This window comes from Burkholderia sp. SR8 (assembly GCF_052851275.1).
This window is the reverse complement of the sequence record NZ_JAULUC010000003.1, coordinates 56,786-112,197: the sequence shown is the minus strand read 5'-3', so window position 1 is coordinate 112,197 and position 55,412 is coordinate 56,786. Positions and strand designations below refer to the sequence as shown.

Annotated in this window: 52 protein-coding genes (2 of these 52 running past the window's edge); 29 read left to right on the top strand and 23 right to left on the bottom strand. The window is 67.8% G+C overall.

The genetic code is table 11. The features are described 5' to 3' along the window. Window positions 1-782, bottom strand: partial view of a peptidoglycan DD-metalloendopeptidase family protein gene (locus Q3A80_RS04725; protein WP_446327912.1) — the 5' portion only. The gene continues 70 nt to the left of window position 1, outside the view; 782 of the gene's 852 nt are visible here — the first part of the coding sequence; it begins with the start codon at window positions 780-782; the stop codon falls past the left edge of the window. Window positions 783-1,281: 499 nt separating this feature from the next. On the opposite strand from Q3A80_RS04725, the gene Q3A80_RS04720 reads away from it, so the two are divergent. Then, on the top strand, window positions 1,282-2,178 hold the full coding sequence (locus Q3A80_RS04720) for a LysR substrate-binding domain-containing protein (protein WP_446327911.1): 897 nt from the start codon (window positions 1,282-1,284) through the stop codon (window positions 2,176-2,178). A 52-nt stretch (window positions 2,179-2,230) separates the two neighbouring features. Continuing rightward, entirely contained in the window at window positions 2,231-2,617 is a 387-nt protein-coding gene (locus Q3A80_RS04715) for an ester cyclase (RefSeq protein WP_446327910.1), read from the top strand. 69 nt (window positions 2,618-2,686) lie between these two features. Here Q3A80_RS04715 and Q3A80_RS04710 read toward each other — a convergent pair whose 3' ends face one another. Both Q3A80_RS04710 and Q3A80_RS04705 read right to left on the bottom strand, forming a co-directional pair. Continuing rightward, window positions 2,687-3,427: a sulfite exporter TauE/SafE family protein gene (locus Q3A80_RS04710; RefSeq protein WP_446327909.1), complete on the bottom strand. Its 741-nt coding sequence runs from the start codon at window positions 3,425-3,427 to the stop codon at window positions 2,687-2,689. 370 nt (window positions 3,428-3,797) lie between these two features. After that, entirely contained in the window at window positions 3,798-4,814 is a 1,017-nt protein-coding gene (locus tag Q3A80_RS04705; RefSeq protein ID WP_446327908.1) for an aldo/keto reductase, read from the bottom strand. 141 nt (window positions 4,815-4,955) lie between these two features. Between Q3A80_RS04705 and Q3A80_RS04700 the strand changes: the two genes are divergently transcribed. Next, window positions 4,956-5,867, top strand: coding sequence for a LysR substrate-binding domain-containing protein (locus tag Q3A80_RS04700; protein ID WP_446327907.1), 912 nt, complete (start codon window positions 4,956-4,958; stop codon window positions 5,865-5,867). A 50-nt stretch (window positions 5,868-5,917) separates the two neighbouring features. On the opposite strand, the gene Q3A80_RS04695 is transcribed toward Q3A80_RS04700, so the two are convergent. After that, window positions 5,918-7,072, bottom strand: coding sequence for a porin (locus tag Q3A80_RS04695; RefSeq protein ID WP_446327906.1), 1,155 nt, complete (start codon window positions 7,070-7,072; stop codon window positions 5,918-5,920). A gap of 380 nt (window positions 7,073-7,452) precedes the next feature. Between Q3A80_RS04695 and Q3A80_RS04690 the strand changes: the two genes are divergently transcribed. Together Q3A80_RS04690 and Q3A80_RS04685 are read left to right on the top strand one after the other, a co-directional pair. After that, the gene (locus tag Q3A80_RS04690; RefSeq protein ID WP_446327905.1) at window positions 7,453-8,556 is read left to right on the top strand and encodes an OpgC domain-containing protein; all 1,104 of its coding nucleotides are present in this window, start codon (window positions 7,453-7,455) and stop codon (window positions 8,554-8,556) included. A gap of 61 nt (window positions 8,557-8,617) precedes the next feature. Next, window positions 8,618-9,562: an alpha/beta hydrolase gene (locus tag Q3A80_RS04685; protein WP_446327904.1), complete on the top strand. Its 945-nt coding sequence runs from the start codon at window positions 8,618-8,620 to the stop codon at window positions 9,560-9,562. Window positions 9,563-9,704: 142 nt separating this feature from the next. On the opposite strand, the gene Q3A80_RS04680 is transcribed toward Q3A80_RS04685, so the two are convergent. Continuing rightward, window positions 9,705-10,943 (bottom strand): SfnB family sulfur acquisition oxidoreductase, encoded by a 1,239-nt coding sequence (locus tag Q3A80_RS04680; RefSeq protein ID WP_446327903.1) that lies wholly within the window; start codon window positions 10,941-10,943, stop codon window positions 9,705-9,707. Between the two features lie 298 nt (window positions 10,944-11,241). On the opposite strand from Q3A80_RS04680, the gene Q3A80_RS04675 reads away from it, so the two are divergent. Together Q3A80_RS04675 and Q3A80_RS04670 are read left to right on the top strand one after the other, a co-directional pair. Continuing rightward, window positions 11,242-12,507, top strand: a complete 1,266-nt coding sequence (locus Q3A80_RS04675; protein WP_446327902.1) for an acyl-CoA dehydrogenase family protein — start codon at window positions 11,242-11,244, stop codon at window positions 12,505-12,507. Then, window positions 12,504-13,904: an LLM class flavin-dependent oxidoreductase gene (locus tag Q3A80_RS04670; RefSeq protein ID WP_446327901.1), complete on the top strand. Its 1,401-nt coding sequence runs from the start codon at window positions 12,504-12,506 to the stop codon at window positions 13,902-13,904. The genes Q3A80_RS04675 and Q3A80_RS04670 overlap by 4 nt, the downstream gene beginning before the upstream one ends. A gap of 244 nt (window positions 13,905-14,148) precedes the next feature. Here the strand turns inward: Q3A80_RS04670 and Q3A80_RS04665 are convergent, their stop codons facing one another. Further along, window positions 14,149-15,363, bottom strand: coding sequence for an FAD-dependent oxidoreductase (locus tag Q3A80_RS04665; RefSeq protein ID WP_446327900.1), 1,215 nt, complete (start codon window positions 15,361-15,363; stop codon window positions 14,149-14,151). 154 nt (window positions 15,364-15,517) lie between these two features. Here Q3A80_RS04665 and Q3A80_RS04660 point away from each other — a divergent pair, with 154 nt between their 5' ends. Together Q3A80_RS04660 and Q3A80_RS04655 are read left to right on the top strand one after the other, a co-directional pair. Beyond that, on the top strand, window positions 15,518-16,462 hold the full coding sequence (locus tag Q3A80_RS04660; protein WP_446327899.1) for a LysR family transcriptional regulator: 945 nt from the start codon (window positions 15,518-15,520) through the stop codon (window positions 16,460-16,462). A gap of 117 nt (window positions 16,463-16,579) precedes the next feature. Continuing rightward, on the top strand, window positions 16,580-17,338 hold the full coding sequence (locus Q3A80_RS04655) for an SDR family oxidoreductase (protein ID WP_446327898.1): 759 nt from the start codon (window positions 16,580-16,582) through the stop codon (window positions 17,336-17,338). A 6-nt stretch (window positions 17,339-17,344) separates the two neighbouring features. Here the strand turns inward: Q3A80_RS04655 and Q3A80_RS04650 are convergent, their stop codons facing one another. The 3 genes from Q3A80_RS04650 to Q3A80_RS04640 all read right to left on the bottom strand — a co-directional run bounded on the left by Q3A80_RS04650 (window position 17,345) and on the right by Q3A80_RS04640 (window position 20,936). After that, window positions 17,345-17,689: a cupin domain-containing protein gene (locus tag Q3A80_RS04650; protein ID WP_446327897.1), complete on the bottom strand. Its 345-nt coding sequence runs from the start codon at window positions 17,687-17,689 to the stop codon at window positions 17,345-17,347. A gap of 106 nt (window positions 17,690-17,795) precedes the next feature. Then, window positions 17,796-19,229 carry an MFS transporter gene (locus Q3A80_RS04645; RefSeq protein ID WP_446327896.1) on the bottom strand — a complete coding sequence of 478 codons (1,434 nt, stop codon included), beginning with the start codon at window positions 19,227-19,229 and terminating at the stop codon, window positions 17,796-17,798. A gap of 228 nt (window positions 19,230-19,457) precedes the next feature. Continuing rightward, a complete protein-coding gene (locus Q3A80_RS04640; protein WP_446327895.1) occupies window positions 19,458-20,936 on the bottom strand; it encodes a sensor domain-containing diguanylate cyclase in 1,479 nt (492 codons plus the stop codon). Between the two features lie 326 nt (window positions 20,937-21,262). On the opposite strand from Q3A80_RS04640, the gene Q3A80_RS04635 reads away from it, so the two are divergent. Continuing rightward, window positions 21,263-23,338 (top strand): putative bifunctional diguanylate cyclase/phosphodiesterase, encoded by a 2,076-nt coding sequence (locus Q3A80_RS04635; RefSeq protein ID WP_446327894.1) that lies wholly within the window; start codon window positions 21,263-21,265, stop codon window positions 23,336-23,338. 144 nt (window positions 23,339-23,482) lie between these two features. Here Q3A80_RS04635 and Q3A80_RS04630 read toward each other — a convergent pair whose 3' ends face one another. The 3 genes from Q3A80_RS04630 to Q3A80_RS04620 all read right to left on the bottom strand — a co-directional run bounded on the left by Q3A80_RS04630 (window position 23,483) and on the right by Q3A80_RS04620 (window position 27,430). Next, window positions 23,483-24,730, bottom strand: coding sequence for an MFS transporter (locus Q3A80_RS04630; RefSeq protein ID WP_446327893.1), 1,248 nt, complete (start codon window positions 24,728-24,730; stop codon window positions 23,483-23,485). Between the two features lie 210 nt (window positions 24,731-24,940). Next, window positions 24,941-26,035: a potassium channel family protein gene (locus Q3A80_RS04625; RefSeq protein ID WP_446327892.1), complete on the bottom strand. Its 1,095-nt coding sequence runs from the start codon at window positions 26,033-26,035 to the stop codon at window positions 24,941-24,943. 60 nt (window positions 26,036-26,095) lie between these two features. Then, entirely contained in the window at window positions 26,096-27,430 is a 1,335-nt protein-coding gene (locus tag Q3A80_RS04620) for an NAD(P)/FAD-dependent oxidoreductase (protein ID WP_446327891.1), read from the bottom strand. A gap of 246 nt (window positions 27,431-27,676) precedes the next feature. Here Q3A80_RS04620 and Q3A80_RS04615 point away from each other — a divergent pair, with 246 nt between their 5' ends. Beyond that, window positions 27,677-28,324 carry a hypothetical protein gene (locus Q3A80_RS04615; protein ID WP_446327890.1) on the top strand — a complete coding sequence of 216 codons (648 nt, stop codon included), beginning with the start codon at window positions 27,677-27,679 and terminating at the stop codon, window positions 28,322-28,324. 403 nt (window positions 28,325-28,727) lie between these two features. After that, on the top strand, window positions 28,728-29,015 hold the full coding sequence (locus Q3A80_RS04610) for a hypothetical protein (protein WP_446328129.1): 288 nt from the start codon (window positions 28,728-28,730) through the stop codon (window positions 29,013-29,015). A 127-nt stretch (window positions 29,016-29,142) separates the two neighbouring features. Here Q3A80_RS04610 and Q3A80_RS04605 read toward each other — a convergent pair whose 3' ends face one another. Both Q3A80_RS04605 and Q3A80_RS04600 read right to left on the bottom strand, forming a co-directional pair. Next, window positions 29,143-30,450 (bottom strand): Nramp family divalent metal transporter, encoded by a 1,308-nt coding sequence (locus tag Q3A80_RS04605; protein ID WP_446327889.1) that lies wholly within the window; start codon window positions 30,448-30,450, stop codon window positions 29,143-29,145. A 92-nt stretch (window positions 30,451-30,542) separates the two neighbouring features. Further along, entirely contained in the window at window positions 30,543-31,049 is a 507-nt protein-coding gene (locus tag Q3A80_RS04600; protein ID WP_446327888.1) for a low affinity iron permease family protein, read from the bottom strand. 229 nt (window positions 31,050-31,278) lie between these two features. Here Q3A80_RS04600 and Q3A80_RS04595 point away from each other — a divergent pair, with 229 nt between their 5' ends. Together Q3A80_RS04595 and Q3A80_RS04590 are read left to right on the top strand one after the other, a co-directional pair. Continuing rightward, on the top strand, window positions 31,279-32,184 hold the full coding sequence (locus tag Q3A80_RS04595; RefSeq protein WP_446327887.1) for a manganese catalase family protein: 906 nt from the start codon (window positions 31,279-31,281) through the stop codon (window positions 32,182-32,184). A 4-nt stretch (window positions 32,185-32,188) separates the two neighbouring features. Beyond that, the gene (locus tag Q3A80_RS04590) at window positions 32,189-32,368 is read left to right on the top strand and encodes a hypothetical protein (RefSeq protein ID WP_446327886.1); all 180 of its coding nucleotides are present in this window, start codon (window positions 32,189-32,191) and stop codon (window positions 32,366-32,368) included. A gap of 29 nt (window positions 32,369-32,397) precedes the next feature. Here Q3A80_RS04590 and Q3A80_RS04585 read toward each other — a convergent pair whose 3' ends face one another. The 4 genes from Q3A80_RS04585 to Q3A80_RS04570 form a co-directional block, all read right to left on the bottom strand. After that, a complete protein-coding gene (locus tag Q3A80_RS04585; protein WP_446327885.1) occupies window positions 32,398-32,676 on the bottom strand; it encodes a hypothetical protein in 279 nt (92 codons plus the stop codon). A gap of 118 nt (window positions 32,677-32,794) precedes the next feature. Further along, entirely contained in the window at window positions 32,795-34,417 is a 1,623-nt protein-coding gene (groL, locus tag Q3A80_RS04580; protein ID WP_446327884.1) for a chaperonin GroEL, read from the bottom strand. A gap of 81 nt (window positions 34,418-34,498) precedes the next feature. Further along, window positions 34,499-34,816: a co-chaperone GroES gene (locus Q3A80_RS04575; protein ID WP_121857215.1), complete on the bottom strand. Its 318-nt coding sequence runs from the start codon at window positions 34,814-34,816 to the stop codon at window positions 34,499-34,501. Window positions 34,817-34,979: 163 nt separating this feature from the next. Further along, a complete protein-coding gene (locus Q3A80_RS04570; RefSeq protein ID WP_446327883.1) occupies window positions 34,980-35,612 on the bottom strand; it encodes a diguanylate cyclase in 633 nt (210 codons plus the stop codon). A gap of 202 nt (window positions 35,613-35,814) precedes the next feature. Between Q3A80_RS04570 and Q3A80_RS04565 the strand changes: the two genes are divergently transcribed. Continuing rightward, window positions 35,815-36,108: a hypothetical protein gene (locus Q3A80_RS04565; RefSeq protein ID WP_446327882.1), complete on the top strand. Its 294-nt coding sequence runs from the start codon at window positions 35,815-35,817 to the stop codon at window positions 36,106-36,108. A 158-nt stretch (window positions 36,109-36,266) separates the two neighbouring features. Here Q3A80_RS04565 and Q3A80_RS04560 read toward each other — a convergent pair whose 3' ends face one another. Together Q3A80_RS04560 and Q3A80_RS04555 are read right to left on the bottom strand one after the other, a co-directional pair. Then, window positions 36,267-36,542: a hypothetical protein gene (locus Q3A80_RS04560; protein WP_446327881.1), complete on the bottom strand. Its 276-nt coding sequence runs from the start codon at window positions 36,540-36,542 to the stop codon at window positions 36,267-36,269. Between the two features lie 258 nt (window positions 36,543-36,800). Beyond that, window positions 36,801-37,010 carry a hypothetical protein gene (locus Q3A80_RS04555; protein ID WP_446328128.1) on the bottom strand — a complete coding sequence of 70 codons (210 nt, stop codon included), beginning with the start codon at window positions 37,008-37,010 and terminating at the stop codon, window positions 36,801-36,803. 532 nt (window positions 37,011-37,542) lie between these two features. Here Q3A80_RS04555 and Q3A80_RS04550 point away from each other — a divergent pair. Beyond that, the gene (locus Q3A80_RS04550) at window positions 37,543-38,397 is read left to right on the top strand and encodes a helix-turn-helix domain-containing protein (RefSeq protein WP_059451105.1); all 855 of its coding nucleotides are present in this window, start codon (window positions 37,543-37,545) and stop codon (window positions 38,395-38,397) included. Between the two features lie 139 nt (window positions 38,398-38,536). Further along, window positions 38,537-40,204, top strand: a complete 1,668-nt coding sequence (locus Q3A80_RS04545) for an ATP-binding domain-containing protein (RefSeq protein ID WP_446327880.1) — start codon at window positions 38,537-38,539, stop codon at window positions 40,202-40,204. 73 nt (window positions 40,205-40,277) lie between these two features. On the opposite strand, the gene Q3A80_RS04540 is transcribed toward Q3A80_RS04545, so the two are convergent. Next, window positions 40,278-41,837 carry a methyl-accepting chemotaxis protein gene (locus tag Q3A80_RS04540; protein ID WP_446327879.1) on the bottom strand — a complete coding sequence of 520 codons (1,560 nt, stop codon included), beginning with the start codon at window positions 41,835-41,837 and terminating at the stop codon, window positions 40,278-40,280. A 229-nt stretch (window positions 41,838-42,066) separates the two neighbouring features. Here Q3A80_RS04540 and Q3A80_RS04535 point away from each other — a divergent pair, with 229 nt between their 5' ends. Further along, window positions 42,067-43,581: an MDR family MFS transporter gene (locus Q3A80_RS04535; protein WP_446327878.1), complete on the top strand. Its 1,515-nt coding sequence runs from the start codon at window positions 42,067-42,069 to the stop codon at window positions 43,579-43,581. Between the two features lie 114 nt (window positions 43,582-43,695). On the opposite strand, the gene Q3A80_RS04530 is transcribed toward Q3A80_RS04535, so the two are convergent. After that, entirely contained in the window at window positions 43,696-44,694 is a 999-nt protein-coding gene (locus Q3A80_RS04530; RefSeq protein WP_446327877.1) for a quinone oxidoreductase family protein, read from the bottom strand. A 125-nt stretch (window positions 44,695-44,819) separates the two neighbouring features. Between Q3A80_RS04530 and Q3A80_RS04525 the strand changes: the two genes are divergently transcribed. From Q3A80_RS04525 to Q3A80_RS04490, 8 genes are all read left to right on the top strand, one after another. Beyond that, complete coding sequence (locus Q3A80_RS04525; RefSeq protein ID WP_446328127.1) at window positions 44,820-45,734, top strand: LysR family transcriptional regulator; 915 nt, start codon at window positions 44,820-44,822, stop codon at window positions 45,732-45,734. A gap of 80 nt (window positions 45,735-45,814) precedes the next feature. Continuing rightward, window positions 45,815-46,375: an N-acetyltransferase family protein gene (locus tag Q3A80_RS04520; protein WP_446327876.1), complete on the top strand. Its 561-nt coding sequence runs from the start codon at window positions 45,815-45,817 to the stop codon at window positions 46,373-46,375. Between the two features lie 9 nt (window positions 46,376-46,384). After that, window positions 46,385-47,230, top strand: coding sequence for a MerR family transcriptional regulator (locus Q3A80_RS04515; protein WP_446327875.1), 846 nt, complete (start codon window positions 46,385-46,387; stop codon window positions 47,228-47,230). A 293-nt stretch (window positions 47,231-47,523) separates the two neighbouring features. Next, window positions 47,524-48,195, top strand: a complete 672-nt coding sequence (locus tag Q3A80_RS04510) for a lysoplasmalogenase (protein WP_446327874.1) — start codon at window positions 47,524-47,526, stop codon at window positions 48,193-48,195. 246 nt (window positions 48,196-48,441) lie between these two features. Then, window positions 48,442-50,025, top strand: a complete 1,584-nt coding sequence (locus Q3A80_RS04505; RefSeq protein WP_446327873.1) for a flavin-containing monooxygenase — start codon at window positions 48,442-48,444, stop codon at window positions 50,023-50,025. Between the two features lie 20 nt (window positions 50,026-50,045). Beyond that, window positions 50,046-50,981, top strand: coding sequence for an SDR family NAD(P)-dependent oxidoreductase (locus Q3A80_RS04500; RefSeq protein ID WP_446327872.1), 936 nt, complete (start codon window positions 50,046-50,048; stop codon window positions 50,979-50,981). Next, a complete protein-coding gene (locus Q3A80_RS04495) occupies window positions 50,978-51,883 on the top strand; it encodes a metal-dependent hydrolase (RefSeq protein ID WP_446327871.1) in 906 nt (301 codons plus the stop codon). Before Q3A80_RS04500 ends, Q3A80_RS04495 begins: the two co-directional genes overlap by 4 nt. Before the next feature lie 4 nt (window positions 51,884-51,887). After that, entirely contained in the window at window positions 51,888-52,835 is a 948-nt protein-coding gene (locus Q3A80_RS04490; protein WP_446327870.1) for an alpha/beta fold hydrolase, read from the top strand. On the opposite strand, the gene Q3A80_RS04485 is transcribed toward Q3A80_RS04490, so the two are convergent. Beyond that, entirely contained in the window at window positions 52,796-53,350 is a 555-nt protein-coding gene (locus Q3A80_RS04485; protein ID WP_446327869.1) for a putative glycolipid-binding domain-containing protein, read from the bottom strand. The genes Q3A80_RS04490 and Q3A80_RS04485 overlap by 40 nt on opposite strands. 281 nt (window positions 53,351-53,631) lie before the next feature. On the opposite strand from Q3A80_RS04485, the gene Q3A80_RS04480 reads away from it, so the two are divergent. The 3 genes in view from Q3A80_RS04480 to Q3A80_RS04470 are tightly spaced (at most 53 nt apart) and all read left to right on the top strand, a layout consistent with a single transcriptional unit that may run on beyond the window. Then, window positions 53,632-54,525, top strand: coding sequence for an urea transporter (locus tag Q3A80_RS04480; RefSeq protein ID WP_446327868.1), 894 nt, complete (start codon window positions 53,632-53,634; stop codon window positions 54,523-54,525). Next, entirely contained in the window at window positions 54,500-55,276 is a 777-nt protein-coding gene (locus tag Q3A80_RS04475; RefSeq protein ID WP_446327867.1) for a class II aldolase/adducin family protein, read from the top strand. Before Q3A80_RS04480 ends, Q3A80_RS04475 begins: the two co-directional genes overlap by 26 nt. A gap of 53 nt (window positions 55,277-55,329) precedes the next feature. Continuing rightward, on the top strand, window positions 55,330-55,412 hold the 5' portion of the coding sequence (locus tag Q3A80_RS04470; RefSeq protein WP_014898956.1) for a 4-oxalocrotonate tautomerase. Its footprint extends 106 nt past the window's final position; only the first 83 of its 189 coding nucleotides appear in the window; it begins with the start codon at window positions 55,330-55,332; its stop codon lies off the right edge, out of view.

Below are 55,412 nucleotides of genomic sequence, written 5' to 3'. Positions count from 1 at the left end.
AGTGCGACACGCGAGTTGTCGAGGTCGCCCATCTCGGCGATCTCGTCGCCCTGGCGCACGATGTCGCCGGTCTTCACGAGCAGCTTGCGGTTGTGCGCATACGCGGTCAGGAAATCCGCGTTGTGCTGGACGATGATCAGGCTGCCGTAGTCGTTCAGGCCCGTGCCCGCATACATCACGCGACCGTCGGCCGCCGCGCGGACCGGGTCGCCCGGCCGGCCCGCGATCTGGATGCCGCGGTTCTGCCCCGGCCGGAATGCATCGACGATCTTGCCGCGTGCGGGCCACGTGAGCGACACCGCGCTCGCATGCCGCTTCGTTTCCTTCACGACCTGCCGGTCGCTCGCCGACGACGCGCTCGCCTGCGCGCCGCCCGCCGTGTTGCTCTCGGCGGCCGGCACGGCCGCCGGTGCGCTGCCGCTCGCGGCCGCCGCCTGCAGCGGCTGCGGCCGGACGATGCGCAGCACCTGCCCCGTGCGCAGCCGGCCGCGCGCGCCGAGCGTGTTCCACGTGCGCAGGTCGGCGACGCTGCAGCCGTTCGCGGATGCGATGCCCGACAACGTATCGCCGCGCTTCACCACATATTTCTGCGCGACGAGAATGGGCGCCTGCTGCGGCACCGCAGGCATGCCCGACGGCGCGGCGGCAGGCTGGGCCGTCGTGGATCCCGCGAGCGTGTCGCTCGGCGGAACGGACTCCGTGCTTGCACAACCGGCCATGACGAGCACGGCGGCCAGGCCGGACAGCCAGGCCGCGTTACGGTAAATCTCGCGCTGTTTCATGGACGATCGACTCCGGTTTGACAATCTTTCAAGCATCTCAAAAACGGAACGGCCGACGTGTAACCGGATGCAAACAATGATGACAAACGATCACGATCGGGGTGCCGGCGGACACTTGCTACCGGTAATACGGTCGAATTCGGAAAAACTTGACGGCTTTCGGCGTACCGCGCGGAAAAAATTCCGGAACACGCGATTATTTCGAACGGCTTTCAATGCGCGGGCGTCCACCCGCTCAACGCAGCCAGTCGGCGAGCTGCGCGCACGCCCACGCGACGCCGATGCACAGGAACAGCACGTGCAGCGCAATCTTGAACGACACGCCCCATGAAGAATCGATCCGCATGACAGTCTCCCCCCGTTGACATGCAGCCATCTTCCGGCATCGATCCCGCCCCGAAAATGCGGAACCGGCGAACGGGGCCTCAGGCTGCGCCTGAGACCGATGCGGCCGTTCCTGCTAACGTATCGGCCATACCAATTTCCACGCGCCCCCACCATGCGCTTCGACCTGACCGATCTGCGGCTCTTCCTGAACATTTGCGAGGCCGGCACGATCACGGGCGGCGCCGAGCGCACCCACATCACGCTGCAGGCCGCGAGCGAGCGGATCCGCGGGATGGAGGACGAGCTCGGCGTGCCGCTGCTGCACCGGACCAAGTCGGGCGCGCAGGTAACCGACGCCGGCCGCGCGCTCGAGCACCACGCCCGCACCGTGCTGCAGCAGATCGACCACATGCGCGGCGAACTGCAGCAGTACGGCCAGGGGCTGCGCGGGCATATCCGGCTGCTGTGCAATACGGCGTCGCTGAGCGAATACCTGCCCGACGCGCTTGCCGCGTATCTGCCGCATCACCCGAAACTGTCGATCAGTGTCGAGGAGCGCTCGAGCCAGGAGATCGTGCATGCGATCCGCAACAAGACGGCCGAGGTCGGCATCGTCGCCGATTCGGTCGGGCTCGGCGGGCTCGAACAGAAGCCGTTTCGCGAGGACTGGCTGATCGCGGTCGTGCCGGCCGCGCATCCGCTCGCCGCGCGCGACAGCGTCACGTTCGACGAGATCGCCGACGCGGATTTCATCGGGCTCACCGACGGCAGCGCGCTGCAGGTCCATCTCGCGGATCAGGCGCGTGCGCTCGGCAAGCGGATCCGCTACCGTGTGCAGCTGAAGAGCTTCGACGCGATCTGCCGCGTGATCGAAAGCGGCGTGGGAATCGGCATCGTGTCGCGCCATGCGGCCGAGCGCGCGATGCAGACGATGGATGTGCGGCTCGTCGAACTGTCCGACGCGTGGAGCCACCGCAGGCTGACGCTGTGCGCGCGCTCGTTCGACGCGCTGCCGAAGTACACGCAGGCGTTCGTGGCGTACCTGTCGGGCGAAACGCCGCCGCGCTGAACACCGCAATCGTCCGGAACGACCGGGCACGACACGAGGAGGCACCGCAGTCATGACCGAACCCGACCTTGCGATCCGCTACCGCGCGTACATCGACTGTCTGAACCGGCAGGACTGGGCGGCGCTCGGCGAGTACGTCGCCGACAACGTGATCCACAACGATCGGCCGCTCGGCCTCGCCGGCTACCGCGCGATGCTCGAGCAGGATTTCCGCGACATTCCGGATCTGCGTTTCGAGATCCGGCTGCTCGTGTGCGAGCCGCCGCGCGTTGCATGCCGGCTGCGCTTCGCCTGTGCGCCGAAAGGGACGTTCATGGGGCTCGCCGTCGACGGCACGCGCGTCACGTTCGCCGAGAACGTGTTCTACGAATTTCACGACGGCAGGATCCGGCAGGTCTGGTCGGTGATCGACAAGGCCGCGATCGAGGCACAGCTTTGACGATGCGCGCGACGGTGGACGCGGTGCGGACGGTGTCCGCGGTGTCGCCGCCGTGGCCGCTGCCGGCGCTTATCGGAGCCCCGACACCGCCATGTACGCGCCAAGCGCGATCATCCCGACGAAGAAGCAGCGCTTGAACGCCTGCTCGCTCATCACGCGCCGCGCGTACTGGCCGCCGATCATTCCGGCGAGCGCCGGCACGAGCGCCAGCGCCGATACGCCGAGATCGACGCTCTGCAACGCGCCCGTTACGCGCAACTGCACGCCGAGCGCGATCGTCGATGCGGTAAACGACAGCCCGAGCGCCTGGATCAGGTCGTCCTTCGACAGGCGCAGCGCCTGCAGGTACGGCACCGCCGGCACGACGAACACGCCGGTGGCGGCCGTCACGACGCCCGTCAGATAGCCGACCACCGCCGACAGCCACGTTTCGTGACGCCCGGGCGCCGGCAGCCGCGCGGCTGCGAGGCCCCAGCAGCCGTATGCGACGAGCACGACGCCGAGCGCCGCGTGGGTCCACGCGCTGCCGGCCGCGAGCGCAGGCAGCCCGCCCGTCAGCGTGCCGACGGCAAGCCCTGCCAGCAGCGGCCACAGACGCCGCAGCAGCGGCCCGAACGACGGGCCGAGCCACAGCTGCCAGACGTTGGTGATGAACGACGGCACGAGCAGCAGGCTTGCGGCGGCGGACGGCGGCATCGCGAGCGTCAGCAGCCCCATTGCGATCGTCGGCAGCCCGAGGCCGATCATTCCCTTCACCGTGCCGGCCAGCAGAAAGACCAGTGCGATGATCGTCAGCGTATGAATGTGCATGGAAGGCGTGATGTCCGGTCGAGTACGGCGCCGATGGTGAACCACCGTCGCGCCGCAGGCCATCTGGTTTTGCCTGAGGCTGGCTCGGGCCGGGCGGACGGGGCGGTCGGGATGCCGTTCTGCCGGTCCGTCGCCAGGTCAGCGCGTCAGGCCGCCGCGCTTCCGGTGCGCAAACAGGCCGGTCCCTGGCCGATCCGTGCATCGGTCCGCTAGCCTGCCGGTCCGCAAAACCAATCAGTCCGCAACCAACCGATAGGCGCGTCAGCCGAGCAAGCTGCATCCGCAAAACCGGCCGGTCCGTCAGTCGATAGGCGCATCGGCCCGCCAGACCTCGACTCCGCGCACGCCACCAGCCAACCATGCTCACCACTCACGCGCGATGCGCCGGCCCCCGTCCCTGCTCGCTGTCGAGGTGAGCCATCTGCGCGGCCGGATAACGCTCGCCGGCAGCCGCCCCGGCGGGAACCGCCGCTTCGATGCGCGCCAGATCATCGACCGTTAGTTGCAATTGGGAGGCCGACAGTGCGTCCTGAAGCTGCGTGCGCTTGCGCGCGCCGATCAGCGGCACGATGTCGTCGCCGCGCGACAGCGCCCACGCGATCGCGATCTGCGCCGGATTGCTGCCCTTCTCGTCCGCGATCGCGCGCAGCGCGTCGACCAGCGCGAGGTTGTGCGCGAGGTTCTCGCCCTGGAAACGCGGGCTCGCCGCGCGGAAATCGCGCGCGCCCTGCCGCGCCGCGCTCCAGCCGCCGCCGAGCAGCCCGCGCGACAGCACGCCGTACGCCGTCACGCCGATCCCGAGTTCGCGGCACGCAGGCAGGATTTCCGCCTCGATCCCGCGCGACAGCAGCGAGTATTCGATCTGCAGATCCGCGACCGGTGCGACGGCCGCCGCGCGGCGGATCGTGTCGGCGCCGACTTCCGACAGTCCGATATGGCGCACGTAGCCGGCCTTCACGAGATCCGCGAGCGCGCCGACCGTGTCCTCGATCGGCACCGCCGGGTCGACGCGCGCCGGCCGGTAGATGTCGATATGGTCGGTGCCGAGCCGCTTCAGCGAATACGCGACGAAGTTGCGGATCGCCTGCGGCCGCGCATCGTAGCCGGCGAACGCGCCGGCCGGATCGCGCAGCGCGCCGAACTTCACGCTGATCAGCACCTGGTCGCGCGTGCGGCCGCGCAGCGCGTCGCGGATCAGCATCTCGTTGTCGCCCATCCCGTAGAAGTCGCCCGTATCGAGCAGCGTGATCCCGTTGTCGAGCGCCGCGTGCAGCGTCGCGATGCTCTCGTCGCGATCCGCCGGCCCGTAAAGATCCGACATCCCCATGCAGCCGAGCCCGATCGCCGAAACCTGCGGGCCCGTGCGGCCCAGTTGACGCTTGTCCATGTCCGTGTCCTTGCGGTGGTGAGTGAATGAACCGGATTCTGGACGCATCGCGGCGCGCGATAAACGCGAAACGCCCAACCAATTCATTCGACGCTGATTAACAATGGAGGCTGTTCCAATCCGCCCCCGCACCCGCCCCGCATGGACCATCTGCATGCAATGCGCATCTTTGCGCGCGTCGCCCATCTCGGCAGCTTCACGAAAGCCGCCGAGCAGCTGCAATTGCCGCGTCCGACGGTCAGCAATGCCGTCCAGTATCTGGAAAAGCACCTGAAGGTGCGCCTGCTGCAGCGAACCACCCGGCGCGTCGCGCTGACCGCCGAAGGCGCGACCTACTACGAGCGGTGCACGCGGCTGCTGGCCGATCTCGACGATGCCGAGACGCTGTTCGACGACGCCGGCGCCTCGCCGCGCGGCGTGATTCGCGTCGACCTGCCCGAGCGCTTCGCACTGAACCAGGTGATTCCGGCGCTGCCGGATTTCCACGCGCGCTATCCCGACCTGCGCGTCGTGCTCGGCACGACCGACCGCTTCGTCGATCTCGTCGCCGACGGGATCGACTGCGCGGTGCGGGTCGGCGTGCTGTCCGACACGTCGCTCGTCGCGCGCCGGATCGGCGAGCTCGCGCAGATCAACTGCGCGTCGCCCGCGTATCTCGCGCGGCACGGCACGCCGCGCTCGCCGGACGATCTGCCGGACCATGTCGCGGTCGGCTATTTCTCGAGCCGCACGGGCCGCGAACTGGACTGGGAATATGCGGACATGGATTCCGGCGCGCTGCAAACGGTGAAGATGCGCAGCGTCGTCGCCGTGAACAGCTCGCAGGCGTATCTCGCGTGCTGTCTCGCGGGCCTCGGGCTGATCCAGGCGCCGCGCGAAGGGCTCGCGCCGCTGCTCGAGGACGGCTCGCTGGTCGAGGTGCTGCCGGAATGGCATGCCGCGCCGCTGCCGGTGTCGGTCGTGTTTCCACACAGCCGGCATCTGGCGCCGCGCGTGCGGATCTTCGTCGACTGGCTCGCGGAAACGCTCGCCGACCGGCACCGCGCGGAATGACGGCAGCCGGCGCCGGGCAACTCGCCGCGGCGCGCCGGCCGGTCAGGACCTCAGAACTTGTGACGGATCGCGGCGCGCACCGCGAACTGGTTCGCCGATGACGACGGACCGTCCGTGCCGACCACGTAGCCGCCGTCGGCCGCGGTGCCGGTCTTGTCGCCGCCGACCTTCTGCCATGCGCCCTGCAGGTACACGTCGGTGCGCTTCGACAGGCTGTAGTCGGCCATCAGCCCGACCGTGTGGTACTTCGGCTTGATCGAACCGGCCGCGGCGTCGAACTTGCCGTCGGTATACACGTACTGCGCGCCCAGATAGAAGTCGGGCGTGAGCTGATATTTGCCGTTGATCTCGAAGTTCTGGAACCTGGTCGCGCTCAGTCCGAGGCCCGAGAACGTCGACGCCGGCAGGTAGACGGTCGACACCGGGTTCTTCACGTCGGTCTTCGTGTAGACGAAGCCGACCGTCGCCGGGCCGAACGTGTAGTTGATGCCGCCGCCGAAGATGCGCAGGCGGTCGGCGACGAAGTTCGCGTCGTCGGCCGCGATCGCGCCCGCGCTGCCGGCGCCCGGGCTGTTCGCCTGCAGGTACGCGGCCGCGACCTGCAGCCCGGCCAGCGAATACTGCGCGCCGATGCTGTACTGGCGGTTGGTCGAGAAGCCGGTGCTGTTGCTGAAGCTGTAGGTGCCGCCGAACGACAGCCCGTTCCAGTCGGGGCTCGCGTACTTGACCGTGTTGTTGACGCGGAACGAGTTGTCCGTGTTGTCGTTGTCGAACGGGTGCGAGAACAGCGTGCCGCCCCAGTTGCCGTTGGCGGTCAGCGGCGCGAGATAGTCGACGACGGAATCGTACTGGCGGCCGAAGGTCAGCGTGCCGAAGCGCGACGCGCTCAACCCGACGAACGCCTGACGGCCGAACATGCGGCCGCCCTGGTTGAGCCGGCCGTTGTTCACGTCGAAACCGTTTTCCAGCGTGAACACCGCCTTCAGGCCGCCGCCGAGATCCTCGCTGCCTTTCAGGCCCCAGCGGCTGCCTTGCGCATAGCCGCTCGCGAGCCGGTAATCCGTTTTTCCGACCCCGTTTACGCTCACGTTGTTCGTGTAGTTGAAGCCTTCGTCGATCAAGCCGTACAGCGTGACGCTGTCCTGTGCGAACACCGGCGCGGCGAAGGCGGCCAGCGCGGCGGCAAAAATGACGTGCTGCTTCATGACGGATCTCCGGAGCCGGGTGCCGGGCGGGCCTTTCGCCCGGCGATCGTTTGGTCTGTTTATAGGGGTGGCCCGCAGGGCGGACAACGCGGTGTGCGGCCGCGAGGACAAAATGGTGTCACGTCGCAAATCGCTCGTCCATCGGCGCGTAGGCGTGGCCCGCAAAGCGTTGCGCTGCTCCAACTGCGCGCTTCGCGCCGCCGTCCGAGCGCCCTTGCCGGACACGGCTGACCGGCCCGCCATCCGCGTAAACCCGGGCGGCGTCGCATCGGTGGCACAATGCGCATCCGTTCGTCATTTCTTCACGAAGTCATGCTTCACCCCGATTCATGCGCGGCACGTGCCGGCCGCGCACGCGGCGCGCGCCGGGAGGCGGCCCGATGACCGCCGCCGCCCGGGCCGGCCGCTACGCCGAGCTCGACTTCTTCCGCGGCCTCGTGCTGCTGGTGATCGTCGTCGACCATATCGGCGGCAGCATCCTGTCGCGCGTCACGCTGCACGCGTACGCGCTGTGCGACGCGGCCGAGGTATTCGTGTTCCTCGGCGGCTTCGCGACCGCCATCGCGTACAACTCGCTCGCCGAGCGGCACGACGAGGCCGCCGCGCGCCAGCGCTTCATCCGGCGCGCGTTCGAGATCTACCGTGCATTCCTCGTGACGGCCGGGCTGATGCTGCTGATCACCGCGGTGCTGAACGCGTTCGCGATCGACGGCCCGAACATGCCGACCAACGATCTGGACGGCCTGCTCCACAAGCCGCTCGCCGCGCTGCGCGACATCCTGCTGTTCCGCCGCCAGCCGTATCTCGCGTCGGTGCTGCCGATGTATGCGTTCTTCGCGCTGCTCGTGCCGCTCGCGCTGCCGCTCGCCCGCACGCAGCCGTGGCTGATGCTCGCGTTCAGTGCGTCGCTCTGGTACGCGGCGCCGCACGTCGCGCGCTTTTTGCCGACCGTCGAAGGCGCGCCGTGGGACTTCAACCCGTTCGCCTGGCAGTTCCTGTTCGTGCTCGGCGTGATCGCGCGCTGCCAGCCCGTCTACCAGACGCTCGCGCCGAAGCCGCAAGGCTGGCTGCTGACGGCCGCCGCGCTCGCGATCGTCGCGGCCGGCGCGTATTACCGGCTGCGCGTCGAGCCGTTTCCGACCGATCCGTCGATCAAGCAGAACCTCGGCGCGCTGCGGCTCGCGAACTTCCTCGCGATCGCGTGGCTCGCGGCGAAGCTCGTGCACCTCGGCTGGATGAAGAAGGTCGCGCATGCGATGCCGTGGATCGGCACGATCGGACGCCAGGGGCTGCTGTGCTTCGTCGCCGGCACCGGCATCTCGCTCGCGGTCGACTCGCTGCTTTACCAGGCGACCGAAGGCTACCTGAACGTGCCGCTCGGCCTGACCGCCGACGTCGTCGCGATGGGGCTGCTGTATCTCGTCGCGAAGCTCTATGCGCCGCTGGTGTCGCGGCTGCCGTTCCCGTTCCGTGCGCGGCAATGATGTGCCGCGCGGTCATGCGCCGCTGCTACGATAGCGGGCGCCTCCCCTGAAACGCTTCGCCATGCGCCGACTCGCCCTTCCGTTCGCCGCCGCCCTGCTCGCCGGCGCTCTCGCCACCGCCCATGCCACGCCGGGCGCGTCCGCGGTTTCGCCGGCGGCCTCCGCGCCCGCGGCCGCGCTCGTCCCGCCCGCAACGGTCGCGCCGGCCGCGCAGGAGGCGCCGGTCAACCCGGGCAGCAGCATCGTGCTGCGTTCGTTCCGGTCGGCGTCGCTGAAGCGCGACTGGTCCTATACGGTCTACCTGCCGCCCGGCTACAACCCGGAGGGCGCGCGCTATCCGGTGCTGTACCTGCTGCACGGCAATGCCGGCAACGCGAACGACTGGATCACGCAGGGCCGGCTGCAGGCGACCACCGACACGCTGATCGAGCGCCACGAGATTCCACCCGTCGTGATCGTGATGCCGCAAGGCGGCACCGACTGGTACGTGGATCGCAAGGAGAAGATGCAGAGCGCGTTCCTGAACGACCTGCTGCCGGAAGTCGAAGCGCACTTCGCGGTGTCGAACCAGCGCGCGGGCCGCGCGATCGGCGGCGTGTCGATGGGCGGCTTCGGCGCGCTGCGCTTCTCGCTGCTCGAGCCGGGCCTGTTCTGCGGCGCGATGCTGCTGAGCCCCGCGATCTACGCGAACGAGCCGCCGCTCAATTCCGCCGCGCGCTACGTCGGCGTGTTCGGCGACCGGCAGTTCGACCCGCGCGTGTGGCACGAGCTGAACTACCCGGCACTGATGCGCGGCTATTTCGCGCGCACGTGGCGCGTGCCGATGTTCATCGCGGCCGGCGACGACGACCTGACGATCCAGGCGGAATCGAGCCTGCTGTATACGCACCTGCGCCGCGAGCAGAATCCGGCCGAGCTGCGCATCGTCGACGGCGGCCATACGTGGGACGTGTGGCGCGGCATCCTCGGGCAAGGGTTGAAGTACGCGCTGGAGTGCGTGAAGTAACGACGCCGCAGCGCGCGTCACGCAGCTGCGCGCCGCCTGCCGGACGCTTCACGCTCCGTTGGGCCCCGGTTTCCGGCGCAATGCGCGCATCCGCATCCGCATCCGCATCTGCGTTCGCATTCGCGTCGCAAACGTGCGCGATTCAATTCCACGCATGGCGTGCCGGGCGCACGCCGTTCAGATAGTAATTGCCGACGAGGTGATACTTCCACCGCACCGGATCGTGCAGCGTATGCGTGCGCGCGTTGCGCCAGTGCCGGTCGAGATTGTGTTCGGCGAGCGTCGACTGCGTGCCGGCCAGTTCGAACAGTTTTTCGCCCGCGAGCAGCGCGATTTCGGTCGTCAGCACCTTCGCCTCGCCGACCGCGACCGATGCGCGCGCGACATCGTCGTCGGTCACCGTGCCGCGCGCGGCGATCTCGTCGAGCGCGCGCGCCGCGCGTTCGAGCAGCGCTTCCGCCGCATGCAGCTGGATATGCAGGCGGCCGATCTCGCGGACGATCAACGGATCGTCGGTCGCTCGTGCGACGCCGCTGTCGACCCACGGCCGCGTACGGGTGCGCACGAACGCCTCCGTATCCTCAATGGCCGCCTTCGCGATGCCCGCATCGATCGCGGCCTGGATGATCTGCGACAGCGGACCGTTGAGCGTCGGCTCGTCCGACACGCGCTGCGCATGCAATACATGCGACGCCGGCACGCGCACGCCGTCGAGCACTACCGTGCCGCTCGCCGTCGTGCGCTGGCCGAAGCCCGACCAGTCGTCGATCACGGTGAGCCCCGGCGTCGGCTGCGGGACATACGCGAGCCATGCCTGCCGTGCATCGTCGAGGCCCAGCACCGGTACGTAGTGTGCGAACAGCGCACCGGTCGAATAGAACTTCGTGCCGTCGACGACGTAGTCGTCGCCATCGCGCCGCACGCGCGTCTTCAGGTCGAGCACGTGCTTCGTGCCCTTCTCCGAGAAACCGTTGCCGAAGCGCTTGCCGCTCAGGATTTCCGCGAAGAAATGGCGCTTTTGCGCGTCGGTACCGATCAGCGCGATCACGTCGACGAGCCCGAAGTGATTCTGCGGCAACTGCCCGAGCGACGCATCGGCCGCCGCGACGATCTTGATCACCTCGGTGAGCGTCACGTGCGATACGCCCGCGCCGCCGTAGGCCTTCGGCACCGTGATCGCCCACAGTCCCGACTGCGAGAACCATTCGATCTCGTCGCGCGGCAGGCGGCGCTCGCGATCGCGCCCGGACGCCCCTTCGGCGAGCCGCTGCGCAAGCGCATGCGCGGCTTCGATCGCTTGTGCGTCGTCGGCGATCACGCGCGCCACCTGCGGTTTTGCATCGGCCGGCCGCTCCTGCAGCGTCGCGCTCGTATCTGACATCGGGCTCTCCTGTCGAATATCGAAAGCATTCAATCTAGCAGCGCGGCGCGTGCCGGCAAACCGAGCGATTCTCGTAACGATATTCCTTCGGATCACAAACGACCTTGTGCAGCATGGCCCGCGCCCGGTCCCGCGCTTCTGCAGCGCAACCGATGCCCGAACGTCGCAGCTTGCGCTCGCCGGTTCCCGTAATGCGCAGCGACGATAACGATCTGCGAATCCGTTATTGGAACGCGCGCGTCGCGCTTCCTATACTGGGCTCCCGCTGCAAACGGCCCCGCCCTTCGAGGAACCCCGCATGACTTCGTCGCACGCAGATCCCGCTCTTTCCACCGGCACCGACTACGAGGCGCTCGCGAGCCGGTTTCGTCCCCTATTCGACCGGATCGCCGCCGGCACCGCGGAGCGCGAACGCCGCCGCGAACTGCCGCACGAAGCGATCGGCTGGCTGAAGGCCGCCGGCTTCGGCTCGATCCGGCTGCCGGTGCGCGATGGCGGCGCCGGCGCATCGCTGCCGCAGCTGTTCAGGCTGCTCATCGAGCTCGCGACCGCCGATTCCAATCTGCCGCAGGCGTTGCGCGGCCACTTCGCGTTCGTCGAGGACTGGCTCAACGCACCGCCCGGGCCGCAGCGCACGACATGGTTCGACCGCTTCGCGAGCGGCCAGCTCGTCGGCAATGCGTGGTCGGAAGCCGGCGACGTCCCGCTCGGCCAGACCATCACCAAGGTTTCGGAGAAGAATGGCCGGCTCGTGCTGAACGGCCGGAAGTTCTACAGCACGGGCAGCCTGTTCGCGGACTGGATCGACGTGTTCGCGCAGCGCGAGCATGACGGCAGCGACGTGATCGTCGCCGTCGCCACCGTGCAGCCGGGCGTGATACTCGAAGACGACTGGGACGGCTTCGGGCAGCGCACGACCGGCAGCGGCACGACGCGCTTCGAGAATGCGGCGGTCGACGCGGACCACGTGATCGACTTCGCGCGCCGCTTCAAATATCAGACGGCGTTCTACCAACTGTTCCACGTCGCCACGCTGGCGGGCATCGGCCATGCGATCGTGCGCGATGCGGGCGAACTCGTACGCAACCGCTCGCGCGTGTACAGCCACGGCAACGCCGCGCGTGCGGGCGACGATGCGCAGCTTCAGCAGGTGATCGGAGAGATCGCATCGTGGGCGTACGCGGCCGATGCGCTCGCGCTGCGTGCCGCGCAGCCGCTGCAGCATGCGTATCTCGCCCGCTTCGGCAACGACGACGAAGCCGAACGCGCGGCGAACGTCGCCGCCGAAATCGAGTCCGCGCAAAGCCAGCTCGTCGTGTCGGAACTCGTGCTGCGCGCGGCGACGCACGTGTTCGACGCACTCGGCGCGTCGGCTACGCGCAGCACGACCGCGCTCGATCGTCACTGGCGCAACGCGCGCACGGTGTCGTCGCACAATCCGCTCGTCTACAAGGCGCGAATCGTCGGCGACTGGGTCGTCAACGGACGCACGCCGCCGTTCGTGTGGCGCGTCGGCAATGGCGCACCAGCGGAGGCTGGCACCGCAACGGAGGCCGCACGATGAGCAAGACGATCCGCTTCAACGCGTTCGAGATGAACTGCGTCGGCCACCAGTCGCCCGGCCTGTGGGCGCATCCGCGCGATCGCTCGTGGCAGTACAAGGATCTCGACTACTGGACCGATCTCGCGCGCGTGCTCGAACGCGGCATCTTCGACGCGATCTTCATCGCGGACGTGATCGGCTATTACGACGTCTACCGCGGCAGCGACTACCACGCGCTGCACCAGGCCGCGCAGATCCCGGTCAACGATCCGCTGCAGCTCGCCGCGCCGATCGCGATGGCGACCGAGCATCTCGGGATCGGCATCACCGCGTCGACGACGTTCGAGCATCCGTACACGTTCGCGCGCCGGCTGTCGACCGCCGACCATCACACGAAGGGCCGGCTCGCATGGAACATCGTCACGTCGTATCTGGAAAGCGGCGCGAAGAACGTCGGCGACCACGGGCTGCGCACGCACGACGACCGCTATGCGGTCGCGGCCGAATACGTCGAAGTCCTGTACAAGCTGTTCGAAGGCAGCTGGGAAGACGGCGCGGTGGTGCGCGATCGCGAGGGCCGCGTGTTCACGCATCCGGAGAAGGTGCACGAGATCGGCCACAAGGGGCGTTTCTTCGACGTGCCCGGCTATCACCTGTGCGAACCGTCGCCGCAGCGCACACCGGTGCTGTTCCAGGCCGGCGCGTCCGGGCCCGGCAAGGCGTTCGCCGCGCAGCACGCCGAATGCGTGTTCGTCGCCGCACCGACGCGCGCGCAGCTCGCGCGCTACGTCGCCGACGTGCGCGCGCAGGCCGCCGCCGCAGGCCGCGACGCGCACGACGTGCTGATCTACAACCTCGTCACGGTGATCGTCGACGAAACCGACGAGAAAGCGCACGCGAAGTTCGACGAGTACCGGCGCTACGTGTCGTACGACGGCTCGCTCGTCTTCATGTCCGGCTGGACCGGCATCGATTTCGGCCAGTACGCGCCGACCGACGCGGTCAGGCGCGTCGAGACGAATGCGATCGTGTCGGCCGTCGAGCACCTGGCCGGCGGCGATACCGCGTGGACGATCGAGGAGCTCGCCGCGTGGGGCGGCATCGGCGGGATGGGGCCGGTGTTCGTCGGCTCCGCGCAGACCGTCGCGGACATCCTGCAGGAATGGGTCGCCGCGACCGACGTCGACGGCTTCAATCTCGCGTATGCCGTCGCGCACGAAACCTTCGAGGACATCGTGCGCCACCTCGTGCCGGAACTGCAGCGGCGCGGCGTGTATCCGACCGAATACGCGCCGGGCACGCTGCGCGAGAAGCTGTTCGGCGGCTCGGCGAAGTTGCCGGATGCGCATCCGGCCGCGCGGTTTCGCGACATCGAGCAGGTCAAGCGCGACGCGCAACGGGTGGCCGACTACGCGTGACGGTCCTGCGAGTGGCCGGCTCGTGTGCCGGACGGCCGGCAGCCACGCGGGCGCGTGTGCGTTCGAGTGCCGCACCGGTCGGTTGGCACGACGTGCGAAGCGGGTGATCGACCGCATGCGTGCGGCGCACTTCGCGGCAGGCCGGCCGCACTCGGGCGGCACGATCTCCGTGTCGGCGGCGAACGAACGCGCGACGATGGTGCGCGTCATCCACACCGCGACCGCCGGCAACGCCGCCGACCGCTCAAAGCCACGTCCCGCCCTGCCGCTCGTTCGGTTCGTCGGCGAGCGCGTCGAAATCGTGAATCCAGTCGAGGTGATGCAGCACGCTGTCGCGTGCGGCAAGACGCGCATTGCGCGCATGCGCGGCCGGTCCGTCCGGCAGATGCAGCACGTCGGCCGCGGAGATCGATGCGTACTGCACCTTGCGCGTGCGCCCGCGCCGCAGCCGCTCGTACGCTTCCTGCGCTTCGCGCCAGTTCCGGGGCCCGGCCTTCGCGAGTTGCGCGGCCAGCACCATCGCATCCTCGATCGACTGGTTCGCGCCCTGCCCGTGATGCGGCACCAGCGCATGCGCGGCGTCGCCGATCAGCGTCACGCGGCCGCGGCTCCAGCGGCCGAGCGGCGGCCGGTGGAACAGCCCCCAGCGCTGGCTGATCGGCACCGCGGTGATCATCTGCACCACTGCCGGATGCCAGTCGCCGAACAGCCGTAGCTGCTCGCCCTCCTGCGCCGGCATCACCCAGTCGCGCAACGGCCACGGCGACGGATGCCGCTCGACCAGCAGGAAGTTCTGGTCGCCGTTGTCGCCGATCGGATAGTGCAGCAGATGCCCGTGCGGCCCGACCCAGAACTGGATGGTCTCGGGATCCGGCAGCAGGTCCATCCGCTCGGCCGGCACCACGCCGCGAAAACCCGAGCAGCCGGAATACAGCACGTCGTCATAGCCGAGCATCCAGCGCCGCGTGATCGAGCGCGCGCCATCCGCGCCGATCACGAGATCGGCGTCGATGCGCTCGCCGTTGTCGAAGCTCAGCGTGACGCGATCCGGATGCTGTGCGAGATCGACGAGCCGATGGCCGAGATGAATCTGCGCGGCGCTGACCGCCTTCGACAGGATCGACTGCAGGTCCGCGCGATGCACGCCCCAGTACGAGCCGCCGAACTGCCGGCGGTAGTCGGGCTCGCCGCGATGGTGGCCGATCACCGCACCGCTGCGCCCGTCGCGATAGACGAGGCCCGGGATTTCCGCGCAAACCGCATCGAAAGCCGGACGTAATCCCATCCGTTCGTAGAAACGCGTCGCATTGGCCGACAGCGCGACGGCAGCGCCGACCTCGCGCAGCACGTCGGTCTGCTCGTACAACTGCGCGTCGATGCCGCGCTCGCGCAACGCGAGCGCCAGCGTCAGGCCGCCGATGCCGGCCCCTACGATCGCGATTCTCAGATTCGTCTGCATGATGAACGTGTCTCCGATATTCAGATGGTGATGGGGCGCGCCTGTCGAATGCAGGCGTCGTGTCGGTATTGTCGGCAGCCCACTGTCATCCCACAATAAAATGGACGGAATCCGCTTCATCACGGAACGGAATAATCGGAGACGGCGCGAAATCATGGAACTGACCGAGATCGACCTCAACCTGCTGTTGCTGTTCCAGCGGCTGATGCAGGAGCGGCGCGTGTCGACCGTCGCCGAGCAGATGAACATGAGCCAGCCGGGCGTCAGCAACGCGCTCGCGAAGCTGCGCCGCCGGCTCGGCGACCCGCTGTTCGTACGGGCGCCGGGCGGCGTCGTGCCGACGCCGTTCGCGCTGCGCCTCGCCGAACCGGTTGCGCACGCGCTGGCGACGCTGCATGCGGCGCTCAATCCCGAGACCGGGTTCGATCCGCTGCGCGCATCGCGCACGATGACGATCGGGATGACCGACATCGGCGAAGTCGTGTTTCTGCCGGCGTTGCTCGAACACCTGTCGCGCGCGGCGCCGGGCATCGCGCTCAATACGGTGCGCAACACCAACGTCAACCTCGCCGACGAGATGGCCGACGGCCGCGTCGATCTCGCGATCGGGCTGCTGCCGCAACTGCAGGGCGGGTTCTACCAGCGCCGGCTGTTCGATCAGCGGTACGTATGCCTGTTCCGGCGCGGTCATCCGCTCGAAGACGCGCCGCTGACCGTCGACGCGTGGCGGGATGCCGAGCATCTGGTCGTCGTGTCGGCCGGCACCGGCCACGGCCAGGTGGACGAATGGCTGAAGCGGCGCCGCGTGAAGCGCCGCGTGCGGCTGACGGTGCCGCATTTCATGAGCGTCGGCTATATCCTGCAGCGCACCGACCTGATCGCGACCGTGCCCGAACATCTTGCGCTGCAGCTCGCCGCGCCGTTTTCGCTCGGCTGGCGGGCGCTGCCGGTCACGCTGCCGGGCGCGCCGATCCACATGCTGTGGCATACGCGCGTGAATCAGGACGAAGGAAACCGGTGGCTGCGCGATGTCGTGGTCGGCCTGTTCGCGGAAACCGGGACACGCGGCCGAAAGGCTGCGCCTGCACGCAGCAAGTAGTCGCATCCGGCGCGAATGCCGGCATGCGCGGTAGGATGTCGCTTCGCTGCGGCGCACGCCGCGCACCTCCGGCGACCATCGCCGCTTTCGTCACGTCAACCCGCAGGAAATCAAGCCATGTCAGTCACGAAGAAGTTCGCCGCGGTCACGGGCGCCGGATCCGGCATCGGCCGTGCGTCGGCGATCGCCCTCGCGAACGCGGGATTTACCGTCGCGCTGATCGGGCGCAACGAAGCCTCGCTGCGCGAGACGCAGGAAGCGATCGCTGCCGCCGGCGGCGATGCACACGCGTTGCGCGCCGACGTCACCGACGAAGCGTCCGTCGACCATGCGTTCGCGCAGATCGCGCAGCTATTCGGCCGGCTCGACGTGCTCTTCAACAACGCCGGCCGCAACGCGCCGGCCGTGCCGCTCGACGAATACGAATTCGGCGTCTGGAACGACGTGGTCGCGACGAACCTGACGGGAGTCTTTCTGTGTGCGCGCGCGGCGTGGCGGCTGATGAAGGCGCAAACGCCGCAGGGCGGCCGGATCATCAACAACGGTTCGATCTCGGCCCATACGCCGCGCCCGAACACGATCGCGTACACGGCGACCAAGCATGCGGTGGCCGGCATCACCAAGTCGCTCGCGCTCGACGGCCGCGCGTACAACATCGCGTGCAGCCAGATCGATATCGGCAACGCAGCGACGTCGCTCACCGACCGGATGACGGAAGGCGTCTTGCAGGCCGACGGGCGCATGGCGCCCGAGGCGCGGATGGACGTCGCGCACGTCGCGCATGCCGTCGTTCAGATGGCGAGCCTTCCGCTGGATACGAACATCCTGAACATGACGATCATGGCAACCACGATGCCGTTCGTCGGACGCGGGTAAGCCCGGTCAACGGCGCGATTCGGCGTCATGGTAGATCGCGAGCCACACGGACGGCTCGTCAGGATGCGTCCACGCAACGCGATGCCGGCAGTGCGGTTCGATCAGCACGTAGTCGCCGGGGCGCATGTCGTGCAGCGTCGCATCCGCTTCGAACTCGAGCACGGCCGCGCCGGACAGCAGCGCGACCCATTCCGCGCGCGGATCGTCATACCAGAAGCCGTCGGGGCTCGTGTGCCCCATCGAAACGATGCGCTCGACGTTCAGACGCGCGCCCGCGACGAGCACGTCGAGCTGCTCGTCGCGGCCGCGTGCGCGTTCGATGCTGAACAGGTTGCCGGTTTGCAGTTGCATGGTTCGACCCTCGCGTCCGCCTCCGATCGAAGGCGATTGACGTTCACTGTAGCGCGAAGACCGCCATTGCGGCGAACGGGTTGGCGCGTACCGGCCGGACGCGAGCTCACACGATGGCCGACTCGTCGTCGATATCGCGCGCCGTCGGCTCATGACGCACGATCAGCAGGAACACGATCGGCGTAATCGCGCTGATCGCGACGACCCAGAACATGTCCGTGCCGAGCCGCGCTTGCAGGATCGGCAGCACGAACAGCGCGAGCGCCTGGCCGATCCCGCACAGCGAGCGCCCGAAGCCGACGCCGGTGCCGCGAATCGATGCCGGATAGGACAGCGTCGGATAGATCATCATCTGCGCGCCGGGCCCGAAGCCCTCTGCGAACAGCCACGTGCCGAGCATCAGCAGCACGAGGCCCACCGCGAGCGCGCCGTGCGGATGCCCTGCCAGCGCAAGCGCGACGAGCGCGACGAACTGCAGCGCGAAACCGGCGATCGCGACATGGCGCGACGGATAGCGGGATGCGAGCCGCATGCCGAGCAAGCCGCCCGTGAACGCGAACAGCACGTTCAGCGCGAGCGACGCCGCGATCGTCTCGAACACGCCCGCGCCGAGAAACTGCGACAGGATCGACGGCAGGAAGAACGCGATCGCCGTGTATTCGAACGGAATGCACAGGTTCATCACGCTGGCGACGATCGTGCGGCCGAGATACGGCCGCTGGAACAGCACGCGGATCCGCACGGGCGGCTGGCTCGGCGTGCGCGGCGCATCCTCCGCTTCGTGCGCGTGAATGCCGTACGACTCGCGCAGAATGCGCGCCGCATTCGCGAGGTCGCCCTGGTTCGCGGCCCACAGCGGCGATTCGTTCATGAAGCGGTTGCGCACCAGGATGATGACGAGCGCGGGCACCGCGCCGAAGATCAGCGACGCGCGCCACAGCCAGCCCGCATGCTCGGCCGGCAGCAGAAAATACAGCCCGAAGATCAGCAGGAAGCAGACCGACGACGCCACGTACCACATCGGGCACCAGGCGGCGAGCCGCGAAGCCTTGTTGCCGCGGCCGTTGAACTTCGAGAATTCCGCGAGAAACGCCATCGCGACGGGCAGGTCGATGCCGACCCCGAGCCCCATCACGAAGCGCGCGCCGATCAGCACCCAGACGTTCGGCGCGAGCCCGGCCGCGATCGCCGCGATCACGAAGAACAGCATGTCGGCCATGAACACCTGATAGCGGCCGATCCGGTCGGTCAGCCAGCCGCCGATCAGACTGCCGAAGATCGTGCCGATCATGATCGCCGAGCCGACCAGCCCGGTCAGCGCGGGCGTGAGGCCGAATTCGCGCGCGACGTCGTCGATGCCGTACGACAACGTCGTCAGGTCGTACGCGTCGAGAAACACGCCGCCGAGCGCGAGCAGCACGATCATCCGCGCGTGGCTGACGGAACTGCCCTTTGTATTGATGAGGCGCGCCACGTCGCTCGCGGAGCGGATGGGCGCGGAAACCGGCGTAATAGCGGCATTCAGATCGATCGAACTCATCGCATTCCCTTGTTTCGCCGGCTGGCCGGCGACGACACTCTGGTTCTGGAAGCGACGATTCTGTTCTCTCGATCCTGTAATCCCAACCGATATAACGCGATAAATTATTCGGTGTACGTCATAACGTTTCCGGGCCGCGATCGCTTGCGACGGCCCCGCGCATGCGGTGCCGCGACGATGGCCGGATCGCCGCTCATGCAGCGGCGCACACGCGTGTCGCGGCCGCCGTCACGCCGGTGCCTGAAACGCGGCAACCTTGTTCCGGCCGGTCGCCTTCGCGTAGTACAGCGCCTCGTCGGCAGCCTTGATCACGGCGCCGGCCTCCTCGTCGTCCTCCGGCTTCCAGCTCGCGAGGCCGATGCTGGCCGTGACGTGCCCGTATTCGCTGCCCGCGTGCTCGAGCGCCAGCTGGTCGATCGCCGCGCGAATGCGCTCGGCGATCTGGGCGGCGCCTGTCTGCGGTGTATCGGGAAGCAGCACGACGAATTCCTCTCCGCCGTAGCGTGCCGCGGTATCGACCGGCCGGCGGATGTTTTCGCCGATACAACGCGCGACCGCCGTGAGCGCGTCGTCCCCGGCCTGATGACCGTAGGTATCGTTGTAGGACTTGAAGCGGTCGACGTCGACGAACAGCAACGAAAACACGGATCGCGCTCGCCGTGCGCGCCGCCACTCGCGGTCCAGCACCTCCGCGAAGCTGCGACGATTGTTCAGGCCCGTGAGACCGTCGGTACGCGCGAGCAACACGAGTTCCGACTCGGCGCGCATCCGGTGCCGCAGCTGTGTGCCGAGCATCACCGACACCGCGATGAACGCGGCGCCGAACGTCGCGACCAGCGCGCCGATCGTCGTGGCCCGGTGCCGCCACGCCGCATAGATGTCCTGCTCCGCTTCCGCGACCATGACGATCAGCGGCAGCCTCGGCAAATGTCTGAAGTAGTAAAGACGGCGCACGCCGTCGAGCGACGAGGTTTCCGAGAACACGCCCTCCTTCGCGGCCTGGAAGCGCTTGAAGGTCGCGGCCTCGCTGATGTCACGGCCGATCGTATGCGCATCGTACGGCTGGCGCATCACCATCACGCCGTCGGTGCCGATCAGCGAGATCGAGCCGTGCTGCCCGAGCGACAGGCCGGCGAACAGCTGGTGAAAATACTCGAGGTTGACCGCCATCAGCACGACGCCGCCGAACGTGCCGTCCGGGTTCGAGATCCGCCGCGTGAGCCCGATGCTGAGCACGCCGCCGCGCAGGCGCGACGCGAACGGGTCGCTGATGTAGAGTCCGGCATCCGGATTGTCGCGCTGGACGGCAAAGTACTTGCGATCGGCGAAATTGCCGCGGCGCGGCACGTCGTTGCCCGAATCGAGGACGATGTTGCCGCCGGCATCGAGCACCAGCACCGAGCCGAGAAATTGTGCGGTCATCGCGTTGTCGAACAGCACCGCGCGGCGCAGGCTCGGCGGCGCATTCATCACGTCGGGACGCTTGAGGCCGTCGATGACGGCCTGCAGCGACAAGTCGTAGAGTTCGAAGTTGCGTTCGATGTCGCGCTCGGCGATCAGGCCGAGATTGCGCGATGTTTCGCTCGCCCGCTCCAGCGCGTCATTGCGGCTCTGCAACAACTGCAGCACGCACAGGCCCATCAGCGCGCACGCGACGACGATGCCGATCGCGACGATGGTATACGGAGCCGCCGACCTGGATTTCATGTGTCTCCTCGGTGACCTCGATTACGTCATACGGAAAATACGCGCGGCGGCACGGTACGCGGAACAAGCGCCGGCCACGACGCGACACGGGCGTATCGAATGCCATTATGTCAGACGATATTGTCGCGCATCGCTCGGTCGGCTCGATCGACATGGCGGCCAATGGTGCGAAAAAAATCCGATGAAATCGCGTCCGCCGCCCGATTGAAAGGATGCCAACCCCGTCCGGATAACGCGAATCGACGGCCCGTATAATGCGTGGCGAAACAAAATCCAGGCTCGAGTAGCGCGCATGTCATTGGTAGCGGAAAACGGGGAAATTCATTGTGCACGGGACCTATAACCCATGGCTTGCTGCATTGTCTCTGGTCGTCGCGACACTCGCGGCCTACACGGCACTCGATCTCTCCAGCCGGATTGCGTTGCTGAGCCATGAGCGGCGGCGTCAGGCATGGATCGCCGGCGGCGGTATGGCCATGGGTATCGGCATCTGGTCGATGCACTTCATCGGCGTGCTGTCGTTTTCGCTGCCCATTCCGCTCGGCTACGACTTCGCGATCACGGGCGCGTCGCTCGCCATCGCCGTCGTGGTGTCGTGGTTCGCGCTGTCCATCGTCTCGCGCGCGTCCCTGTCGGCCGCCCATCTCGTCACCAGCGCGATCCTGATGGGGCTCGGCATTGCCGGCATGCACTACACCGGCGACGCCGCGATGAAAATGCAGCCGGGCATCGTCTACGACCCCGTGCTGGTTGCGGCATCGATCGGTATCGCGATCGTCGCGTCCGGTGCCGCGCTGTGGATCACGCAGTTCCTCAACGCCGCCAATCAGCGCCAGCTGAACGCGAAGCGAGTCGCGGGCGCGTGCGTGATGGGCATCGCGATCACCGGCATGCACTACACGGCGAATGCCGCCGCCACATTCCTGCCGGGGTCGATCTGCGGCGCGACGCACGAGATCGCGACGCCGTTGCTCGCGACGGCGGTGACGCTGTCCACGCTGGCGATCCTGATCGTGACGCTCGTGCTCAGCCGCTCCGGCGCGCGGACGTCGTTTCTCGCGAGCGTGGTATCGCGGCTCAACGGCGAGATCGTGCGGATGGCGCAATTCGACGAACTGACCGACCTGCCGAACCGCCGCACGTTGATGGAGCGCATCGAGACCGCGATCCAGACAGAGCGTCCGTCCCAAGCGCAGTTTGCCGTGCTGTTCATGGACCTCGACGGATTCAAGACGATCAACGACTCGCTGGGCCACACCGCAGGCGATGAGGTACTGAAGGCGTTTGCGCGTCGCTTGCAGCAATGCGTGCGCGCCACCGACACCGTCGCGCGCCTCGGCGGCGACGAATTCGTGGTTCTGCTGGAAAATGTGGCGTCCATCGACGACGTCGAGCGTGCGGCGGAACACGTGCTGAACCGGATGCGCGACGGCCTGTGGAACGACGCCCAGCCGCTGCAGGTCACGCCGAGCATCGGCATTGCGCTGTACCCGCGCGACGGCGAGACCGTGGAAGTTCTCCTCAAGCATGCCGACGTTGCGATGTACGAGGCAAAGCGCGCGGGACGCAGCACCTACCGGTTCTTCCAGGGCGACATGAACGTGGCGGCGAACCGCACGCTGCAGGTCCAGCGCGCGTTGCACGAAGCGCTGGTTGCGGGCCACTTCGAACTGCATTTCCAGCCGAAATTCCACGGCCGCAGCGGCGCGATTACCGGCGCCGAAGCGCTATTGCGGTTGAACCATCCGGAACTCGGCACATTGATGCCGGCGGAGTTCATCCCCATCGCCGAACGTACCGGGCAGATCGTGCAAATCGGCTACTGGGTCGTCCGCGAAACGTGCCGTCAGTTGAATCGCTGGCGAGCCGACGGATTGCCGGCGCTCCAGGTCGCGATCAACCTGTCGCCTCGCCAGATAGCGGAGACGGGTCTCGTTGCGCATTTTCTCGGCATCCTGAGCGCCGAGGGCGTGAAGCCCGCGCAACTGATGTTCGAGATTACGGAAAGCGTGGCGATGCAGGATGCCGCGCACACCACGGCAATGATTCACGAATTCCACGAGAACGGCTTCGAGGTTGCGATCGACGACTTCGGCACCGGTTATTCGAGCCTGAGCTACCTGCAACGGTTTCGTGCGAAGCAGTTGAAGATCGACCGCTTTTTCACTCACGGACTCGACAAGCACAATCCGGAAGGCAGCGCGATCGTTCGAGCCATCATTGCGCTCGCGCACACGCTGAAAATGGATGTAGTCGCGGAGGGTGTCGAAACGGCATCGCAGCTGGCACAACTCAAGATATTGATGTGCGACGAAGTACAGGGATTCTTGCTCGGCCATCCGCTTGAACCCGATGCGTTCGGCAGGCTGCTGCAGAAGGGATCGCCCGTCGAGAGCGTTTGATGAAACAGGCGGCGGCCGGATGATCGTCGCTGCCTCCGTACCGAGCAAACGCAACGTCATGCGTCAAGCCATTGAACAGCGCGCGCATCCGTCAGATTCGCCGCCGTTCACGCGACGGCACGAATCACGGGTGCCCGCCCGGCGTCACTCCGGTTCCGTGCGCGAAGCACCGACCGGGTTGGCCGGATGTATCCCAAGGCCGGTTCGAAGCCGTTCGCTGACCGAAACACACGCCACCACGGCAACGGTCGCCATCACGAGCCCGGTAACGGCGATCAATGCCGTCGACAGCGGAACCATCGTCAACACTGCGCTGGTGAATATGACGCCCATCGCATTGGCCGTACGCAGCCACGCAAACACTTCCGCTCTTCGCTGCGGCGGCGCCAGCGCGTCGAGGGCGAGCGAATAGTGCGTTCCCAACGGCGCGACGACGGAACCGATCGACGCGGCGCCCAGCACGGTGGTCCAGATCGATATGCCGAGCGCGATCAGCAGCAGGCCCGTCATCATCACCGACAGCTGGGCCACCACCGTGTTCCTCGTCGACATGCGGTTTCGAATGCTGACCCATACGCCGCCTGCGACTGACGCGATACACAGAGGCACGGTAAAAAAGATCGCAGACGCCGGCGCATGCCCGAATCGCAATGCCAGGGCAACCGCACCGATTTCGACCGCGGCCACGGCCGACGCGCCCGCTGTCGAGCAGATCAGCCATAACGCGATGGACATGCTGAACACTTTGGTTCCGGCCGCGGCGCTTGCGTTTCCGGCATGATGGACGCCCGTGTCCGGAATCATCAACGCGGGAATCGCACCAAACATCGCAATCACCACGATCGCGAACGGCGGCGACACGAGGCCGAGGCCGGACGCGGCAACCGGCGCCAGTCCGAAGGTCACTTCATTGAGCGTGGCCGCGATTCCCAATGCTCGAGGAAGCCGGATCGACGGCCCCAGGTGATTGAGCACCACGCGCACATAGCCGTGCGCCGCGCCGTTCACCAGCCCGGCGAGCGCGGCGAGAACGATCATCGCCGCGAATGGAACGCGACACCACGCGCCGACGGCGATCGACAGCAACGCGATCGAGCGGGCGCCGACCAGGATTCTCAGAAACGCCGCGGCCCGGCACTTCGCACCGAAGCGCGTGAGCGGAACGACGCCTGCGACCTGCGCGAGCGTCATCGCCAGTATCATTGCCGCGCCGCCGCTCGCCTTCCCGGTCATGCTCAACGCAAGCAACGAAAAAGCAATCGGGCCTGCGGCTTGCGGAATGTTCAGCGTCGCCGACGAGATGACCCAGCGAACGAGCAGCCAGCGGCTCCTGGCCCGGTCGGACGAGACGGAAGCCGTGTCCTTCGGCGCGTTATCGAAGCGAGGGATCATCGTGGAGAGGGATCAAGTGGTGTGCCGACATCTGCGTTGGCGGATCGCCGCCGCGTCGCTACACGCCGCCGCGCGAGCATTCCGCTGGTCGAACGACCTTGCGCAAAGCACGTTACGCCCGCCGCTCGTCCGGTGCAAGGGGATCGCGTCACGCTCGCGTGCATGCCGGACGATCGTCGGGGCGCACCGCGGGCAGAACGACAACCGCCGTCACACATCCGGATCCGGAATCCGCGCCGACTGAATCACGACGAGCGTATCCCCCGCCTCGATCCGGCACGGCGGATCTTCGTAAAACGAATGAATCTTCCCGCAGCGATCGAGCCCGACGACGATCGCCCCCGGCACGACGTTCGTCATGCAGCCGATCTCGTGCGGCAGCGCCTCGCGCTCCAGCAGCGTCGCGCGCCCGCGTGTCGACAGCATGTCGTTCACGAACGGCACGATGTAGCGGCTATGCACCGCATCGGCCAGCAGCAGCGCGCCGATCTTCGTCGACGACACGATCACGTCCGCGCCCGCCTGCCGCAATTGCCGCTGATACAGGTTCTCCTGGATCCGCACGACGATCTTCGTCTCGGGCGCGATGCTGCGCACCGACAGCGTCAGCAGGATCGCGGTAGGATCGTCGGTCACCGAAATGATCACGGCCTTCGCCGCGCGCACCTGCGCCTGCTGCAGCAGGTCCTCGTGCGCGGGATCGCCGAGCAGCCCGGTCACGCCGAGCGACGTCGCGGCCTCGAGCGCCTGCTGCTGCGCATCGATCACGATGATCGTCGACGGATCGACGCCGCTCTCGAGCAGCTCGCGCACGGCGATCGACCCGGACAGGCCGTACCCGCACACGACGATGTGATCGGACAGTTGCTTCTGCAGGCGTTTCATGCGGAATTCCTCGATGACGCGCTGGATCACGAACTGATACGCCGTGCCCAGGAAGATGAACCAGATGCCGATGCGGATCGGCACGATGAAGAACGCATCGATCAGGCGCGCACGCGCGGTGACCGGCACGATGTCGCCATAGCCGACCGTCGCGACCGTGACCATCGTGAAGTACACGAGGTCGGCGACGTTCATCGGCGTGCTCTTGGTCGAATCGCGCAGGCCGTCGCGATCGAGATACAGCACGAGAAACGCGAGCATGCACAGCAGCACGACCGCGCCGAGGCGGAACAGCAGCGTGCGCCGCGGCGACGTCGCGGGCCGCGTGAACAGCGTGCGCGCTCGCGGCGCCTGCCACGGGTTGCGGGCGCGCCGCAGGCGTGAGCGCAACGAGCGGCGCTTGGCGGAAGGCGTTGCCAACGGGGATTCTCCTGAAGGATGCGAGCTCGATTCTACGATGGGGACAGAGGCGCGCGTCCGCTACAGCATGCTGCGCGGCCGGACCATCGTCCCGTCGACGAACCGCCGCGCGCGGAACGCCGACAGATCGAGCGACGGCGCGCCGGTATCGACCCACTCGGCCAGCAGCCGGCCGACGATCGGCCCCATCGCGAAGCCATGTCCGCAGAACCCGGTCGCGATCGCGAGCCCGGACGGCGTGCCGGGCGTGTCGATCACCGGGATCCCGTCGGGCAGCACGTCGATCAGGCCGGCCCACGCCTCGACGATCTGCGCGTCCTTCAGTGCGGGAAAGATCGCCTTGAGCTTCGCGAGCGCGCGCGGCGCATGCGCGCGATTCGGCTGCGGCTGCGGATCGCGCGGCTCGATCGGCCCGATGCCGCCGCCGATGCGCGCGCACGCATCGCGCCACGCGGCCGCATTCAGATGCAGCCGGAATTTCTCGCGCTGCGACCAGAACTCCGGCCAGAACAGGCTCAGGCCGCGCAGATGGCCGAGCGTCAGCTCGACGTCGACCTGCATGTCGTCGGCGAGATTGATCGCGCCGTTCTTGCGTTGCCGGATGCCGAGGCCGTGCCCCCAGATCGTCGACGCGGAGACCTCGGGCAGCACGTTGGTACGCATGCAGGTGCCGCGCACCGCCTGTTGCGGCAGCCGGATGCCGACGCCGTCGAGCAGCCGGAAGCTGGTCGCGCCGGCCGCGCAGATCACGCGCCGCGTGCGGATCGTGCCGCGCTCGGTGACGACGCCGACGACCGCGCCGCCGGCCGTCTCGATCGCGGTCACGCCGCAGCCTTCGAAGAAACGTGCGCCCGCTTCGACCGCACGCGCCGCGAACGCGGCGGCCACGCGGCGCGGCTCGGCCTGCCCGTCGGTCGCGGTGTACAGCCCGCCGAGCGTGCGCGCCTGCGTCGACAGGCCGCGCACGCGCTCGTCGATCTCGGCGCGCGACAGCGTACGCGTGTCGAGCCCGTGTTCGCGCGCGACGGCAAGCCACGCCTGGAACGACGCCCAGTCGTCTTCGTTGTCGGCCATGTAGAGGCAGCCGCCCTGCCGCCATTCGAGATCGCAGCCGAGCGCCTGTTCGAGCCCTTCCCAGATCCGCATGCCGGCCATCATCAGCGGCACTTCGGCGGATTCGCGGCCCTGCTGCCGCACGAAGCCCCATGCGCGCGTGGACTGCTGGCCGGCAATGCGCGACTTGTCGAGCACGATGGCCTTCAGGCCGCGCAGGCCGAGGTAGTACGCGGCCGCGCAGCCCATGATGCCGGCGCCGGCGATCACGATGTCGGCTTCGGCCGGGAACGCCGTGGCGGCGTCGGTCAATGCATCATGCAGCGGATAGGTTGTCGTCATTGTTCTCTGTTGGCGTCGATACGTCGGGCGCCGCCATCCATGTTGACGATGACGGGCGCCGGATCAGGCGGTCGGGCTCCCGGCATGGCCGAGAGCGCACGGAACGGTCGAGGCGCGGCCTCGGCCGCCGGCTGCGGCCCCGCAGCCGGCCGACCGAGCGTCGCGGCCGTCCCCATTTTTTCGGCTTGACGGCGCTATGTTACCGCGCGCTAAACTGTATATCCATACAGTATCGCCGCAGTAGAAATGATCCTCCCCCCATTCGATCCCCCGAAGCTGAACGACCTCACCGAATGGTGGACGAAGTGCACCTACGCAGACGTGCAGCGCCTGATCCTCGAAGTCCAGCACCTGCGGCTGACGCTGTGGGAACTGAAGGCCCACGTCGCCGATGCATCGCGGCGGATCCGCGTGCTCGATCCGGACATGCTCGCGCACGGCTCCGCCCTTCGGCGGCTCAACTACCTGCTCGAAAAGGAAATCGAACGCGCGAATCCGATCGGCCGTCCGCGCGACGTTTATGCGCCGTTTTCGGATGAATGGCGCGCGCGCAAGGCATTGCGCTGTGAATTGCGCGCGCAGCCCGACCCGGCCGACGCCGGCACGCTGCCGTGCACGATTCCGGAGTTTCAGCGCGTGACCTGGGCCGAGCTTCGCGATCGCTGGCGTCATCTGAGCGACAGGCAATCGAGCCGGCAGAACATCGAGCAACGCATGGTGCTCGAAATCGCGCGTCAGCGATCGGTGATTCTCGCGCGAGCGAGGAAACTCGTCGATGCCGCGATCGACGAAGCGGCGGCGGACGGAAAGCAGTTGTTCGCGCTCGATCAGCTGAAGCGGCTGCTGTCCGTCGAGCGCGAGGACGGCGAGCCGTTTACGTACAGGCCGGCGTAAGGCAAATAAATTCGGCGCAGTGATCGAATCGCGACTGCGGCAACGCGGTGAAACGCATCGACACGTCGTTCGATCGTCGAGCCTCGTCAACATCGAAAACCGGCATGCGTTCAGTGCGCCATCGCACATTCGCGCATGTCACCGGGCCGTCACTCGCACCGACATACCATCCCGTCGAGCGCGCGCCTTGCGCCGTTTTTTTCAACGCGTGCGGGAACAAATCGTGCTCCGTATTCGCAGCGCCGGAATCAATTTTTTTCCTTTGACGGATTCCGTATTACCGGCGAATATTCGCGTCGATCTATCGGTTAGTACTTCTCAAAACACAAAAAATAACGCTGCTCGCCATGTAAAACGAGGACTTACGTTGCTTCGCCAACTGACACTGATCGAAGGGGAAGAAATGATGTCGTTGTCCCAGGATGTGAGCGTCAAAAAAGCGGCGGCCGTACAAAAGGCATCCCCACCGTCACCGGTTTTCTGGAAACCGGAGCCACTGGTCACGGCGCCGCCACCGCCCTCGGAAGCGAAACTTCCGATGCCGGACCTGCGCGACTTCTTCGCCGCGGCCGCGCTGCAAGGGTTGCTGTCGCGCGACGCCGGCCGCAACGTGTCGACGATCGCCGACTACGAATCCAAGCGCGCGCTCACCGCGTATCGTCTCGCCGACGAAATGCTGAAAGCGCGATGAACGGGCCAGCCCGCCGAATCACGCGGGCTCGTCTTCATCCATCCACTTCGGTAAAAACGGCATCCGACCGCGCATCGTCGCGCAATAATTGCCGCCCCGTCCGCCGAACCCGCCCCGACGCCATCGTTCAGTTCGCGCCGACATGCGCGCCGAGCGAGCCGACTGTCTGCACGAGTAACACGACGTTCAACGCACAGATCGCGACCGTCGCGGCGATTGCCGCACCGCGCGTCGCACGCCCGTTCGCGAACGCGCCCATGATGTCCCGGCGCCCGGTGAAGTAAACCAGCGCGAGCATCGGCACCGGCAATACGAACGACAACACGACCTGGCTGAGCACGAGCGCCTGCGTGGAGTCGACGCCGAGCCCGACGACGACGAATGCCGGCACCATCGTGACGAGCCGGCGCAGCCAGACGGGAATCCGGAAGCCGACGAAACCCTGCATGATCATCTGCCCGGCCATCGCACCGACGACCGAGCTCGATATGCCGGAGCTCATCAACGACACGAGAAAGCATGTGGCCGCGGCCGCGCCGAGCAACGGCGTGAGCGTCCGGTACGCGGTGCCGATTTCAGCGACGTCGCGATAGCCGGCGTGAAACGCCGCGCTCGCCATCACGACCATCGCCATGTTGACGGCGCCGGCCACGGACAACGCGACGACGACCTCCCGGTTGGAAAAACGCACCATCATCCGGCGCTGTTCGGTGTCGAGGCCGGTCACGCGCCGCTGCGTGAGCCCGGAATGCAGATACAGCGCATGCGGCATGATCGTCGCGCCGACGATGCCGACGGAGAGCGTCAGCGCCTCGCCGCGCGGCCATTCCGGCACGACCGCGTGCAGCCCGACTTCGGCCCATGCAACCGGCGCGATGAACATTTCGGCGAGATAGCACAGGCCGATTACGCCGACGAGCACGCCGACCGCGATCTCCATCGGCCGGAAGCCGTTGCGGTCGGCGAGCAGGATGCCGTAGGTCACGACGGCCATCACGCCCATGCCGGCGAGCGTCGGCAGCTTGAACAGCAGTGCGAGCGCGATCGCGCCACCGAGGAATTCCGCGAGCTCGGTCGCCATCGCGGCCAGCTCGCTGACGACCCACATGCCGACGACCACCGGCGGCGGGAAACACGCACGGCACAGTTCCGCGAGGTTCCGGCCGGTCGCGATGCCGAGTTTCGCCGACAGCGCCTGGAACAGCATCGCGATGACGTTCGCCAGCAACACGACCCAGAGCAGCGCGTAACCGTATTGCGCGCCGGCCCGGATGTTGGTCGCGAAATTGCCGGGATCCATGTACGCGACCGACGCGATGATCGCCGGCCCCGCGAACAGCAGCGCCGCCGCCGGCCCGCGCCGTCTGCCCGCGAAGACCTCGCGCATGCCGGTCGCGGTACGCTCCGTCAGCGCATTCCTGTCGAGCGTCGCCATCCGCCCTCCGTCGAGTGATCGGCGTCGCGCGCGGCACGGCCGATGCAATCCAAATGACAACCGCTTGTAAGCCCGGCAGCGCGTGTCGCCGCTCACGACACGCCGCTCGGCTCGTCCGCCGCATCGGGCTCGTCGCATGCCGCCGCCCGGCCGTCGACGGCGGCCCGCTTCGCCAGCTCGAGATACGCCTTCGCGAGACGGCGCAGCTCTTCCTCGGACGCATCCTCGATCCCGATCAGCTGATCGCTCGCGGAGCGCGTCGCCGCGACGAGTTCGTCGAGCTTCAGGTGCAGTGCGACGCTGTCGCGGTTCTGGTTCCGCTGCAGCAGGAACACCATCAGGAACGTGACGATCGTCGTGCCGGTATTGATCACGAGCTGCCACGCGTCCGAGTAGTGAAAGACCGGCCCGCACGCGAGCCACACGACCGTGATGGCCACCGCCGAACCGAACGCGACCGGCGAACCGGCCCATGCGGTCACGCCCGACGCGAAGCGCTCGAATGCACGCGTGACCGGATGCGCTGCCGGTCGCTCTTCGGCCGCATCGGCGCCGTGCTGGTTCGGTCTCCCGCCGCGTGAATCGTTGTCCTTTTGCATGTCGTCTCCGGAATCGAAAGTCGTCGCGGCGCCCGCGGTCCGCCGGCGCAGGTCTTGCGCAGCCGCACGGCGCAACCGCCCACGGGCCGCCCCACGTACCGCCCGGAGCGCCGAGCATCGTGCGTGCCCGGAGCCGCGGATTCGCGCTCGACGTCGTTCGCCGCGCGCGGGATCGCTTCGTGCTGGGTCGCCGCGGCGAATGTCGCGCAACCCCTTCTTTGGAGATGCCATGTTCATCCACAACACACGGCTTCAGTACACGGTGCGTGTCGACGCACCGAACCCCGGGCTCGCAAACCTGCTGCTCGAACAGTTCGGCGGACCGCAGGGCGAACTCGCCGCCGCGATGCGCTATTTCACGCAGGCGATCACCGAGGAAGATCCGGGCCGCAAGGACATGCTGCTCGACATCGCGACCGAGGAATTGAGCCATCTGGAGGTGATCGGTTCGCTGGTCGCGATGCTGAACCGCGGCGCGAAGGGTGAACTCGCCGAAGCGGTCGACGAACAGGCCGATCTGTACCGCAAGCTGCACGGCGCGGGCAACGACAGTCACGTGACGCAGGTGCTGTACGGCGCCGGCTCGCCGTTGACGAACTCGGGCGGCGTGCCGTGGTCGGCCGCGTACATCGACACGATCGGCGAACCGACGGCCGATCTGCGCTCGAACATCGCGGCCGAAGCGCGCGCGAAGATCATCTACGAGCGGCTGATCAACGTGACCGACGATCCGGGCATCCGCGACGCGCTGGGCTTCCTGATGACGCGCGAGGTGTCGCACCAGAAGTCGTTCGAGAAGGCGCTGTACGCGATTACCGCGAACTTCCCGCCGGGCAAGCTGCCGCCGGTCGAGCCGTACGATCGCGTGTATTTCCGGATGCAGCCGGATGCGGAACCGCTGGTCGGCCCGTGGAACCACGGCGGCGACCTCGAGATCCGTCCGGCCGAACCGGCCGTCGACGGCGGCACCGGCATTCCGGAAGGCATGCTGGAGCAACAGCAGGCGGACGCGATCGACGCGATGGCGCAGCGGCTCGCATCGGATCCGGACAGCGATCCGACGACCGGCGCCGAGCTCGGCGCCGGTGCGCCGGTCCCGCAGGACGGCGCCGCCGGCAAGCCGGACGGTGCATGAACGCGTGAACGTTACCGCCGGGCGCCCGCTCGCGGAGCCGGGCGCCTCGTCGTTCCCGAACGGAGAACGCAATGACCCTGACACGACCGCGGGCGACGAACGGTCGATGGGCTGGCCGCGCGGCGCGCATGCAGTGGAGGAACGGGCCGCGACGATGCTCACGTCGATGGCCGGCCACATCTGACGCAGCACACCCGGCGGATCGGCCCCGCGTCAGGTGCCCGCTTCGCCGGGATCGGGCTGATCGGCCATCAGGTACTGGATGACGAGCGTCGGATCGGCGACATCGAGAATCAGCCGGCGCGTCACGCGCTTGCGCATATGGTTGTCGTCGAGCGTCCACGGCGCGGCGGCTTCGCCGAGGTAACGCGCGATCGCCTCGCGATGATCGCCATCGGGCGCGAGCCCGAGCCGCGCCGCGAGCAGCCCGGCCACCACGTCGTCGATCTCGATCTCCAGCGGATGGGAATCGATCAGCAGTTCGAGTTTCATGATCGGTATCGCCAACTACGAAAAAGACGGCGCGCGCGCCCCCGCTGTCGCGCGCGCCGCACAGCGCCGCTCCGGCCAGCGGCGGATCGACACTCGCAGGCGCTGCCTGCGACGCGGGTCAGTAGCCGAGTTCGGGCGCTGCCGCCGGCGCGGCGCTTTCTTCCTTCGGCGCTTCGGCGATGGTCGCATCGGTCGTCAGCACGAGACCGGCGATCGACGCGGCGTTCTGCAGCGCGGTACGCGTGACCTTGGTCGGGTCGACCACGCCCGCCTCGACGAGATCGCCGTACTCGCCGGTCGCCGCGTTGTAGCCGAAGTTGCCCTTGCCTTCGAGCACCTTCGCGATCACGACCGACGGTTCGTCGCCTGCGTTCGACACGATCACGCGCAGCGGCGCCTCGAGCGCGCGCAGCACGATCCGGATGCCGGCATCCTGGTCGGCGTTCGCCCCCTTGAGGTCCGACAGCGCCGCGCGTGCGCGCAGCAACGCGACGCCGCCGCCGGGCACGATCCCTTCCTCGACCGCCGCGCGCGTCGCATGCAGCGCATCGTCGACACGGTCCTTCTTTTCCTTCATTTCGACTTCGGTGACCGCGCCGACCTTGATCACCGCGACGCCGCCCGCGAGCTTCGCGACGCGCTCCTGCAGCTTCTCGCGATCGTAGTCGCTCGTCGCCTCGTCGATCTGCACGCGGATCGACTTCACGCGCGCGTCGATGCGCGCCGCGTCGCCCGCGCCGTCGATGATGATCGTGTCGTCCTTGCGCACCTCGACGCGTTTCGCGCGGCCGAGATCGTCGAGCGTCGCCTTGTCGAGCTGCTTGCCGGTTTCGTCGGAGATCACCGTCGCGCCGGTCAGGATCGCGATGTCCTCCAGCATGGCCTTGCGCCGGTCGCCGAAGCCCGGCGCCTTGACGGCGGCGACCTTCAGGATCCCGCGCATCGCGTTCACGACGAGCGTCGCGAGCGCTTCGCCTTCGACATCCTCCGCGACGATCAGCAACGGCTTGCCGGCCTTCGACGCCGCCTCGAGAATCGGCAGCAGATCGCGGATGCTCGAGATCTTCTTGTCGTGCAGCAGGATCAGCGCGTCGTCGAGATAGGCGGCCTGCTTGTCGGGGTCGTTGATGAAGTACGGGCTCACGTAGCCGCGATCGAACTGCATGCCCTCGACCACGTCGAGTTCGTTGTCGAGCGACTTGCCGTCCTCGACCGTGATCACGCCTTCCTTGCCGACCTTCTCCATCGCGTCGGCGATGATCTTGCCGATCGCGTCGTCCGAGTTCGCGGAAATGGCGCCCACCTGCGCGATTTCCTTGTGCGTCGAAATCGGCCGCGACAGCTTGCGCAGCTCGTCGAGCACCGCGCCGACCGCCTTGTCGATGCCGCGCTTCAGGTCCATCGGGTTCATGCCGGCCGCGACATGCTTCATGCCTTCCTGCACGATCGCCTGCGCGAGCACGGTGGCGGTCGTCGTGCCGTCGCCGGCCACGTCGGCGGTTTTCGACGCGACCTGCTTGACGATCTGCGCGCCCATGTTCTCGAAGCGCTCCTTCAGCTCGATTTCCTTCGCGACCGACACGCCGTCCTTGGTGATCACGGGCGCGCCGAAGCTGCGCTCGATCACCACGTTGCGGCCCTTCGGCCCGAGCGTCACCTTCACGGCATCGGCCAGGACATTCACGCCCTTGACGATCCGGCTACGCGCGCCGTCACTGAATTTCACGTCTTTTGCAGCCATCTTGATTGCTCCGGATTGAGTCGTTGTACGAAATGCCGCGCACACCGGGCCCACGCCGGTGCCGCGCGGTCGAATCGGGTGTCAGGCCGCTTTCCTGGCGGCCTGCGATTCGGGTTCGAGTACGCCCATGACGTCCTCTTCGCGCATGACGAGCAGTTCCTCGCCGTCCACCTTGACGGTCTGGCCTGCATATTTGCCGAAGAGAACCTGGTCGCCGACCTTGAGCTGCAGCGGGCGCTGCGAGCCGTCCTGGAGCAGCCGGCCGCTGCCGACCGCGATGACTTCGCCCTGTTCGGGCTTTTCCGCGGCGGAGTCGGGAATCACGATGCCGGAGGCTGTCGTCCGCTGCTGTTCGATTCGCTTGACGATAACCCGGTCGTAGAGGGGACGAATCTGCATTTTCATCTCCTGAGCGATGAGATCACCTGAATAAGGGAATCCGGCGGCGCATGCACGTGCGAAGCCATGCTGCGCCGCCGTGCCATCGTTTGGCGAAAAGCGAAATAGTGGCGCCGATGCGCGCTTCAAGAGGCCGGCGACAATGCGTGTGTAACAAAATGTTTCAGCGCAGCAGGATGCGGCGAATCGCGCCGAGCCGGTAGAGCGTGCGGGGCGAACGATGTCGCGTCGGCCGCGGCAGAACGGGACACGGCGGCTGCCGGCCGCCGTCGGCCTCGAGCGTGTCGTCGGGCTCGTCGAGCGCGCGCCAGAGTCCGCCCTTGACGGGGCGAAACAGCCATCGCGCATAGCCGGTGCGCGCGGCCAGCTGCATCAGTTCGTCGCGATCGGGCGCGCCGTCCACGAGATGGCATTCGGCCGACGGGCCGCCGTCGTAATCGCCGAATGCCTGACGGCACGCGAGCGCTTCGCCGGCCGACGCGCCGATCGTGTTGCAGCCGCGCCGCTCGACGCGCTCGAGTTCCCACGCGCCGAGCCGCCACGCGGCATCGAGCAGCGTTTCGTCGACGGACTCGAGCGCCTGCCACGGCAGCTCGAACTGGATTGCGCTGCCGGGCACGGGGCGCCGCGGCAGCTCGATGCCGGGCAGCGCGAGCGGTGTTTCACGCAGAAAGCCATGCCAGTGCAGGATCGCGATCAGTGGCGTATTGACGCGTGCGGCGGCGGTCACGGTCACCGCGTAGAGCGGCAGTCGCACGGCCTCGATCTGCTCGTTCACGATGTCGAAAAGATCCATGAAACCTCCATTCGTCGTGTATCGAATGGCCCCTTGAAATTTGCATCGCCTGTCCTATTTTAGGTGTCGCTCAACGCAGCCGCGACTCGCGCGCTGCGAGTTTCGATGGGTTATCGCCCAGGCAGGCAGCGGCACGATCGCGCGCCGGTTCGTCGCGCGTCGTGCTGCCGCGTGCCCGATGCACTGACCATGAGAGACGACCATGCTGAGTCCACACGAATTCGCGACCTTGATGCTGATCCGTCATGCGCCGGATCAGCTGGACACGACCCGTGCCGAAATCGACACGCTGCTCGAGCGGCAATTGATCATGCTGGAACATCGCGCCGACGGACATCGTCGCGTGCATCTGACGCCGAGAGGCCGCACGCTGCTCGATGTGTTCGGATCGGGCAGTCACGGCCGCACGCGCCGCGACATCGACTATGCGCAAGCCGCTCCACCGCCGGTGCTAGCGGCCGCGGACGCGATGCACGGCGCGCAGCCGCAAACCTGACGCCGGCGGCAATACGGCCGACAGTGAACATGAGATGCCGCGTGCGGCGAGCGCGCACGCGACACGTACCGGGAACGACGGGCTGCGGATCGCAGCGCGCGATCCGGTACGGCAGGCAACATCCGGCGCGGCGCGGGACGGTCACGCCGCGGCCGGAATCAGTGGGAGTAGCGGCTCCGGGAACGGGCCGCGCGATCGAACGGCTGAAGTCGCGCAAGCTGCGCGATCGAGATCGACACGACTTCGAGCACGTGCCGGGCGATTTCGTCGTCCGCCATGCCCGCGCTCAGATACTGTTCGATACTCATCGTGCGGGGCGGATGGCTGCCCGCCTCTTCGTCGACGATGTAAATTTTGGCGGTACGACGTTCCGGTGACAACACGACCTGGACAGTTTTACCGTGAACCCGGGTCTGCATGCATAAGGTGGACATTCGCAGTCTCCATTGCTGCCTTCAATCGAGATCGAACGATACCTCACAATGTGGGACGTTAATCTACAAACTTCCACCAGTATTCACAACCGCAAAGAATCAATACAGATCGCTCGTACTGCACCGCGCCGCGCATGCGGCGCCCGACCGCACTTTCTCGCGCGACTGGAACGGCCGCGTCGATCCGCAACGCCCGGATTCTTCGCGGTGCATGCACGGCCGGTCGGCGGTGCCCGCGTTGCACGGGCAGGCCACCTGCTACGCGTAGCGGCTCAACCACTCTTCGGAGAATTTTTTCGCATAGGCGACGGCTTCGGCTTCGGTATCGAATTCGCCCAGCTTGCGGAAGGCTGCCTCGCGGCTGAAACCCAGCTTCGTGACCTCGACCTGGGCGGCGTACTTGCCGTCTTCCGTCACGCGCGGCTCGCAGTTCATCTCGTAGCCGCGCATCACAAATTTGTTCTGCATCGCTTCAACGCTTTTTTGAGACGGCGAAATCGTAGCATGGCGCTCCGCCGCTTTCACACCCGCTTCGGCGTGGCCGACCGCTGCCGCGTCATTAGAGTAAACCATCAGCCGATCCGCGTATAAGATGCGGCCCGTCCGGCTCCGCGTGCAGTGCCATGTAAAAATTTGTCGCGGGCGCGGGTCGCGCGATGCCGCCGTCCGGATCGCCGCCGCGCCCTGCGCTGGTGCATCGCGGCGGCCGCGCGGGGCGATTACGCGCCGCCCGGCAAGCAATCGTGTCCGCTCACCCGACGATCACCGCCTGAAGGTTGCGAACGGGCCGGCAGCACCCGGCACACGCGGCCGGGCGGACGTAACGTCATGACACACCTTTCACAGAAACGCACCGTTCGCGACATGGAATGACAGCCGTTTTGCGGTAAAGTTATCTTTTCCGCGCGTGGCCGGTCGGCTCGCCCCTGGACGTCGCCAAGACTGTCCGCCGAGACTGCCGCAAGGCGTCGTTCTGAACGTCACGATCCGTTCCCGCAGCATGACCACTGAAGCAATCACCACGGATTCCCTCGCGGTTGCCGAGCGCGTGCGCGAGCTGATGACCCGCAATGGCATCGGCAAGCGCCAGCAGACCACCGAGCTGTGCCGCATCCTCGACCTGAGCTTTTCGCAGGGCCACCGCAAACTGCGCGGCAGCAGCCCCTGGACGCTCGCGCAGATCAAGAAAGTCGCCGAAGCGTACGGCGAGCCCGCCGCGCAACTGTTCGGCGCGCAGACGCTCGACCCCGGCATGGTCGGCGCGTATTCCCAGGAAGCCGTGCTTTATGCCGGCGTCGCCGAAATTCCGTGCACCGCATGGATCGGCGCGCCGCTCGAAGCCGGCGCGCGTCCCGAGTTCGTCGCATACGAGCAGAACGGCCGCTGGCGCGTGCTGCGCCACACCGGCGTGCTGTACCAGAACGCGTACGACGTGCACAAGATCGAGATCTATCCGCGCCGCGCGGAGAGCGACAAGCTCGTCGTCGCGGTGATCGATCCCGATCGCGTCAGCGCGACCGAGCTGTGCCGCTATCTCGAACGGCAGGGTTTCGCGACGGCCGCGTTCGACGGCCTCACGCCGTTCGTCGATGCACTGCAGGGCCAGGCGTTCGACGCGGTCGTCACCGAATGGCTGTTCGACGACAGCACGGCCGCCACCGCGATCAAGGCCGTGCGCACGTCCGACAATCCGGGCGCACCGATCTTCGTGCTGACGGGCGACCTGCTCACCGGCCGCGCGAGCGAAGCGGACATCAGCGAGGTGATCCGCGCATTCGACGTCGTCTGCTACGAAAAGCCGGCGCGCATGGCGATCCTCAGCGCCGATCTCGCGAAACGGCTCGCACGCGGATAAGTCCGCGGGCAAGTGTAAGTTCGCCGCGCCGCCATCCGTCGAGCAGATGGCCGACGAGCGCGCCGCGCGGCGGTCGTGCACGGGTTCCTCAGTACAATAGCCGGACCCCGTTCACGACCGGCATCCGCCGCCCGACTTCATGGCCCGCCTGATTCCCGACGACTGGAAAAGCCTCGCCGCCACCGGCGCGGCCGAACGCGAGCGCGAGACGCTCGCCGCGCTCGAACACGCGCTGCCCGACACCTACACCGTCTATCACGGCGTGCACTGGACGCGCGCCGACGAAGGCTATTCGGTGTTCGGCGAAGCCGCGTTCGTCGTCGTGAGCGCGGCCGGCCGCGTGCTGCTGATCGAACAGAAGGCCGGCTTCCTGCGCGAAACGCCGAAGGGGCTCGTGAAGGTCTATCTGCAGAAGGAACGCAACGTCCCGATCCAGCTCGCGCGCACGCAGGAAACGCTGCACCGGCGCCTGACCGCGGCGCTCGGCGCGGGCGTCTACGGCGTCGACGCGCTGCTGTACTGCCCCGACTACTCGATCCGCGACACGGCGATCGCAGGCGTCGCGGCCGACCGCATCGTCGATGCGTCGCGCAAGGCGCAGCTCGCGCAGGTGATCCAGCAGATCCTGCCCGAGCACGACGAACCGCTGCCGAACGCGGCGAAGCTGCATCATTTCCTTGCCGACGAACTCGCGCTCACACCGGACACGAGCGCGCTCGTCGGGCAGGCCGGCACGCTCGTCACGCGGCTGTCGGGCGGCCTCGCCGCATGGGCGCGCCAGCTCGAGTTCACGCCGTTCCGGCTGCGCGTGACCGGCACCGCCGGTTCGGGCAAGACGCAACTCGCGGTGCAGGCGATGCGCGATGCGGTCGCCGCAGGCAAGCGCGTGCTGTACGTGTGTTTCAACCGGCCGCTCGCCGACTACATCGCACGCATCGCGCCGCCCGGCGCGAAGATCGCGAACTACCATCAGCTGTGCGACTGGGTGGCCCGCGACGGCGGCTATACGCCCGACTTCGACGCGCCCGGCGCGTTCGAGCGGCTCGAGGCGCGCTTCGCGCAAACGCCGGTGACGGAGCGCTGGCGTTTCGATGTGCTGATCGTCGACGAAGGCCAGGATTTCCACGCGCCATGGGCGGCCGCGCTGGAGCGCCTGCTCGCACCGGACGGCGCATGGTGGTGGCTCGAAGATCCGCTGCAGAACCTCTATCTGCGCGAGCCCGTCGCGCTGCCCGGCTGGGTCACGCTGAAGGCGCTGACGAACTACCGCAGCCCGCGCGACCTGCTCGAATTCGTGCGCGACGTCGTCGGCCGCGTCGAGCCGCTCGCGGCCGAACTGCGTTCGGGCAGCCCGTTCGACGGTTCCGATCCGTCGGTGTCGTCATACGGGGAGGATGGCGCGTCGGGCGACGCACTCGCCGAAGCCTGTATCGACGCGACCAAGCGCGCGATCACGCACGCACTGTCGCTCGGCTTTCGCAAGCAGGACATCGCGGTGCTGTCGTATCGCGGCCGCGAAAGCTCGGTGCTCGCGCCGCTCGACCAGCTCGGCCCGCACCGGGTCAAGCGCTTCACCGGCAAGTACGATTTGTTCGGCAACCCTGAATATCGCGAAGGCGACGTGCTGCTCGATTCGATCTACCGGTTCAAGGGGCAATCGGCGCCGTGCGTGATTCTCACGGAAGTCGACTTCGACACGCTCGACGCGCGCGCGGCCCGCAAGCTGTTCGTCGGCGCGACGCGCGCGACGATGAAGCTGCTGCTCGTCGCGTCGGCGCGAGCGGCCGCGCAGCTCACGGCCGGCTGACACTACGCACGGCTGGCAACGGCGGCAACGACTGACCGACCGCGGCACCCGCCGTGGCCGGCCGCATGCCGCATCAGGCCACGCGGAACGCGCCCACCGCGCGGCGCAGCCCGTCCGCCTGCTCCTCGAGCGACGCCGCAGCCGCCGCCGCCTGCTCGACCAGCGCCGCGTTCTGCTGCGACACCTGGTCCATCTGCGATACCGCACGGTTCACCTGTTCGATCCCGTCGCGCTGCTCGTTCGACGCGGCCGCGATTTCGGTCATGATGCCGGTCACGCGGCCGATCGCCTGCTGGATGTCCTGCATCGTCGCGCCGGCCACGCCGACGAGCCGCGAACCCGTCGCGACACGCTCGACCGACTCGCCGATCAGCGTGCGGATTTCCTTCGCGGCCGATGCCGAACGCTGCGCGAGCGTGCGCACCTCGCCCGCGACCACCGCGAAGCCGCGGCCCTGCTCGCCTGCACGCGCGGCCTCGACCGCCGCATTCAGCGCGAGGATGTTGGTCTGGAATGCGATGCCCTCGATCGTGCCGATGATGTCGGCCACCTTCTGCGAACTCCGGTCGATCTCGTTCATCGTGCCGATCACTTCGCCGACGACCGTCGCGCCGCGCGTCGCGATCTCGCTCGCATTGTCCGCGCATGCCTGCGCCTCGACCGCGTGGTCGGCGTTCTGCTTCACGGTCGCCGTCAGCTGCTCCATGCTCGCGGCGGTCTGCTGCAATGCGGACGCCTGTTCCTCGGTACGCTGCGACAGGTCGGTATTGCCGGCCGCGATCTGGTGCGTCGCAGTCGAGATCGCTTCGGATCCCTGACTGACCTGACGCACCGTATCGGCGAGGCTGCGCTGCATGCCGGTCACGCCCTTGACCAGTTCGGCCATCTCGTCGCGCGACGACCAGCGCACTTCCGACGTCAGGTCGCCGTCCGACAGCCGGCGGAAATGCGACAGCAGCCGGTTCACCGGTTGCGTGATCGCGAAATGCAGGCCGACCGCGCAGCCGAGACACGCGGCCAGCCCGAACGCGATGCCGGCGAGCGCGCCCGCGCGCATCCAGCCGTAATACGTCTGCGCGGTGTCGTACACGTCCTTGCCGCGCGCCGACTGGTACGCATCGAGCGCCTCGGTCGCCTGCGTGAGCGCGACCGACAGCGGCGGCGCGACCGTCATCAGCAGCCGGTCGGCGTCGTCACGGCGGCCGGCGCGGATCGCGTCGATCAGCGGTTTCAGCGCCTGTCCGATCAGCGCCTGGCGCGCCGCGTCGAGCCGGGTCGCGAGCGGGCCTTCGTCGCCGTCGTGCGGCATCGCCGCGTAGGTCCGCCACGCGCCATCGGCCTTCGCGAGATAGCCTTCGGCCTTCTTCACGAGATCCGGCACGTCCGGCGCCTCCGGATGCAGCAGCGCGCGGTCGAGCGTCGTGCGCACGATCGTCAGGTTCAGGCTCGCGGCGGACAGGGCGGTTTTCGCGGCCAGCTGGCGCGTATAGGCCTCGTCGAGCGCACGGTTCGAGCTCTGCATGCCGGCGAGGCCGATCAGGCCCGACACGACGAGCAGCACGGCGACGAGACCGAGCGTGGAGAAAATCCGCGTACGGATCGAGAAACGGGAAAACAGGGCGTTCAGGTTCATGACGGCACGTGAGCGATGAAAACGCCGCGGCAATCGGTCCGCGGCCCCTCTTTATTACGGTTTGCCTGCAAAAAACTTGAGCCTGTCCCTCTTTCGGGCTGATCGCGATCAAATTCGGGGCCCCGCAATCTGCTGTTACCGCTGCAACAATTCAAGGCCTGACAGAAATTGACCAGGCAATCAATTGGCTCTATATTTCGGGCAATTCCCTGCCATGGCAGATATTCCGATGAGATCCGATACCCTCCTTGCTCCGCCGGCCGCCGACCCGGCCCGCCGCGACGCGCCGACCGGCCTGATCGTCGCCGCGCTGCTGCTCGTCATGCTGCTGTCCGCGCTCGACCAGACGATCGTGTCGACGGCATTGCCGACCATCGTCGGCGAGCTCGGCGGCCTCGACCAGTTGTCCTGGGTCGTCACCGCCTACCTGCTGTCGTCGACGGTCGTGCTGCCGCTGTACGGCAAGCTCGGCGACCTGTACGGCCGCAAGATCGTGCTGCAGGCCGCGATCGTGCTGTTTCTCGTCGGCTCCGCACTGTGCGGCATCGCGCAGGACATGACGCAGCTGATCGTGCTGCGCGCGCTGCAAGGGCTCGGCGGCGGCGGGCTGATGGTCGTCACGATGGCCGCGATCGGCGACCTCGTGCCGCCCGACCGCCGTGCGCGCTATCAGGGGATGTTCGGCGGCGTGTACGGCCTCGCGACGATCGTCGGGCCGCTGCTCGGCGGCTTCCTGGTCGAACACCTGTCGTGGCGCTGGATCTTCACGATCAACCTGCCGCTCGGCTTCGTCGCGCTCGCGGTGATCGGCATCGCGTTCCGGCCGCATGCGGCACACGTGAAGCACCGGATCGACTACATGGGCGCCGCGTTCCTCGCGACCGCCCTCACCTGCGTGATCCTGTTCACGAGCGAAGGCGGGTCGCTGCTGCCGTGGTCGTCGCCGCAGCTGTGGATGACGCTCGTGCTCGGCCTGGTCGCGGTGGGCGGCTTCGTGTACGAAGAGCGGCTCGCAGCCGAACCGATCATGCCGCTCGAACTGTTCCGCCAGCGCACGTTCGTGCTGATGAGCCTGATCGGCTTCGTCGTCGGCATCGCGCTGTTCGGGTCGGTCACGTTCATTCCGCTCTACCTGCAGGTCGTGAAGGGCTCGACGCCGTCGCAGGCCGGGATGCAGTTGCTGCCGATGATGGGCGGGATGCTCGCGATGTCGGTCGCAAGCGGCCGGCTGATCTCGCGGCTCGGCACGTATCGCCCGTTCCCGATCGCGGGGACGGCGATCGGCGGCGTCGCGATGGCGCTGCTGTCGACGCTGTCGCTCGATACGCCGCTGCACACGATGTATGCGTACATGGCGCTGCTCGGGATCGGGCTCGGCATGGTGATGCCGGTGCTGACGCTCGCGGTGCAGAACACGGTCGAATTCCGGCACATGGGCGTCGCGACGTCGGGCGCGACGCTGTTCCGCTCGATCGGCGGCTCGCTCGGCGTCGCCGCGTTCGGCGCGCTGTTCTCGCACGGCCTGCAGTCGCGCATCGCGCAGACGCTGCCGGCCGGCACGGACCTGCCTCCCGCGCTGAGTCCGGCCGCCGTGCACCAGTTGCCGGATGCGGTACGCGACGCGTATCTGCAGGCGTTCGCCGGGTCGCTGCATGTGGTGTATCTGTCGGCGGCGGCGGTGATCGCGATCGCATTCGTGCTCGCGTGGTTCGTCGAAAGTACGCCGCTGCGCAAGCAGCATTGATCGTCGATCGCCAGCCGGCGGGCAGCGTCGTGCCGCCGCCCGCCGATCGGTACTCGCGGCCGCCCCGCCCGCGCGTTGCGCTCGCCGCGGAGGTCGCGGCCGCGCGCGCCGTCGTCACGGCACCAGCACCACCGCGCCCGTCGTCTGCCGCGACTCCAGCAACCGGTGCGCGTCTGCCGCCTGTTCGAGCGGCAGCCGCGCACCGATTTCCACATGCATCCCGCCCGCGAGCCGCTCGAGCGTCGCGCGTGCCGCTTCCCGATAACCGTCGACGTCACGCGCGATGAAGCCGAGCACGCTCGGCCGCGCCAGCGCAATCGAGCGGGCCGGCCCCAATTCGTCGAGATCGATCGCCTGCCGTGCGCCGATCGCGGCCACCTGGCCGATGCTCGCGACCATTCCGAACGGCCGCACCGCGCCCAGTGTGCGCGTCAGCACGTCGCCGCCGATCCCGTCGATCGCATAGTCGACCCCGGCGCCGCCGCCGAACGCGCGGGCCGCCGCGACGAAATCCTCCTCCCGATAATCGACCACCGCTTCCGCGCCATGCGCACGCACCAGCGCGGCCTTCGCGGCCGAGCCGACCGTGCCGATCACCCGCGCGCCGAGCGCGCGCGCCCACTGCGTCGCCAGCAATCCGACGCCGCCGGCCGCCGCCTGCACGAGCACGGTGTCGCCGGCGCGGACCTGCCGCACGCGGTGCAACAGCATGTAGACGGTGATCCCTTTCAGCAGCCCAGCGGCGGCCGCGTCGTCGCTGACGCCGTCGGGCACGGGCACCACACGCTCGGCGGGCAGCGTGCGGATGCTCGCGTAACTGCCGGTCGGCAGCCCCGCATACGCGACGCGCTGCCCGGGCACGAGCGCCGTCACGCCGGGCCCGACCGTGTCGATCACGCCGACCGCCTCGACGCCGAGCGCGTCCGGCAGCGCCGGCAACGGATGCGCGCCGGCGCGGAAATAGATATCGACGAAATTCACGCCGACGGCGGTCTGATGAATCCGCACTTCGCCGGCACCGGGCGGCGCGACGGGTGCATCGACGCGGCGCAGCACGCCGGCATCGCCGTAGCGGTCGATCCCGATCCGGATGGCGGTGGCAGGTTGGGTCATGACGTTCCTCGCAATCGAATGAAGTGACACGATCATCCCATCGTGCATAATCGACCGGAATTCCTGCTACACGCCCATTTACTGTGCAAAATTCGACCGATCCGATGGCCGCATCCGGCCAGCCGATGAGCTGGGACGACCTGCGCTATTTCCTCGCCGTGATGCGCGGCGGCAGCCTGTCGGCCGCCGCACGCGCGCTGCAGGTCCAGCATTCGACGGTCGCGCGGCGCATCGACGCGCTCGAGTCCGCACTGGGCATCAGGCTGTTCGACCGGCTGCCGCGCGGCTGGCCGCCGACCGACGAAGGGCTGCATCTGGCCGAGCATGCGGGCCGCGTCGAAGCCGACGTGCATGCGTTCGCGCGTGCCGCGCAAGGAGCGGCGGCGTTAGACGGCGTCGTGCGCGTGTCGGCGTCGCCGGTGTTCGCCAGCCACTTCCTCGCGCCGCGGCTCGCTCGCGCGCAGCGCGCGTGGCCCGCACTGCGGATCGACCTGATGGGCGAGATGCATGCCGCCAACCTGTACGCGCGCGAAGCCGACCTCGCGGTGCGCCTGTCGCGGCCGAGCGAACCGGGGCTGGCCGCGCGCCGGCTCGGCACGATGCGCTTCGCGCTGTGCGCGTCGCCCGACTGGGCCGCCGCGCCGCCCGACACGTGGGCGTTCCTCGGCTACGACGACGCGCTCGCGCAAATGCCGCAACAGCAGTGGCTCGAGCGCTTCGCGGCCGGCCGGCGCTTCGCGTTCATCGCAAACGATCTGGCCGCGCTTCATCGCGCGTGCGTCGCCGGTGCCGGGATTGCATTGCTGCCGCGCTTTCTCGTCGACACTGCGGCGGCAACGGCGGGCACCGACACGCCGGCTTCGGTCGATCCGTCGTTGTCGGCTGCCGCACCGCTCGTCGAACTGACGTCCGTGCCGCGGTGCGATGTCGAGCGCGAGATCTGGCTCGTCGTCCACCCGGACGTGCGCCGCTCGCCGCGCGTGCAGCGCGTCGCGGATGCGATCGCCGACGCGGTGCGCGACGCGGACGGCCACCTGTAGCCGCGCGGCGCCGCAGCGATGCTTTACCGCGCCGCCCCGCGCCCGGCATAGTAGCGATTTCGTCCGCCCGCACAGCCGCCATGCCTGCCGCTCCCGCCTGCGTCGTCCGCGACGCGACCGATGCCGATCTCGACGCCATTCACGCAATCTACGCGCACCACGTGCGCCACAGCGTCGCGTCGTTCGAGGAAATACCGCCCGGCGTCGACGAATTGCGCGCCCGCCGCGCCGCGGTGCTGCGCGACGGGCTGCCGTATCTCGTCGCCGAACGCGACGGCCGCGTGGCCGGGTACGCGTATGCGACGCCGTATCGCACGCGCAGCGCATACCGCCACACGATCGAGGATTCGATCTACATCGACGATGCGCAGCGCGGCCGCGGCATCGGCCGTGCGCTGCTCGCGGCGCTGATCGAACGATGCGAGGGCGGCCCGTGGCGGCAGATGATCGCGGTGATCGCCGACGGCGGCACCGGCGGTTCGACGGCACTGCACGGTGCGTTCGGCTTCGAGCCGGCCGGCGTGCTGAAAGCGGTCGGTTTCAAGCACGGCCGCTGGATCGATACCGCGCTGATGCAGCGCGCGCTCGGCGACGGCGCCCGCACGCTCCCCGCCTCGCCCGAGCCTGTCGCGTCGCGCTAGAATGGCCGCATGTCAAAACAGACTCGAACCATGCCAGACGAGGCCGCCGCGGAATCCCGCAACGAGTACACGGTCGACGAACTCGCGCGCGTGTCCGACACGACCGTGCGCAACGTCCGCGCGTACCAGGATCGCGGGCTGCTGGCGCCGCCCGAGAAACGCGGGCGCGTCGGCATCTACGACGACACGCACGTCGCGCGGCTGAAGCTGATCAATCACCTGCTCGCGCGCGGCTACACGCTGTCGAACATCCAGGACCTGATCATGGCGATCGACGAAGGCCATGACCTGCGCTCGATCCTCGGCCTGGAAACCGCAATCGGCGGCCGCTGGTCGCACGAACTGCCGAAGACCTATTCGCTCGCCGCACTCGCGCAGATGTTCGGCCCGCAGACGGCGTCGCAACTGTCGCGCGTGACCGAACTGGGGCTGCTCGAACGGCGCGGGCTGTCGTTCGTCGCGAAAAGCCCCGCGCTGCTCGAAGCAGCGGCCGCGATGACGAAGGAAGGCATTCCGCCGCGCGAACTGCTCGACGTGATCAGTCTCGCGCGGCCGCACTTCGACGCGATCGCGCGGCTGCTCGTCGATCTCGTCGTGAAGCGGCTCGATCGCTACGACGAAGGTTCGCTGCCGCCGGTTACCGACGTGCCCGCGCTCGTCGATGCGATCTGGCGCCTGCGCCCGCTCGCGGCCGTGTTCGTCGAAGGCGAGACGAACCGCGCGCTCGAGAATGCGGCAAGCGCGTATCTGGGCGGCCGCGTCGCGACGATCCTCGACAGGAAGCTCAGCGACGAAGCCGCGCGACAGGGCGGCGGACCCGGCAAGCCCGATACGTCCGACCGGTCCGATAGCTGAGCAACGGCAACGCGCCGGCACGCGTTCGAACGTGCGTGTGCCGACCCACGGCCAGGCGGGCCAATGACGATGCCAATCCCGCGACGATCGCGCACCGAACCGAAGTCGTTGCCGCGGTCCGGCCGGTGCCCGCGCGCGAAAGCCTCCATGCGCGGGCGGCATCGCCCCTTCGCCGTCGCGCCCTAGAGGGATTCGCCGGTTTTCCCGCCCGCGTTCTTCCGGATAATGACCTGCACCCGCGCCTCCACCGGCGCGCCGCGACCGCAGACAACAACAATCCGGAGACACCCGCGTTGATCGCCACCCTCCCCGCCACTTATCGCCGGCTCTGGCCGCTCGCCGTCGCCGCCGCGCTGCTGTACGGACTGTCGCTCGCCGCCGCGCCCTATCCCGGCCAGGCCGCCGCGAAGGCCGCGATGGGCACCCTGCTGCTTGCGGCCGGCAGCACCTGCGCGGCGCCGCGCGAACGCGCGTGGCTGTGCGCCGCGCTGGCCACCGCCGTCCTCGGCGACGTGCTGCTCGCGTTGCCCGACTGGCCGCTGTCGTTCGTGCTCGGTCTCGGCGCGTTCCTGCTCACGCACCTGTGCTACTGCGCAATCTTCTTCCGTTGGCGCGCGCGGCCGCATGGCTGGCGCATCGTCGCGCTGATCGGACTGTGGATCGCCGCGCCGGCGTTCTACGCGGCGTTCCTTCCGCACCTGCACGAATTGCTCGTGCCCGTCGCCGTGTACATGCTCGTGCTGTGCGCGATGGCGAGCTTCGCGCTCGCGGCCCGCACCCGCGGCCCGCTGGTCGCCGTCGGCAGCCTGATCTTCGTCGGCTCGGACACGCTGATCGGCGTCGGGCGCTTTCTCGGCGGCTTTCCCGGTATCGACTATCCGATCTGGGGCCTGTACGCGCTCGCGCAGGTCACGATCGTGGCCCGGGTTTTCCATGAGACGGCGGCCCGCTCCATCCGTCCCTGATTGTGTTTCAAACAGGCCGGCGCGCATCGGCGGCCTGATCGCTTTCATCTCCCGCCCTGCCGACGGCCCTTTGCGAGCATCCCGCAATGCGGAAACCGTGTCGTTCCAAACCCCGCTCAGCCTTTTCCCGCGCGGCTTCCGGCCCTTAGAGCACCGCTTCTAGGCTCTTGCGGTTTCCGGGTTCACCCACTATCGTTACATCAAACAATGTAACATTCAAAAATGAGCCAAATCGGAGACACCCGGATGAATGCTCGCACGTTGCCTTTCGGCCCGCCCGGCCACGACGGCCCGGACGAAACCATCGACATCGCCATCATCGGCACCGGCTTCGCCGGTCTCGGGATGGCCATTCGCCTGCGGCAGACGGGCGTCACCGACTTCGTCGTCCTCGAGAAGGCCGCGTCGGTCGGCGGAACGTGGCGCGACAATCACTACCCCGGGTGTGCGTGCGACGTGCAATCGCACGTCTATTCGTTCTCGTTCGCGCCGAACCCGCGCTGGACGCGCATGTTCGCGCCGCAGCCGGAAATCCGCGCGTATCTGGAAGACTGCGTGCAGCGCTTCGGCGTCGGCCCGCACCTGCGCCTGAACCACGAACTGCAGCGCGCCGAATACGACGAAGCCGCGCAACGCTGGCGCCTGACGTTCGCGAACGGCAAGCGGCTGTCGGCGCGCGTGCTGGTGTCCGGCATGGGCGGCCTGTCGCGCGCCGCGCTGCCGGCGATTCCGGGCATCGAGACGTTCAAGGGCCGCGCGTTCCATTCGCAGCAGTGGGATCACGACTACCCGCTCGACGGCAAGCGCGTCGCGGTGATCGGCACCGGCGCAAGCGCGATCCAGTTCGTGCCGCAGATCGCGCCGCGCGTGAAAGAACTCGCGCTGTTCCAGCGCACGCCGCCGTGGATCATGCCGAAGCCCGACCGCAACCTGACGCGCTTCGAGAAATGGCTGTTCCGCACGCTGCCGTTCACGCAGAAGGCGGTGCGCAGCGGCATCTACTGGATGCTCGAATCGCGCGTGCTCGGCTTCGCGATCCATCCGTCGCTGATGAAGAACGTGCAGAAGCTCGCGCTGCGCCATATCCGCAAGCAGATTCCGGATCCGGCGCTGCGCAAGGCCGTCACGCCGAACTACACGCTCGGCTGCAAGCGCGTGCTGATCTCGAACGACTACTACCCGGCGCTGTCGCGCAAGAACGTCGACGTGATCACGACCGGCATCGACCATATCGAAGCCGACGCGGTCGTGACGACCGACGGCCGCCGCCACGAAGTCGACTGCCTGATCTACGGCACGGGCTTCCAGGTCGCCGATCCGTATCCGCGCGGCGCGATCATCGGCCGCGGCGGCCTCGACATCGTCGATGCGTGGCGCGACGGCGCGCACGCATATCTAGGCACGACGCTGCCCGGCTATCCGAACTTCTTCATGATCGTCGGCCCGAACACGGGCCTCGGCCACAACTCGATGGTGTTCATGATCGAGTCGCAGATCGAATACATCCTCGGCGCGCTGCAGGCGATGCATCGCGAACGCGCGGACGCGATCGAGGTTCGCCCGCTCGTCGAGGCGCAGTACAACAGCGCCCTGCAGGGCAAGCTGAAGAAGGCGATCTGGTCGACGGGCGGCTGCAAGAGCTGGTATCTCGATCCGCGCACCGGCAAGAACACGACGCTGTGGCCGGGCTTCACGTGGCGCTTCCGCCAGGCCACCGCGCACTTCTCGATCGCCGACTACCACGCGTATCGCGCGCCGCACCACGACACGGCCGCGCGGCCGGCCGCCGCGCCCGCCGCTGCCACGACCCGTTCCGCCGAAGCGGCCTAGCCAGACAAGGAGCCATCGACATGAGAGATTTCGCCAACAAGGTCGCCGCGATCACGGGCGCCGGCTCGGGCATGGGCCGCTCGCTCGCGGTGCAGCTCGCACAGGCCGGCTGCCACGTGGCGCTCGCCGACAAGAACGGCGTCGGCCTCGCAGAAACCGAGCGGATCGTCCGCGCGATCGCGCCGAAGGTGCGCGTATCGACGCGCGTGCTCGACGTCGGCGACCGCGACGCGATGTTCGCGTGGGCCGACGACACCGCGAAGGAACACGGCAAGGTCAACCTGATCTTCAACAATGCGGGCGTCGCGCTGTCGAGCACGATCGAAGGGATGGAATACGGCGATCTCGAGTGGATCGTGAACATCAACTTCTGGGGCGTCGTGCACGGCACGAAGGCGTTCCTGCCGCATCTGAAGGCATCGGGCGAAGGCCACGTGGTCAACACGTCGAGCATCTTCGGGATCTTCGCGCAGCCGGGGATGAGCGGCTACAACGCGACCAAGTTCGCGGTGCGCGGCTTCACCGAATCGCTGCGCCAGGAACTCGACATGATGAAGTGCGGCGTGTCGGCCACGTGCGTGCATCCGGGCGGCATCCGCACCAACATCGCGCAATCGAGCCGCGTTGCGAAGAACATGGTCGGCTTCATCGTCGAGAGCGAGCAGCAAGGCAAGGACAGCTTCGAGAAGTTCTTCATCACGACCGCCGACGATGCCGCGCGCACGATTCTCGCCGGCGTGCGCAAGAACAAACGCCGCGTGCTGATCGGCCGCGACGCGAAGGCGGCGGACTGGATGGCGCGCGTGCTGCCGGCCGCGTACCAGGCGCTCGTCGTGCTCGCGACGCGCCGCGAGGCCGCGAAGGCCCGCCGCGCGGCGGCGCGCTACGGCGCGCCGGCCGCGGCGCCGCTGCAGGCAACGTACAACAACGCAGGCAATCAGGGAGAACAATCATGACGACACCGAACATGATGCCGGTGCGGCGCGACATCCGTTTCGCGCTGCCGCCCGAACGCGCGAAGGACTGGCACGTGCAGGGCGTGCCGGTCACCCACTTCATGAACGCGCTGTCGCTGCTGTTCCCGGCCGGCGAGCGCTTCTTCATGGACTCGGTGCGCAACTACCGCGACCGCATCGAGGATCCGGAACTGAAGAAGCAGGTGCTCGGCTTCATCGGCCAGGAAGCGATGCACACGCGCGAGCACATCGAGTACAACGACCTGCTGCAGTCGGCCGGCCTGCCCGCGCACAAGCTCGACAAGCGGCTGTGGACGATCCTCGGCTTCCTCAAGAAGACGCTGCCGCATTCGATGCAGCTCGCGATCACGATCGCGCTCGAGCACTACACGGCGATCCTCGCGAACCAGCTGCTGTCGGGCCACGAGCACCGGATCGACGGGTCAGTCGAAGGCTACCAGCAGATGTGGATGTGGCATGCGATGGAGGAAACCGAGCACAAGGCGGTGTCGTACGACGTATGGAACGTCGTGATGAAGCCCGGCCTCGGCAGCTACCTGCTGCGCACCGGCACGATGCTGCTGACGACCGCGATGTTCTGGACGATCGTGTTCGACTTCCACGTGCGGCTGATGCTGTCGCACCGTCGCAAGCACGGCCGCTTCGGCGGCATGTGGCGTCTCGTGAAGTATCTGTACAGCCCGCGGACCGGCGTGTTCCCGAGCATCGCGCGCGAATGGCTCGACTATTTCCGGCCGGGCTTTCATCCGTGGGACCACGACAACCATCGGTACCTGCAGGGGCTCGACACGCTGCTCGCGAACATCGACGCGACCAATGCGCGCTATGCGGCGCAGGCCGCTCCGCGCCGCGTGCCGCTGCATCCGGTCGCGCAGGCATGACGTCATGGCGCGCGCACCCGAGATGCTGACGGTCCGCTCCGGCGACGTGAAGCTCGCCGTCTACGTCAGCGGCCCGCGGCGCGCGCCGCCGCTGATCCTCGTGCATGGCTATCCCGACTCGGCGGCGGTGTGGGCGGCGGTGCGCGCGCGGCTCGCGAAGCGCTATCGCGTGATCGCGTACGACGTGCGCGGCGCCGGCGCGTCCGATGCGCCGCGCCGCCGCGCGGACTACACGCTCGCGCGGCTCGCGGACGACCTGAAGGCCGTCGCCGATGCCACCTGCGGCAACCGGCCGTTTCATCTGGTCGGCCACGACTGGGGGTCGATCCAGTGCTGGGAAGCCGTGACCGATCCGGCGTTTCGCGGCCGCATCGCGTCGTATACGTCGATCTCGGGCCCGTGCCTCGACCACGTGTTTCGCGCGAAGATGCGGCTCAGGCAGAGCCTGAAGTCGTGGTACATCGCGTTCTTCCACCTGCCGGTCGTGCCGTCGCTGGCGTGGCGGCTGGGCGGCGCGGCGCTGTGGCCGCGGTGGCTGCAGCTCACCGAGCGCGTGCGGCCCGAGCGCGATCCCGCGCAGTTGAAGAATGCGCTGAACGGGTTGCAGCTTTACCGCGCGAATTTCGTTGCGCGGGCGAGAAAGCCGCGCGAGCGGTATGCGCAGGCGCCGGTGCAGATCCTGGTGCCGGTGCGCGACCGCTATGTGACGCCCGAGATGTCGGTCGGTCTCGGCCGCTGGCTCGGCGAGCACGTGCGCGAGGAGATCGACGGCTCGCACTGGGTCGTGGTGCGCGATCCGGAGCTGATCGCGGCGCGGATCGACCGGTTCGCGGCCGCGCATGAAAGGCCTGCGGTCGCGGCGGCACCGACGGCACCGGCCGCGCGGGCGGGTGCGGGAGCGGGCGCGGCGGTTCAGCGCAGCGGCGGCAGGCGCTTGAACAGCGTTTCGTAGTCGATCACGAGGCCGTCTGCGTCGATATCCATCTCCACCGTGAAATTCCGGAAGATGCCTTCATAGCGATAGCGGCGGCCCGGCTCGACGCACGCGTACGCCTGCTTGACCGGCGTGACGGTCAGCTCGGGCGTCGAGATGTACGCAACGTCGATCGGCCGGCGCTCGCCGCGCGCGAGGCCGAGACGGCCGATCGGCAGCGCATTCGTGAACGGCGTCGCGGCGATGTCGATGTCGACGCAGCCATCCAGTTCACGCAGCTCGCGGCCTGAACCGTCGCGCCAGTGCCCGGCCCCGTCGCCATGCAGCTCGAGCGAGGCGCCGCCCATCACCCTGAGCACCGCGTACTTCACCCGCCACTGCGGATCGCACTCGACCCGGTACGCGAGTCCGTACGCGCGGCCGTACCGCTGGCCGACCACGGCGCTTTCGACGACGATGCCGGATTCGCTCCGCGCGAACGTCAGATGTTCGATTCCGTCGCCCTCGAGCGACGCCCAGCGCAGTTCTCGCATCGTCCCGTCTCCGTGGTATCGCGCGTCGGGGCATCGTCACACACATCCGCGTTATTCGGAATGCCTCCGTCGACGAGTCCGGCGCGCGTCATTTGGATTCGAGGTCCATGCCCGGCCCCTCAAACGCCGATCGGACAGCTTCCACGACTCCCCATTCCGCGCCGTTCGCCCGGCCGCGCCCCAGTTCGGGGCGCTTCCCAAATCCTGACTATCCAGAATTCCCTATTCCGGTGCATCGCAGAGTGTCCTATGCTCGCGGCTCGTCCTGCTCCGCCGCCGCCATGCCTACCGCCCGCCCCGCCTCGCCGTCGATCGACCTGCGCATCCTGCTGCGCAGCATCGGACAGATCGTGCTGCAGGCGAACGCGTTCACTGGCGCGATGCTGGTCGCCGCACTCGCGCTGACCGACCTGCGGCTCGCGTGCGCGGCGCTCGTCGGCGCGGCCGCGGCCAACCTGACCGCGGTGCTGACCGGCGCGCCGCGCCCGGACGTCGAACAAGGGCTGCACGGCTTCAACGGTGCGCTCGCCGCGCTGGTGACCGTGCTGTTTGCGCCCGCGCCGCTCGCCGCACTCGCGCTGGTGCCGCTCGCCGCGATCGGCGCCGCAGTCGTACAGCGTGCGCTGCGCACGCCGCTCGCGAAATGGCGGCAGTGCCCGTATTCGAGTCCGTGCCTGGCCGCCACCGCGTTGTGGCTGCCGTTTGTCGCAGCGCAGCACGCAAGCGACGCCGCGCCGGGCGCAACGTTCGCACTGGAATCGTTCGCTCCCGCGCTACTATCGGGCGTCGCCCAGACCACCTTCGCGCACGGCACGTGGGCCGGCCTGCTGATCGTCGCCGGCATCGCGATCGCGTCGCGTCGCGCGGCCGCGTTCGCGCTCGGCGGCGCGATCGTGTCGACCGTGCTGCTGATTGCGCTCGGCGCGAGCGGCGCCGCGTTCGCCGACGGCCTGCTCGGCTTCAACGGCGCACTCGCCGCGCTCGCGCTGATGCCGCGCGGCGCGCGTGCCGCGCTCGCGGCAGCCGCACTGGCCGCACTGATCCAGTGGCTCGCGATGCAGGCGGGCATCGTCGTGCTGACCGCGCCGTTCGCGCTCGCGTCGTGGATCACGGTGGCCGTCGCGCGCCGCCTTACCCTCGGAGAACCCGATGTCGTCATTCGCACACCGTCCTGACACCGTGAAGCCCGGCGGGCCGATCTCGGCGGCCGAGCGCCGCCTGCGCGTCGATCTCGCCGCCGCCTATCGCCTCGTCGCACTGAACGGCTGGGACGACCTGATCTACACGCATCTGTCCGCGACGGTGCCCGGCGAACCCGGCCATTTCCTGATCAACCCGTTCGGTCTCACGTTCGACGAGGTCTGCGCATCGAATCTCGTGAAGATCGACCTGGCCGGCAACCGGATCGGCGACGGCGAACACGCGGTCAACGTGACCGGTTTCGCGCTGCATGCGGCCGTGCATGCGGCGCGGCCAGACGCCGTCTGCGTGATGCATCTGCACAATACGGCCGGCATCGCCGTATCCATTCAGCGCGACGGACTGCTGCCCGCGTCGCAGCACGCGCTGCGATTTCACGGCGATCTCGCGTATCACGACTACGAGGCGCTCGCGTTCTCGCCGGCCGAAGGCGCGCGACTGACCGCGAGCCTCGGCGCGAAATCCGCGATGCTGCTGCGCAACCACGGCACGCTGACGGTCGGCCGGACAGTCGCCGAGGCGTACGTGCTGATGGATACGCTGATCAAGGCGTGCGACATCCAGGTGCGCGCGCAGGCAGGCGGCGGCCCGCTCGTGCTGCCCGAGCCGGCTGTGGCCGACCGTACCGCCGAGCAGCTGCGCGACGGCGGCGCGATCGAGGGCGAACTGGAATGGCCGGCGCTGCTGCGCCGCCTCGACCGGATCGATCCGTCGTATCGCGACTGATGCCGCGCGCGTCCGTACGAACTTCCCTACCCCAACCATCGGAGCAACCTGTCATGCCGACTTTCAATATCCAGTTGTTCGAAGGCCGCACGGTCGAACAGAAGCGCGCATTCGTCGAAGCAATCACGCGTGTCAC

Excerpts from the sequence above, each read along its gene's own strand:
- Q3A80_RS04490 (WP_446327870.1), top strand. The coding sequence starts at position 51,888 with ATGGCGCGCGCACCCGAGATGCTGACGGTCCGCTCCGGCGACGTGAAG.
- Q3A80_RS04605 (WP_446327889.1), bottom strand. The coding sequence starts at position 30,450 with ATGGCGACGCTCGACAGGAATGCGCTGACGGAGCGTACCGCGACCGGC.
- Q3A80_RS04705 (WP_446327908.1), bottom strand. The coding sequence starts at position 4,814 with ATGGACAAGCGTCAACTGGGCCGCACGGGCCCGCAGGTTTCGGCGATC.
- Q3A80_RS04690 (WP_446327905.1), top strand. The coding sequence starts at position 7,453 with ATGACCGCCGCCGCCCGGGCCGGCCGCTACGCCGAGCTCGACTTCTTC.
- Q3A80_RS04640 (WP_446327895.1), bottom strand. The coding sequence starts at position 20,936 with ATGAAATCCAGGTCGGCGGCTCCGTATACCATCGTCGCGATCGGCATC.
- Q3A80_RS04710 (WP_446327909.1), bottom strand. The coding sequence starts at position 3,427 with ATGCACATTCATACGCTGACGATCATCGCACTGGTCTTTCTGCTGGCC.
- Q3A80_RS04565 (WP_446327882.1), top strand. The coding sequence starts at position 35,815 with ATGCTGAGTCCACACGAATTCGCGACCTTGATGCTGATCCGTCATGCG.
- Q3A80_RS04610 (WP_446328129.1), top strand. The coding sequence starts at position 28,728 with ATGATGTCGTTGTCCCAGGATGTGAGCGTCAAAAAAGCGGCGGCCGTA.
- Q3A80_RS04540 (WP_446327879.1), bottom strand. The coding sequence starts at position 41,837 with ATGAACCTGAACGCCCTGTTTTCCCGTTTCTCGATCCGTACGCGGATT.
- Q3A80_RS04695 (WP_446327906.1), bottom strand. The coding sequence starts at position 7,072 with ATGAAGCAGCACGTCATTTTTGCCGCCGCGCTGGCCGCCTTCGCCGCG.
- Q3A80_RS04480 (WP_446327868.1), top strand. The coding sequence starts at position 53,632 with ATGCCTACCGCCCGCCCCGCCTCGCCGTCGATCGACCTGCGCATCCTG.
- groL (WP_446327884.1), bottom strand. The coding sequence starts at position 34,417 with ATGGCTGCAAAAGACGTGAAATTCAGTGACGGCGCGCGTAGCCGGATC.
- Q3A80_RS04555 (WP_446328128.1), bottom strand. The coding sequence starts at position 37,010 with ATGCAGAACAAATTTGTGATGCGCGGCTACGAGATGAACTGCGAGCCG.
- Q3A80_RS04560 (WP_446327881.1), bottom strand. The coding sequence starts at position 36,542 with ATGTCCACCTTATGCATGCAGACCCGGGTTCACGGTAAAACTGTCCAG.
- Q3A80_RS04520 (WP_446327876.1), top strand. The coding sequence starts at position 45,815 with ATGCCTGCCGCTCCCGCCTGCGTCGTCCGCGACGCGACCGATGCCGAT.
- Q3A80_RS04645 (WP_446327896.1), bottom strand. The coding sequence starts at position 19,229 with ATGAGTTCGATCGATCTGAATGCCGCTATTACGCCGGTTTCCGCGCCC.
- Q3A80_RS04670 (WP_446327901.1), top strand. The coding sequence starts at position 12,504 with ATGAGCAAGACGATCCGCTTCAACGCGTTCGAGATGAACTGCGTCGGC.
- Q3A80_RS04530 (WP_446327877.1), bottom strand. The coding sequence starts at position 44,694 with ATGACCCAACCTGCCACCGCCATCCGGATCGGGATCGACCGCTACGGC.
- Q3A80_RS04575 (WP_121857215.1), bottom strand. The coding sequence starts at position 34,816 with ATGCAGATTCGTCCCCTCTACGACCGGGTTATCGTCAAGCGAATCGAA.
- Q3A80_RS04680 (WP_446327903.1), bottom strand. The coding sequence starts at position 10,943 with ATGTCAGATACGAGCGCGACGCTGCAGGAGCGGCCGGCCGATGCAAAA.
- Q3A80_RS04495 (WP_446327871.1), top strand. The coding sequence starts at position 50,978 with ATGACGACACCGAACATGATGCCGGTGCGGCGCGACATCCGTTTCGCG.
- Q3A80_RS04595 (WP_446327887.1), top strand. The coding sequence starts at position 31,279 with ATGTTCATCCACAACACACGGCTTCAGTACACGGTGCGTGTCGACGCA.
- Q3A80_RS04505 (WP_446327873.1), top strand. The coding sequence starts at position 48,442 with ATGAATGCTCGCACGTTGCCTTTCGGCCCGCCCGGCCACGACGGCCCG.
- Q3A80_RS04585 (WP_446327885.1), bottom strand. The coding sequence starts at position 32,676 with ATGAAACTCGAACTGCTGATCGATTCCCATCCGCTGGAGATCGAGATC.
- Q3A80_RS04660 (WP_446327899.1), top strand. The coding sequence starts at position 15,518 with ATGGAACTGACCGAGATCGACCTCAACCTGCTGTTGCTGTTCCAGCGG.
- Q3A80_RS04685 (WP_446327904.1), top strand. The coding sequence starts at position 8,618 with ATGCGCCGACTCGCCCTTCCGTTCGCCGCCGCCCTGCTCGCCGGCGCT.
- Q3A80_RS04630 (WP_446327893.1), bottom strand. The coding sequence starts at position 24,730 with ATGATCCCTCGCTTCGATAACGCGCCGAAGGACACGGCTTCCGTCTCG.
- Q3A80_RS04700 (WP_446327907.1), top strand. The coding sequence starts at position 4,956 with ATGGACCATCTGCATGCAATGCGCATCTTTGCGCGCGTCGCCCATCTC.
- Q3A80_RS04675 (WP_446327902.1), top strand. The coding sequence starts at position 11,242 with ATGACTTCGTCGCACGCAGATCCCGCTCTTTCCACCGGCACCGACTAC.
- Q3A80_RS04655 (WP_446327898.1), top strand. The coding sequence starts at position 16,580 with ATGTCAGTCACGAAGAAGTTCGCCGCGGTCACGGGCGCCGGATCCGGC.
- Q3A80_RS04500 (WP_446327872.1), top strand. The coding sequence starts at position 50,046 with ATGAGAGATTTCGCCAACAAGGTCGCCGCGATCACGGGCGCCGGCTCG.
- Q3A80_RS04515 (WP_446327875.1), top strand. The coding sequence starts at position 46,385 with ATGTCAAAACAGACTCGAACCATGCCAGACGAGGCCGCCGCGGAATCC.
- Q3A80_RS04535 (WP_446327878.1), top strand. The coding sequence starts at position 42,067 with ATGAGATCCGATACCCTCCTTGCTCCGCCGGCCGCCGACCCGGCCCGC.
- Q3A80_RS04570 (WP_446327883.1), bottom strand. The coding sequence starts at position 35,612 with ATGGATCTTTTCGACATCGTGAACGAGCAGATCGAGGCCGTGCGACTG.
- Q3A80_RS04550 (WP_059451105.1), top strand. The coding sequence starts at position 37,543 with ATGACCACTGAAGCAATCACCACGGATTCCCTCGCGGTTGCCGAGCGC.
- Q3A80_RS04665 (WP_446327900.1), bottom strand. The coding sequence starts at position 15,363 with ATGCAGACGAATCTGAGAATCGCGATCGTAGGGGCCGGCATCGGCGGC.
- Q3A80_RS04475 (WP_446327867.1), top strand. The coding sequence starts at position 54,500 with ATGTCGTCATTCGCACACCGTCCTGACACCGTGAAGCCCGGCGGGCCG.
- Q3A80_RS04650 (WP_446327897.1), bottom strand. The coding sequence starts at position 17,689 with ATGCAACTGCAAACCGGCAACCTGTTCAGCATCGAACGCGCACGCGGC.
- Q3A80_RS04525 (WP_446328127.1), top strand. The coding sequence starts at position 44,820 with ATGAGCTGGGACGACCTGCGCTATTTCCTCGCCGTGATGCGCGGCGGC.
- Q3A80_RS04545 (WP_446327880.1), top strand. The coding sequence starts at position 38,537 with ATGGCCCGCCTGATTCCCGACGACTGGAAAAGCCTCGCCGCCACCGGC.
- Q3A80_RS04615 (WP_446327890.1), top strand. The coding sequence starts at position 27,677 with ATGATCCTCCCCCCATTCGATCCCCCGAAGCTGAACGACCTCACCGAA.
- Q3A80_RS04715 (WP_446327910.1), top strand. The coding sequence starts at position 2,231 with ATGACCGAACCCGACCTTGCGATCCGCTACCGCGCGTACATCGACTGT.
- Q3A80_RS04620 (WP_446327891.1), bottom strand. The coding sequence starts at position 27,430 with ATGACGACAACCTATCCGCTGCATGATGCATTGACCGACGCCGCCACG.
- Q3A80_RS04720 (WP_446327911.1), top strand. The coding sequence starts at position 1,282 with ATGCGCTTCGACCTGACCGATCTGCGGCTCTTCCTGAACATTTGCGAG.
- Q3A80_RS04485 (WP_446327869.1), bottom strand. The coding sequence starts at position 53,350 with ATGCGAGAACTGCGCTGGGCGTCGCTCGAGGGCGACGGAATCGAACAT.
- Q3A80_RS04600 (WP_446327888.1), bottom strand. The coding sequence starts at position 31,049 with ATGCAAAAGGACAACGATTCACGCGGCGGGAGACCGAACCAGCACGGC.